The sequence below is a fragment of the Rhodoferax sp. LS1R11 genome (assembly GCF_056521395.1).
In genome coordinates this window covers 1-57,671 of the sequence record NZ_JBWMAW010000020.1, presented here as the reverse complement: position 1 = coordinate 57,671, position 57,671 = coordinate 1, and the positions used below count along the sequence as shown (strand labels likewise).

The following is a 57,671-nucleotide window of genomic DNA, read 5'->3' as shown; positions in this document are numbered from 1 at the left end:
CGTTCAGACGTTAGTCCGACGCTGACCAATACGACCCTAGTCTTTTTTGAACCAGGAGTCGGTAGCGGTGCGTTGCCACTCGGCAACCTGCTTTTCCGCGTCATCCTTGGCTACACCATAGCGTTCCTGAATTTTTCCGGCGAGTTGATCGCGGCGACCGGCAACAACATCAAAGTCATCATCAGTCAACTTTCCCCACTGCTCCTTGGCTTTGCCAGTAACTTGCTTCCAATTTCCCTGAATTTGATCCCAGTTCATAGGTATCTCCTTGTATGACTGATAAGAAAAAAAACCCTGTTAGGGGATGAATGCTTAAGGACGAACAGCAATCTCGTTCTTGACGGACACGACACCTTTCACACCGCGAGCAATGCTCTCGGCAGTGGCGCGTTCTGTAGCGCTCTTGGCAAAGCCTGACAACATCACGGTGCCCTTCATGGTCTCCACGCTGATGGCGGCTGCATCAACTTGTTTGTTCTCGACAAAACGTGACTTGACGAGCGTGGTGATGCCCGCGTCATCGACGTAGGCGCCAACGGATTCCTGTCCACGCGTCACGGCACAACCCGTGGCGGTAAGGAGAGCGGCAGCGGTCATGACGATAGCGAGAGTAGTGCGAATGTTCATATTGAATCTCCAAAAAAAAATGATATTGAGTTTGAATTGACCTGGTAACGACTAGCCCCACTACCGATGGGCGGAAACAGCGGATGCTTATTCGGCCAACCAGTCACTGAGCTCGTCGGCGTGTTCTTGCTCGTCGCTCAAGATGTCTTCAAGAAGACGACGGGTTGTCGAATCCTTGTCGCCAATCAGGGAGATGATCTGGCTGTAGCTCTCAATCGCGACGCGCTCTGCAATCAGGTTGGCCTTGATCATCTTTTTGAGATCAGAAGAATCGTCATAGGCTGCATGGCTTCGCTTGGTCAGCGAGTCCGGCGAAAAATCAGGCTCGCCTCCGAGCTGCACGATGCGTTGCGCAAGACGATCCGCATGAGCCGACTCTTCGTTGGCATGCACAAGAAACTCTTCTGCAATCTTGGGTGAGGCCAGACCACTGGCGGTGAAATGGTGACGTTTGTAACGCAACACGCAAACCAGTTCAGTGGCAAGGGAGTCATTGAGAAGCTTGATAATGTCCTGGCGCCAGGGGCCGTAACTGGGGGTCACCGCGCCATCATCCAGACTGCGCCTGGCGGCATCAATGGCCTGTTCATCCAGCACCATGGGTACGCTTTCCAACGTGGACATTTGTTTGACGTTGTGACTGGTATTCGATGCCATGAAATACTCCTGGGTTACCTGGAATGTCCCGATTCACTTCTGCACCGGGGCCGTTAGAAGTACTTTAAAAGCGCGGCCCTGTGTCACCTATCGGCGGCAATCGCCTGCGTTTGTAGGACAAGGCCTCATGGCACCGTCGGAGACGGGTGCCATGGCCCATCCATCAAGGGAATCACAAAGCAGGCGATTTTTTCGCTGGTGTCAGCATCGGGCCATGGCAGGAACTCCCCGGGATGCAGCAATCGGGCCTTCAAATGAGCTGTGGCCTCGAGCGCCGCTGTTGGCGTCGCACGCATCAGAATAAAGCGCCAAGACTGGCCGTTGCGGCTCAGGGTGAGTTCGGCTTGTGGCCAATGCGAAGGCAGACAAGGTACAAAACACAAGTCACAGGCACTTTGTTGCAAACCAAATATGGATTCGATAGCGGCACGATGTAGCCAGGCTGCCGCCCCGGTGTACCAACTCCAGCCGCCACGGCCCACATAAGGTGTATGAGAGTAGACATCGCCGGCCATCACGTAAGGCTCAATGCCATACACCCTGCCCCGGACGGGGTGGCTCGCCCGGTGCGCAGGGCTCAAGTACGTGAAGTACCGGTAGGCGGTGTCATTGTCTGTCGCTGAGCGGGACGCGCCCGGGACAAGCCCGGACTGAAATTTGGCATGCGCCATCAGCGCCCAAACGCCAGCGTGAGAGTATTGCCCCCCGTTTTCCCTAACGCCCGCAGGATAGGCCTGGATATAGCCCGCGCTTGGCTGCGCATATTGGAGCGGGGGGTCAAGCAACTTGATCAACCCAGCTTCTGAGTCAACCAGATGCTTCTCCACCGACGTCAGCGCCATGCGCTGAAAGGCCGGCGACGTGGCCCCTGACAGGACGGCCCAGGCTTGTGCAATCAAGTCGATACGAGCTTCCGGATTGGCATGGGAACCCAGTGCCTGTCCACCATCAAAAAATGCACGCTTGAACCAGGCGCCATCCCATGATGGCCCGTTCAGAGCCACTTTCCAGCCTTGCGCGGCTTGTTCCCAGCGCAACGCGCGTTCGGATTCACCGCGCTCACGTGCCAGCGGCGCGAAGTCTTCCACCAGGCGACAAAGAAACCACCCCAGCCAAACCGACTCGCCCCGGCCCTCTATGCCAACCCGGTTCATGCCGTCATTCCAGTCACCGCTGCCCATCAGGGGCAGTCCGTTCACGCCAACCCGCAAACTGTGGTCAATCGCCCTGGCTCCGTGCTCATAGACCGACGCCGACTGGGCACTCACACTGGGTGTGTAGTAGGCATCCTCGGCTCCCTCAGGAATATTGGCGCCTTCAATGAAGGGCACATGACGATCCAGCAGGGCTTTGTCCCCGGTAGCTTGTACGTAATGGTGCGTCGCATAAGGCAACCACAGGAGATCGTCAGAAAAATGCGTGCGCACACCTGCGCCAAGCGGCGCATGCCACCAGTGCTGTACGTCGCCCTCGGCAAACTGCCGTGAGGCACACAACACGATCTGTTCGCGCAACATCTTGGGCGCGGCCCAGGCCAGCGCCATGGAATCCTGTAGCTGATCGCGAAATCCAGTAGCGCCACCGGCCTGATAGAACCCGGATTTTGCCCAAAGACGACATGACACGGTCTGGTACAAAAGCCAGCGGTTCACCATCGCATCAAACAGCGGATCAGGTGTCTTGACCGTGGTGGCACCGAGTAGCAAATTCCAGGCGTTGCGCGTTTTCGCCAGGCGCATCTGCGCGGACACTGACGCGGCTATCGCTGCCAACTGCTGAGCGTTCGCGGCGGTTTGACCATAACCCAGCAGGAACACCCGATCAACTGTTTCACCAGGAGCCAGACTCAAGGGCAAGGTGATCGCGGCACACGGATCAAGCCCTCCGCCACTGCGTTGCCCCAAGTGGTCAGGCATCACCAGGCGGCCGAGCGCATCAAAGCACTCACGTCGATCGCAGGTCCAGTCCTCCGCCTCGCCAATTGCGCCAATGGCTGCAAAGAACGCAGTGCCGCCGCCGAACCCGGCCGCCTGCTCGCGCTGGGTGCACAACAAGGCCGTGAGTTTCTGCCCGGCAAGTCGATGCCGATACAGGCTGGTTTGCGTTGTGTTGCGGTCGGATCGGTTGCCCCCCATCATCCATTCAACCAAGCCAATCAACCGCAGATTCAAGGCTCGATGACCGAAATTGACAAGCTGAAACTGTACTTGCTTGACTGATGACTGTGGGTCCACACACCAAGTCACAGTCACACCTACGTCTTGCCGACGATGGCTGATCGCCGTGTACCCTTGGCCGTGCGTCACTTGGTAGTTGACCTTGTCGGCACCCCACGCGTTGGGTGCAACGCTCCAAATCTCTTTTGTTCGACTGTCCTGCAATAAAAACCATTCCGATGGCAAGTCAGTCACAGGGTCATTCGACCAGGCCGTCAACTGGTTCAGACGACTGTTATCTGCCCAGGTGTAGCCACCACCCGCTTCGGAAATATGGGTGCCAAAACCCGGATTGGCCAGCACGTTGATCCAGGGACGAACCGGCCGGGAATCTGCGCTGACATCAAAGTAAAACTCCCCGGCATCGTCTGAAAACTGCCCTATGGGAGCCGACAAAACCGTACCAGAGGCCACCGCATTCGCAACGGCCGTGACAGAGACCTCATGACGAATCTCAAGGGCTTGTTCATGCAGGTCGCACCAGTCTTGCACATGGTGCTGAAGTGGACGACCATCCGCATGCAGGCGGATTCTGGCCAACAGGTGCAAGGTACTCAATTCATCGGCAGATACTTCATCAGCGCGCAGGACATGAAATGCGGTGACCGTGAGACCCGTATGTGCATTGCATTCGGCCACATGGCGATCTCGCAAGGCGGTGATTTCTCTTTGCAAAGGCATCAAATAGGACATGGGCTCGGCATTGACCACGACCAGGTCACACGAAACGCCGCCCCACGACCACAGGCTCAGGGTCTGTGCCAACCCGCGCAGCAAGCCCAACCCCCGCATCGCTCCGGCAGAGACCAGGACGACCGGGCGATCCCCAGAGATGCCGAAACGCCAGAGAAGCCGCCGATCGCAAACGCCCATCGAATCAACCGCGCCGGAGACAGCGCTGCCTTGTGGACGGGTCAGGCTCAGCACCATGGCGGTTGTCAGAGTTTGCATGGCAGCAAAGTTCTCCGCACTGATGCGAAGGGCACGCAAGCGAATACCCGTCAGGGTAGCCGACATCAGGGAAGCGCGCTGAACATGGCTGGGCTGCCGGTATTTGTCAATCACCGCACGCAGGGTTCCCGCGTTGGTGGACGCCGTCGTGGCGAAAGTCAACTGAGCCTTTGCAAGGGGCGCAATGCGCAGGCGCACGGCCAGAACACACACGGGGTCCAGCCCGGTATCGAGGCTGCCCGGCATGTCAGTCGAGCGCTGATCGTTGGACAAAGGCTCATCAAAAGCGGCTAGCGGTTGACTCGTGGTTCGGTTACGGCCCCGCCAGCGTTGCCGATCAGTGATCCAGCGAACGCCTACTACCTGCGGGTCGATTTCTGCCAGAAAATGTGCCGCCTGCAGGCCCTGCTCGGTGGGAAGACGCGGCATGCGCTCGAACAGCAGTGCATGGTCATTTTCAAACCACTCGGCACGGACAAACAGATTGGTAAAAGCAGGATGTGCTTCATCAGCCCGGCTATCGGACAAGGTGACTTCGAAGGCCGAAATCAACTCAATTTCAAGCGTCTCCTCAGATAGATTCCGAAGCTCGATCTGACGAAACTCGATGTCATCTTCCGGGCTGACCCAGACCGTGGTTTTTGCGTGCAGCTCCGACCAGTCCGCATTGAAACAAACTCGATCGGCGTGGTACACGGTCTGGTAGTCCGCTGCAGCGTCGGGGGCGGGGTGTTGGGTAAGCGAAACCAGCTGGGGCTGCCGGTCCCAACGGACATAAAAGAAACTGCCGTGGTCATCGCGCAAGGCGTCATCACGCCAGCGTGTAATTCCGGTCTGCCCCCAGCGACTCCAGCCCGTACCATTGGCCCGCAAAGAAACGCTGTAGCGGCCGTTAGACAGCACATGGGTCGGTCCCACCGCTTTACCACCGGGCAGAACTTCACGCAGCAATCCAGGGGTTCGCCGCCGTTGCCGGGCCAGGGGGGCGGAAGCCGAATTCGGCGCGTACAACAGGGATATCTCGCGTGGTACACGCTCGTGCAGCAATGAGACCACCGCCTCAAGATGCGCATTGGCCATGCCCCAGCGCTGTGCAGGAGCACCCAACAATACATTGGCGAGTGCCACCACACTCATGCCCTGGTGATGCGCCATGAACGTGTCGACCGGCGCAAACGCATCACTCCCCGATTGTCTGGCTGGAGAATAATCAAGTGCCTCAATGAATCCATAGCGCGCACGGGTCGCCAGCTTTTCGAACCGCTTGAAATTCGAGAGCGCCAGATGGGGCGCAAACTGCGCAGCCAATGCCGTCGCATACGGTGCAATCACCAATTCATCAAGCGGCGTGCGCCGCAATGCCAACCGTGGCACGCCTTGCGGAGAGTACTGATAGGCCAAGGTATGGTCGCTGGCTGAATAGGCCGACTCCGAGATACCCCATGGAACGCCCTGCCTCTTGGCATAGTGCATTTGTTCGCGAATCGCGGCCTCGCAGGCCTCACCCAATACGCTGCCCGGTGGCTCAGCCAGCACCAGGCTCGGCATGAGGTATTCGAACATCGACCCCGCCCATGACCGCAGGCCCGCATCCGCACCCACCGCAAAAAACAAACGACCCAGTGACGACCAGTGTTTCACCGGCACGTCGCCTTTTGCGACGGCGAGCAAACTGGTCAACCGCGACTCGGAGGCCAACAAATCATAAAATCCGGCATCAAGTTCCTGTTCTGTCACACGAAACCCGATGTGGAATAAATTCCGTTTTGGGTGATACAGGAACTTGTAGTCAGCGTCCCATGCCAGATTTTCACAGCGCTTCGCCACCGCCTGAAGACGTTGCCTCACATCACCGCGACCATTCCCGATCTCGGACGCCGTCTCAGCCGTGCGAGCACGGATATCAAGGCAGGCTGAACGTACCGTTGTCAGGTGGTCGCCAACACACCAAAGCAGCGTTTCCTGCGGCGTCGGCCGAGTGGGGACCAAGGGCTCCGCGACACCAAGTGACATTGCCGCAAACTCATCAGTGGCCGCTGCCAGTAATTGTTCAAAAACGGGGGGATTGGCATGATATTCATATAAAGGTGAGCCCATATCCAGCAGACGTACCAAGGCAGAGCCTTCAGCGAGTGAAGGCAGCAGTTCAGCGCGCACAAGAAGCAGCGGCGCCAACCGGCGCTGTGACGACTGAATCGCACGGTCTGCTGCCGTACGGTCGAAAGGTAGATGGGCAAGCTCAACGCAGGCCTGGGCTACCGCCAGCAAATGCCCACTGAGGTTGCCACTGTCAACCGTTGAAACATACATGGGCAATAGCGGCGCTCGCGATTGTGTGTCATACCAGTTCAGGAAGTGGCCCCGGTAGCGTTGCAGGGTAACCAGGGTTGCCAGGGTTGCTTCGAGACGGACCAATAAATCCTGTGTGCCAATCCAGCCAAATTGCCGGGCACAAGCCGTGCTCAACAGGTACAGGCCGATGTTGGTAGGTGACGTACGGTGGGCCACCATGTCGTAAGGCGTGGTTTGCAGGTTGTCAGGGGGCAGATAGTTGTCATCGGCGACCACACAGCGCTCGAAAAATCGCCAGGTATCCCGCGCGATGTCTTCAAGGTAGGCCCGGTCCTGTGGTGACAGTATCGTTTTCTCACGCCGTGGACAGGGGCGACTGACCCACCAGGTCCAAATTGGCGATCCACCCCACAACAGGCACAACACCAAAGCCAACAAAGGCGTCGATGTACCTGCGGCCAGAAGTGCACTCAGCAAGACCAGTGCAACAAGCGGCTCTGACCAGTGCTGTCGGGCCACCGCTGAAAGTCCGGTCTTGGCAGAGGCCTGTGCTGCAGCGGCCGTGGTCCATTGCAGCAGATGGCGTCGACTGACGATCACTCGGTAGAGCGCACGTCCAATGGCATCCATTGACAACAAGGACTGTTGCAGCAATTGCAAAAAAAGCCATAACCCGCCGCACAGCGCACGGGCAAGGTCAATGGACGCCTCACGGTAAAAATGTAACCGGGCCAGGTCGTCCCGACTGGGTGAAAATCCCGCCACGGCACCCATCAAAGGGCCTGCCGAGAAGGCGGCAATGACCAGCGCCAGCGCAACCCCGGGCGCCACAAATGAACTGGCCAGGGCGATGAACAGAAATGCAAGCGACATCGGCGCCACGAGGGAGCGACGCAGGTTATCCAGCATCTTCCAGCGATTGACAAAGCGGAGGTGATAGTGCCGTGCATTGAACATGAATGGCAATAGCTGCCAGTCCCCACGGGTCCAGCGGTGGACACGAGATGCAGCTACGTCAGCGTGAAACGGGGCATCCTCAAGTACCGAGATATCGGTCACTGACGCACAACGCGCAATGGAACCTTCGAGCAAGTCGTGACTTAGCACGGACCCTTCAGGAAACCGCCCCGAGAGAACAGCATGCATGGCCTTGACATTGAGCAGTCCTTTGCCCGTGAACGTGCCTTCCGAGAAAAGGTCCTGGTAAACCTCCGAACTGGCTGCACTGTAGGGATCAATGCCGCACTGGCCCGAAAAAAGCCAATGGTACAAAGTGAAATCAGTGGGAGACGGCAAAGGCGTCGCAACTCTGGGTTGCAGAATACCGTAGCCGCTCACCACCCGAGTTCCATCCACATCAAGCTGTGGTTGATTGGAAGGATGCGCTGCAACGCCCACCAATTCGAGCAGGCGGCCCGGCGGCAACAAAGTGTCACTGTCAAGGGTAACAATGTATTTGATATCAGCGGCAATGCGAGACTCGTTTTCCAGATCGAAAAACGACTCGTTGCTTCCTTGGGCCACTGCTTCGACCAGCAACTCCAGCTTCCCACGCTTGCGTTCCCATCCAATCCAGCACTGTTCAGTTTCACTGAACAAACGTCCCCGATGCAAGACAATGAAACGGGGCGCAACGCAGGACTCATCAGCTTTTCTGGGGTAGCGCACATTGAGCTCGCGAATTTTTTCGCGGGCACTGGCCAGAAAAAATTCGTCATCTGCCATCTGCATCAAATTGGCATCCTGCCAATCAGTCAACAATGCAAATTGAGCCTCACGCTCCGCATTGGCAAGGTAATGCAATTCCAGACGGTGGACCATATCGCAGATACCGCCCTCACTGGTCAACATGCCGGGTATAACGACCAGAACCCGATGATCAGGCGTTATGCCACCGATCAGGGCAAGCCGTGGCAAGCGCTGTGGATGAGCCGATTCACTGATCAGGCGGTTGACCACGGCCACCACGGCCTCCGAGGCAGGGAACAGCATCAGTGCAATTCCGAAAAAAATTAACCATGCCGGTAACTCCGTGGCAGGGGATGGATTGACATGGCGCATCAACACCCACACCACCACTATCAAGGCGCTCAGCAAAGAGCCCAAATAGAGATGCAAAGCAAATCGACGTGCATTATTTAGCCATGAGACGGACCAATCCTCGTGCAGGCCAAGAGATCGCAATAGAGTAGAGCGACCTGCACCGATCAGCCAGTGCCCAGCCACCAAGCGATCACCACCCGCTTCGTCCGCGGACACCATCAACCCTAACAGGGTTCGTGCGACGGACACCTCGGTCTGCCTGGCCCGTTTGGCCAGGCGTTCAATGGCATGCAAGGTTTGATCACGGGTTCCTGCATCTTCCGCGTCGAACAAGGGCAAAGTCAACATCACGCGGATGAGCGAACTGGTCTGGGCAATGATGTCAGTCCAGTCGGCATCCCCAATAGCGCGCAAGGATGTCACGGCGTTGCTCACGCTCAAGTTGTCAGCAGCCTGGTCAGCGGCTTGCTGAGCCTGGATAGATGCGAGATCGGGCAAAGCATTGTGCAACCAGTTCAGGAAGATCGTTTGATCCTTGTCCTCCCCTGCGGCACGGCGATCTTGTGCACGTTGAGCCATTTGTGCAAGGAAAACACGGTCAACACCACGCAAGGTCAGCAGGGAAAGCAACTGGTCAAGCGCTTGCACAGAGAAAATCTCAATACGGTCGAAACAAAGGTTGGCGACCTCGCGCGCCGCCTTGTTGGTCGCAACACGTTCAGCGAGCCGACGCAGATTTTCGATCAACACGACCCGCAGGGTGGTGGGTAAGGCCCACATCTCGCTCAGCCCCAGTTCACGGCTCTCCTGGTAAGCGCCCAAAAACTGGATCAGCAAGTCGTCGTCAAACGCACCATCGGTATGAGCCACAAAAGCCCACGCAACCCCATAGACACGCGGCAGACCGGCCAGCGGCTCATCTACCAAAATCGGCAGTGTCCGGAAATAGCTTCTGGGAAGTCCGTCATGAACTTCTTTGAGCTGAGCCTCAATCAGGTGGAAGTTATCCAGCAACCATTCGGCAGCGGGACTGATGTCATACCCCGTACCCGCCTGAATTCCAATGTATTGGTGCGCCTCCCGAAGCGTAGCGATATTGCTTTTGAGGCGGGGGAAAAACGTCGCAGTGAGCCACGTGGCCGCCGCAGCGCGGTGGGTCTCACCGAGGCTTCTACCATGTTGCGCGAACCGTTGTGAACCAAATATTTCGGACCTGATGGGCGTTTGAACGGGTCCACGGGCGCCATCAAGAATACTGCGAAGCGGACGTGGTGCATCCGGTATCAACGTCAGAAGGTCAAATATCGCCATAACCTAAAGCATCAAAAAGACAATACCGATCAGCAGGGCAGCGACCACAATCGTTGTCACAAAACGGGCGGCTACAAAGCCATGCATGGACTCTGCAACGCAATGCAATGCAAAAAGGTGACCATGCGGCGCCTTGCACACATACAGGTGCTCTCCCAGAGCAGACAATTCCATGGGCGATGTGTCGGCCGCGGCACCAAACGAGGCAGTAGTCCAAGAAGGATTGACAGTGGCGGCGTGATTCATTTTTTAGCTCCATTCACCCTGCCAGCAAGCAAAGTAAAAAACATGAGATGGGTAACGCTACCCCGCTTGATAAGCGTGGCCTGTGCGTCACAAGGCAACTTCATGTTAGGTGGCGTGCCGCGCTGTGTCTGTCAGACAGCGCCTCGAGGCATGTAGGACGTATTCCCGACCATGAAGGGACGCCAAGCAGCGTACTGTGCTCCGACAGAACCTCTGAGTCAACTACTACTGCGGCTTTTCAAATCAGTGCGAAAGACAATTTTTTTGAAAAACTCCAACAGGAACAAACTCAGGATACCAACGAAGAAACAAATCGCCAGATCATCCCAGTGCAGCTGACCAAAATGGAACAGGGACTGAGCGGGCGGCCAGAACAATGCCGCGGAAAGGACCAGCATCACCCCCGAAATCAAAATCCAGAGTGAAGGGTTGGGTCTCAGAAAAGCAGCCGTGAGCGACGATTTGAATGACCGGTTGACTAGGATAAGCCCCACATTGAGCAGCACCAACAAGGTGAATACCAGGGCATGCAAATCAGGCTCTTCCATTCCCTGGCGGGCGCCAACAATGAAGACACCTGCCAGCACGGCAAATGCGGTCAGTCCCTGAAGCAGCGCCCACCCAATCCGTTTGGGAAGAAGCAGTGAACTATTGGGGTCCCGAGGAGGGCGCTTCATCACGTCGTCTTCTTCCTCTTCAGCTTCGAAAACTACTGAGCAAGCAGGATCAATCACCATTTCCAGGAAGGCAATGTGTATGGGTGTCAGAATCAACGGATAGCCCAGCAGAAGGGGCAAAATGGCAAGCCCAGCAATGGGAATGTGGACCGCCACAATGAATTCAATCGCCTTGCGGAGATTGTCATAAATCCGGCGCCCCAAACGAATGGTCTTGACGATGGAGCCGAAGTCATCATCCAGCAACACGATGGCAGCAGCCTCACGTGCGACGTCCGTACCCCGTCCCCCCATTGCAATGCCAATGTGAGCCGCCTTGATGGCCGGTGCGTCGTTGACGCCGTCACCCGTCATGGCGACGATGTCACCGTTGGCCTTGAGGCTCTGGACGATCCGCAACTTTTGGTTTGGGCGGATGCGGGCGAAGACCGAAGTCGATTTCACCTGCAGCGCCAACTGCTCATCACTCATACTTTCAATTTCATCACCGGTCAAAACTTGAGCGTGATCATGACCACGCGAATGCCCGCTGAACGGCATTCAGCAACCGCAGCGGGCACGTTAGGACGCAGGGGATCAGAAAACCCAATCAGCCCCCTGTATTCAAACGGCAATTCGCGGGGCGAGTCAGGCAAGCCGCGGACTTGACCGGCAGGCAGCGGGCCCGTCTTCGCGATCCCCAGAACACGGATCCCTTCATTGGCCAGTTGGTCCGCTTGTGCCTGGATGTCAGTCAATTGATCAGCTGACAAATGACACAATTCAGCAATGGCCTCTACCGCCCCTTTGGCATAGGCAACGGCACCGCCAGCCGGATTTTCCGAGTACACATTGGCGACTACAAACAAGTCGGGACGAAGGCCGTAACTTCGAACCAACTCACCCGCCGGTGGGTTAGAGAACCCTTTGGCAGGCTGCTTCTTTACAACCTCATGGATGGCCAAATCCATCGGGTCTGTTGGCTCAGATGGGCAGGCACGCAAGGCGACGCTCAGGCTGGATAACAACGAGTCCGACATCGCAGGATTGACCGCATTGCGCCAGCGCTCAGTTTTGTTGAAAAGCGCTGTGACCGTCATGCGATTTTCGGTCAGGGTACCGGTCTTGTCCGTGCACAAAACGGTCGTGGCACCCAGTGTTTCGATAGCAGACGCCCTGCGCGTAAGCACCCTCGCCCTGGAGATTCGCCATGCCCCCATGGCCATGAAAACGGACATGACCAGTGGAAACTCCTCGGGAAGCAAAGACATGCCGATGGCGATGCCGGCCAGCATCGCTTCCAGCCATGAACCTCGGAGAAGTCCAAATAAACCAACCACCAGCCCCCCCCGCCACGATGCCGAAAATGGCAAAGTCTCGTACCAGCCAGCGTATCTGCTTCTGAAGATGTGGCTGCTCGGTTTCAATGGAGCCCAGCGCCCGTCCTATTTTCCCCATTTCACTGTGACCACCCGTTGCATGCACAAGCGCATGTCCTGCACCCCTGACCACCAGCGTTCCGGCATATAAATATGGCAGGTCTTCGCCACCTGGAGCCGGGACTGGAAACTGAGCGCCGGACTCAGTCAATCCATCTTGCGCCAGCTTTCTGACGGGAACGGACTCGCCAGTGAGTAGCGATTCATCAAGCAACAGGTCTTGAGACTCATAAAGCGTGGCATCGGCGGCAATCCGGTCTCCCTCACCCACCACCAGAATGTCCTCACGCACGACCCCACGGCCAGCAATAGCCACTCTGACACCTTCCCGAATCACGGTTGCACGAGGGCTGGCGAGATTTCGAAGTGCCTCCAGCACGTTTTCACTTCGGGACTCCTGAACAATCGTGATGCCGATCGACAGACCGGCGAAGGCGAGCAGGAGCATCGCTTCGGTAGGGCTGCCGAGCAGAAAGTAGACCAGTCCGCCGCCAATCAAGAGCGCAAACATGGGCTGCCGGATAACTTCAAAAATGATTTTGAAAAAACTGCGCTTGTTCTTGTTGGGCAGTTCGTTGTACCCCTCGAGCTTCAGACGCTCTGCAACCCGTGTAGCAGTCAAGCCGCTGCGTTTGGTTTCTCTGGTGGTCTCGTTCGGCATTCAGGGTACCCCTAAAATCAATTTCTACATTGAACTGTGGCCAGAGAATTGCCGAAAGTCACAGTCGTTGCGATAGATCCATGTAGGCAGGCAGGCGTGCCTGCAACGATCGAACCTGACGCTCCAGGGATTCAATGCGATTGAGATTGCCCAACAGAATTGCCACGGTAAACAGATCGAGATCAAAGTCCACGCGCAATTTTCCGGCTGCGCGCAGTGGTTCGACCCATCCTGCACTGAAGACTGGCTCTTCGACCGTGTTTTCCACTGGCTGCAGCGCACAGTAATCCACCAACTCGTCGAGTTCTGCACGGCTCAATCCGCAGTACTGGGAAAGCTCGGTCATCGTGACAGTTTCAGCTGTATCCAGCCAGATCCACTCAGCCTGATTTTGAATCATGTTGACTCTCCTTGGGTATGTCGGTAGGGGGGAATGGACTGGGAGGCGCTGGCCAACTGCTGGTAAAGCGCTCGCTCACTTGCCGAGACAGTGGTCGGAATATCGATCTGGACCACCGCGTACAAATCGCTTTTTTCCTGGGCCAAGCCCCGCCCCCTCAGACGCAGTTTGCGTCCGTTGCGCGTACCCGGCGGCACCGTCAGCAACACGGGACCGTCCAGCGTGGGAACTTCAACATCAGCCCCCAGAACAGCTTGCCATGGTGCCAACACCAAATCAAAATAAAGGTCATGGCGATCTGCACGAAACACGGGGTGAGGCGCCAGCGTGATGTGCAGGTAAATATCGCCATCTGCCCCGCCACAGCGCCCTTTGCCGCCCTTGCCCCGCAGTCTGAGTTTTTGGCCTTCCCGCACGCCTGGCGGCAGGGTCACTTCCAGGTTTCGGTCGCCGTCTTTGTCGGCCAATTTCACATTGAGTGTGCTGCCCCGTCGCGCATCTTCCAGACTGACCTGAACAGTATTTTCATAGTCGCGCCCATTGACGGGCACAGGCCCTCTTTGCGAGCCGGCGTGACCCCGTCCGAATGCGGCCAACAGATCCTCCAGATCCATCCCTTCAAAGGCCTGCCCGTCTGCCGCGTATTCCTGACGCCATTGAGGCGGAGGAGCGAACTCTTCGCCCACAGGCTGTGTTCCTAGTTGGTCATATGCAGCGCGCTTTTCGGGGTCTTTGAGGGTTGCATAAGCCTCTGCGGCGTCCTTGAAACGCGCTTCAGCGTCATGGGCTTTGGAGACATCAGGGTGGTACTGGCGGGCCAGCTTCCGATAGGCTTTTTTGACCTGATCCAAGTCAGCATCACGGGGAATCCCCAAAGCCGCGTAATAGTCTTTGTACTTCATCTTGGTTTTACTTTCACCTGGTGAAAATTCTCAACAGCGCCTTGCCAGAGGCTTAAACAACGGCTCCGAACAGGGCACCGACCCCTGCAGTGACAGCCATCGCGAGCGCTCCCCAAAGCGTTACCCGCAAGGCGCTGGTCATCACAGAGGTACCTCCCACCCATGCCGCCACGGTTCCCAGCAAGGCGAGAAAGACAAGTGACATGGCTGATATCCAATAGATCAGCCCCGCTACCGGTGCGAGCGCAGTAGCGGCCAGTGGCAAGGCCGCGCCCACCGCGAAACTGGCGGCGGATGCCATGGCAGCCTGAACCGGTCGGGCGCTGAAGGACTCGGAAATGCCTAGCTCATCGCGGGCATGGGAACCCAGAGCATCGTGCTGCATCAGCTGCTCTGCAACTTTTTGCGCCAATTCGGCCGTCAGCCCACGGGCCACATAGATTCCAGCCAGTTCACGCAATTCCGCAGAAGGATTGGAGGCCAGCTCAGCCGCCTCTCGTACCAAGTCAGCATTCTCAGTGTCGGCCTGTGAGTGGACGGAAACATACTCCCCCGCCGCCATCGACATGGCTCCGGCCACCAAACCAGCCACGCCTGTCAACAGAATATTGCCCTGGCTGGTACTGGCAGCAGCAACACCCACGAGCAGACTGGCCGTTGACACGATGCCATCGTTCGCCCCAAGGACCGCCGCACGCAACCAACCGATTCGGTCCGTGCGATGCCGTTCAATGTGGCGGCGTGAGATAGCCATATGTGTCTGAATTATCTGGATTCATGGTGTGTTTTTTCTTTCCCTGTTCAGGTTGACAGACAAGGATCATGTCGACCGCAGATGACGTTGCCATAGTCAGACGTCCGTGTCTACCCTGGTTGTCACGTAAATATGCCAAACCGAGAAAAACATAGCGGCTATGGCAGGACCCAGAACAAAACCATTGATACCAAACACTGCCATACCCCCGACCGTCGTGATCATCACGATGTAGTCAGGCAGACGGACGTCCTTGCCAACCAGCACTGGCCGCAATAGGTTGTCCACCAGACCAATCACGAGAACCCCGTAAGCAACGAGAGAGACTCCCTGCCAGATGGCGCCGGTCACGAGAAAATAAGTGGCAACGGGCCCCCAGACCAACCCGGCACCAATGGCAGGCAACAGCGACGTAAACGCCATCACAACCGCCCAGAGCATCGCACCACTGACACCCAGAAACCAGAACGCCAGCCCCCCTAACGCGCCCTGAATGACAGCCACCAGGAGGTTGCCCTTGACCGTGGCACGTATGACAGTCGTGAACTTGTCAAAAAGCACCTTCTTATGCGCAGGTGCCAGGGGTATCGAGCGTCGCAGGGCGAGCACCACGCTGTCACCATCCCGAATCAGAAAAAATGCGAGGTACAGGGTAATGAAAAGGCTGGCGATGAACTCAAACGTGTTTTGACCAATGCTGAAGGCCTGTGTCGCAACGAACTGGCTCCCCTGCGCAAGTGCAGTAGTCAGGCGGCGCAACAGAACGTCAAAGTTGGCCAAGCCAAACTGATCAAGCAGTGCACCGATCCAGGCCGGCAGCGCGTCAAACACACCATGAAAGTAAAGCGTGGGATTCATCTCTTCCGACTGCAACCTATCGTAAACCGACGCCGCCTCGCGCGCCAGCGAAGCCATCACCAGGATCAGCGGAAAGATAACAATGACCAGCACGACGACCAGCGTCACCAAAGCTGCAGCCGTGGACCGATGCTTGAGACGTGGAAGCAGACCACGGTACAACGGCGAAAACAGCAACGCAATGATGGCGCCCCACAATATGGCCCCAAAAAACGGCAAAAGAATGTACCCCAGCGCCAGCGTGACACCGACCAGCAGCAGCAAAAGAGCACGCTTTTCAACATAAGCAGACGCTTCTTTGTCATGAGAATTCATTGGGCTTGGATTAACCATACATGGAAAAATAATTTTGATTTTGCGCTTTGTTCGCCAACGCACAGATCCGTTCGAGGTGTCCGCCTACAGTCACTCGGCACCCACAGGTAAAACGCACGGTCAAGTGATCCGTTAACTCAGGCTTGCCGATTGGTTTTTGACATGATTAATTATTCTCTTCCAATTATTTTTGAACCCACCCAAGAAACACGGCAGACGCTGGACGTAGCGACCGAGGATTGCACCGACCTGCTGTATGCAGTCAGTGAGCGACTTCGAGCAACTGCTGATGACGACTTTGCGTCCACGTTCCGGGGTTATCTCCACAAACAAGCCCAGCCGACCCACACCAGTATTCTTGAATGCGTCGCTGCCTTGGAGCAGATACGCAAGACCTTGGCTTACGAGATGACCCAACGCAAATCCCTTGAACTGGAGTTGCATGCGCTCCGGGCAGAGTTGCGACAGAGCAGGTTCCAGCCCCAGCGCACGGGCCGTTGATGCCAAAAGCTCACCATCAACACGTTAGCCCAATGTTCGTAGGACAGCGACTACGACGAAGGATCATGGCGTCCGCTAGCCAATACTTCGCTCGAACCAGATACTGGCCTCACAACCAATCCAGGAAAACTGAATGAATCACCTATTAAAAAAAGCGCTTGTCGTTGCAGCAGTCACCGTCGGTATTCATGCGTCAGCTCAGGTCACGTTTTATGAACGAGAGGGGTTTGAAGGTCAAACCTTCACGACTCAACAACCTGTCAAAAATTTCCAGCGTTTCGGGGTCAACAACCAGGCCTCATCGGTCATCGTTCAGGGCAGCCGCTGGGAAGCTTGCGACGACATCCAATATCGGGGCCGTTGCGTGGTTTTGCGTCCGGGCCGGTATCCGTCGCTGGCAGCCATGGGCTTGAACAACCGGGTTTCATCGGTGCGCGCCATCAGCACCCATGCGCGCATTGAGGATCAACGCTACGCACCAGCACCTATCGCCATCTATGACGCACGCAGAAAGAACAACGAGCGCCTCTACCATGCAAGCGTCACGTCGGTACGAGCGGTAGTCGGCGCACCTGAGCAACGCTGCTGGGTCGAGCGCGAGCAGGTGGCTGCCCCGCAAAGCAGTTCAAACGTACCAGGCGCGATTGCAGGCGCCTTGATTGGTGGCATTCTCGGGCATCAAGTTGGCGGCGGCGCAGGCAAGGACCTCGCCACCGTGGGCGGCGCCATCGCAGGTGGCACCGTGGGCGCAACCGTCGGGCGCAGTAACAGCCCGGCCCAGCCGAGCACCCGCAATGTACAACGGTGCGCCACGGCACCCAGTCAAACCAAACCGAACTTCTGGGATGTCACTTACGACTTTCGCGGCATAGAACACCATGTGCAAATGACAGCCCCTCCGGGCGCGACCATCACGGTGAATCGCAAGGGCGAGCCCAGAACTTGAATCGTCTCCAACCTCTTTTACGCTAAAAACAACATGAAAACTTTTCCAAAACTTGTACTCTCTGCACTCGCCATCACGGCAATTTTTCCTGCAGTAGCCGCGGGGCCGGATGCCAAAAATCAGGGCTATTTGGTCGACTCCAGTGGCGCTATCGTGACGAGTTCAAACACAGGCCTCTGCTGGCATGACAGCGACTGGACACCTGCGCGGGCAGTCGAACCCTGTGACCCGACCATCAAACAGGCAGTCGTGGCAGCAGCTCCGTTGGCACCAGTCGCTGATGCTCCTGCACCAGCGGCTGCACCTCCACCCGTGCCCGTACCGCCCCCAGTTTTTCAAAAAATGAGCTTTTCAGCGGACGTTCTTTTTGCTTTCGACAAGTCGGTCCTCAAACCAGAAGGCAAAACCATGCTCGATGACCTGGTCCGTCAACTCGGCGGCGTGACCTACGACACGATTCAGTTGACAGGTCATGCGGACCGCATTGGCAGCTCAGGCTACAACCAGAAGCTGTCTGAGCGCCGCGCAACAACCGTCAAGGAGTTCCTCGTATCCCACAATGTGCAGGCCGGCCGAATTGAGGCGACAGGCAAAGGGGAGGCGGAGCCCGTCACCCAAGCGGGCGATTGCACAGGACCCAGGAGCGCCAAGGTCATTGCCTGCCTGCAGCCCGACCGCAGGGTTGACGTCGAAATTCAGGGAACAAAAAAGTAGGCTACAACACCTGATGGCTCAGGGCTGGCAGACGGACCCTGGCCGTCTCAATGTCGCGTTTTGACATCTCGGCAACAACGACACCAGCCCCTTCTCCAAGTTGTCCCAACACGTCGCCCCAAGGGCTCACAATCATGCTGTGGCCCCAGGTGCGTCGTGTGTTCTCATGCATGCCACCCTGCGCCGAGGCCACCACATAGGCCAAATTTTCAATGGCCCGTGCCCTCAATAGAACCTCCCAATGAGCCTGTCCGGTGGGGTACGTGAAGGCACTGGGCACCAACAAGACATCGGCCTTGAGATTCCGGTACAACTCGGGAAATCGCAGGTCGTAACAGATGCTCAACCCTATCTGGTAAATATTGCCATCTTTGGATGGCAACTCAAATGTGACCGGCAAGCTTCCGCGCTCCAGCACGCGTGACTCGTCATAACTTTCCTCGCCGTTGTCAAACCGGAAGAGATGGATCTTGTCATACCGAGCAACACAATCGCCTGTTGGATCAAACACCAGGGTGCTGTTGCGAACCCGGTGGGGGTCATCGGTGGCCAGAGGCAATGTTCCCCCCACGATCCACAAGCCCAATTGCCGTGAGGTTTGGCTCAAGAACGCCTGTATCGGGCCCGTGCCGGCAACCTCCTGAATGCCCAGCTTGTCTGTGTCCTTGCGCCCCATCAAACAAAAGTACTCCGGCAGCACCGCCAATTCGGCCTCCTGCTCTGCCGCCTGCGTCAGCAGCTTCCTGGCAACGTCAAGATTGCCGTTCACCTGGGTACCAGAAACCATCTGAATGGTGGCAATTTTCATAAGATGACTCACGCTCATGGAGAAGAAATACACCTTCAATGATCTTGAAGGAACCCCCAATATCATGGCATCTTTGAGGCCAACTGGTCACGCCTGTCAGCGCTACACATTGAGGTTCACACAGACGCCTGCTTCAAGACACAGGGTGTACACCCGCCGCTCGTTGCCACGCTGAGTCGTGACGTGATAACGGCCCGCTGGCAGCTGCAGGGCTACTAATGGCCCCGCAGACTCAAGCGCCAGCAGGCAATGACCACCAACGTCTTCGACACGGAGCCCCAGCGCCAAAGGTGCATTTGGGGAGAGCCTGCGACGGCAAAGCTCTCTGATGCGTTTCAGTGGGTTGCCCAAGCGCCCGGGGGCGGCTGAAAATGCCTTGTCCACATGGATCAGTAAACGCGCCTGCGAGGGTTGGGTGACCGACACGCCCGGAAATTAATAGCTGTTGCCAGAGGACCAGGTGCGAACCGTGCTGTAGGCCTGAGCAACACCTGGCACCCGGCTGGCGACCATGCGGGCTTGTGCTTCTTGCTGGGGCACCTGAGTCCAACCGGTCAGGGTGACCACACCGCGGTCAACGGTAACAGCGAGGTCTTTGGCCTGATCACCGAGTGACTGCGCCAGGGCGCTCTTGACACTGATCGCCAGTGCGGCATCGTCTGGCGTGGCACCGGCGCCATTCATACCGCCGGCGAAGGCACTGCCCAAGCCGACCGCCAACAAGACAGCGACCACGACAGCTTTGAAATTGGAGGTTTTCATGATGACTTTCATTTTGAGGTGTCGCAACAAAATTATTGCGATGGAGTGATGATCTCCCGCCGTCACCTCCATCGTGTGTCAAAAACAAAGTCTCTGTGTTACATCTGAAACATGGCAAAAAACGCCTGACCGGGCAACGCTTATTGCAGCAATTCAGACAGCACCTGCGCGAGATCTTCTCGCTGAAGCGGCTTACTCAGCACCCGCGTCACACCGGCTTCCACCGCCCGTTTTGCCAGCAAAGCGCCGCCATACCCACTGACCAGGAGGACCGGAATATCCGGCGCATCCACCCGCAGCATTTCAGTGAGTTGCGTTCCGCTCAACCCGGGCATGACTTCATCCATGATGACGGCTGAGAACAGATCCGGCTCAGCTCTAAAGGCCGCCAGCGCGGCTACCGGGTCACTGAATCCCACCGGTTGGTAGCCCAATCCTGTCAACATGTCCTGCGCTAAATCGATCAGTGCAGGGTCATCATCAACGACCAGCAACTTCTGGCCGGCACCAATTGGCGAGACGTATTTCATCATCTCAGAAGTGCCCAGCGCATCGGCACATTCGGGCAGATAAAGGGTAAAGCAGGCTCCTCGCCCGTTGGTGCATTGGACGTCGATGGCTCCGCCAAACTCGGCCACCACACCATGCACCACCGCCAGTCCCAGCCCGGTGCCCGCCGTCGCGACGCGGGTAGTGAAAAAGGGTTCGAAAAGGTGGTCCATCACCTCAGGCGTGATACCGCCCCCCTGATCTGACACGACCAGCGCGAGGTACTTTCCGGGTGCCAGCTGGCTATGGGACAACACGCGCGAAGCGCTGACCTGCACACGCTTCAACTGCACGCTTACCATGCCGCCGTCGGGCATCGCCTGCATGGCGTTGGTGCAAAGGTTCATAACCGCCTCGAAGGCCTGGGTGGGGTCGCCGCGCAACCGGGCATCCGCGGCTTCAAGTCGGCGCTCCATGACCACACCCGGCTTCAAGGAGACGGCCAGCAGACTGAGCACCTCTTCAATCACCGGCTCAAATTCAAACACCACGGAGGTGCGGGCGCCGCCCCGGCTAAAGGCCAGAATCCGTTCCACCAGCGCTTTGCCACGCAACGCGGCCTGCATCGCCTTGTCCAGATGGCGCGCCTGCGCACTCCCTTTCGGGGCCGCATCCTGCGCCATCTCGCCAAAGCCGACCACGGCGGCCAGAACATTGTTGAAATCATGGGCGACGCCACCCGCAAGAGTCCCCATCGACTCCAGCTTGCTGGTACGGGACAGTTGCGCCACCAGCGTCTGTTGAACCCGCGCGCGCCGCCGGTCCGCAACGTAGACGAAGCGGACTGACGCCGCCAGAATGGCGTAGACCAGCAAAAGACCCAACGCGGTGAGTTGCGCGGTTTCACGCCAGTCCGACAAGACAAACTGGAGGTCACGCGTCAGCACAATCTTCAATCCATATTGCGGCAGCGTGTTCAGGCTGACCAGGCGTTCGGTTCCATCACTGAAATGACGCACTTCAATGCTTCGCGGTTTGGCCAGGCGCCGGGCCAGACTGGCCTCGTCAAGCGTGGGTGTTTTCACAATCGAGCCTGCCAGCAGCACGCCGTCGCTGCGAACCACAGCCATTTTCACGTCAGGCGCTGGCGAGGCGACCTGAAAGGCGCCTTGCAAACTGCCCGCCGGCACGCCAGCCACCAGCCAGCCACCGGGAAACCCTGGCCCAGGCTTGAAGCGAATGGCGATCGCCACCTGAGTGGCGTGCGTGTAGGGATCATCAAATGGACGACTGACGGCCGTCTGATCCGCAGCGAGGCTGTCAAGGGCTGGGAAAAATGAGGCCAACTCAGGTATCGCCTGGTCGTGAGAGGCGCCAAGCACGTGGCCCTGGCCATCCACGACCCAAACCTGCGCAACCACGGACATCAGCTCAACCCGGGTGCGCAGGACTTGGGTCGCGCTTGCCGCCGGCAGGGGAAGCAAACCGTCAGCCAACTCCCTGCGCAAGGCGTAGAGCCCACCCTGTGCGCCTTGCAAGCCTCGGTCAATGTCGTCACTCACCGCCAGTGACAATGACCCCAGTTCCTGCGCCCGGGCATCAAAGGACACCCGACGCAAATGCCATAAGGCTAGCGCAGCGGCCACGGCCAAAGTGATAGCCAACGACAAGGCAATCAGCCACAACCGCGGCATGGCGGGCTCTTGTGCCGCGTGTATTTTTTTCAAGGACGTCATGGTTCCGCAGGGTGCTGTGGTTCGTGGCGGTGTCGCGTATTCTGGTCAAAGCAGAATAACCCACTCCACGCAGGCCAGGCGGCAAGCGAAGATAATGAACACTCAGCCAAGCCCCCTTGTTTGACCATGAACTCCCCGACCGCGCCCCACATTCTTGTCATTGACGACGATCTCAGCATTCGCGAACTGGTGGTCGAGTACCTGAGCAACAACGACATGCGCGTGAGCGCCGGCGCCTGCGGACGCGACATGTTTGACTTGTTCGACCGGGAGGCCATCGACCTCGTCCTGCTCGACTTGAGATTGCCCGGAGAAGACGGCATGCAACTGGCATGCACCTTGCGCGAGCGGGCGGCGGTGCCGATTGTTTTTCTGACCGGACGCAACGAAGAAGCTGACCGCGTGATGGGGCTGGAACTAGGCGCCGACGACTATGTCACCAAACCCTTCAGCCCGCGCGAACTGCTGGCCCGGGTACGTGCGGTATTGCGCCGCTACCAAGTGCAAGCCACCCTGCCCGATCGCGACCATAGCCGCCGGGCGCCCCAACGAGTGCTGACGCGGGATCAGCTGCTGTCGATGTCGCGCCTGCACGAGGCCGAAGTGTATGACCGCTCGGTTGACGTTCAAATCCGGCGGCTCCGGATGAAGATGGAAGTCGACTCGGCCAATCCCACCCTGATCGTGACGGAACGCGGTGCGGGGTATTTGCTGGCCAGCGCGGTTGAGACGCTTTACTGAATTCGTTTATTTAATATAAAAAAGGCCTGTAGCCCTTATCCAACGGGCGTAAGTAGCTATTAATTCAATAGCATCTACAGCAACTGACAAAGATCGATGCATTCCCGGCGCATAGATGACAGAACATTAGGGGCTGTGGGCGCGCATACTGCGAACATGATTGAAGATAGACCCTGTTGAGTCGGCCTTTGACGCCATTCAGTACAACGACGCACCAATGACTTCGGAAGACCCCCCCGGCTTCAACGCTCGCCTGTGGCGGCGTTATGTCACGATTGCCAGTCCCTACTGGCTCTCGGATGAACGCTGGCGTGCCAGGAGTATGCTGGCCCTGCTGGTCCTGCTGCTGCTGGGGCAAACTGCATTCAACGTGCTGTTCAACCACGAGTCGGGAGAATTCACCTCCGCGCTGGCCGCGCGTGATGCCAATCGGTTTTGGGCCTCGATCTGGCGCTACACAGCCATCCTGGTGGCTGCGGTACCGATCTATGCTTTGTACTACTACGTGCGCGACACGCTCGGGTTGCGCTGGCGCCGCTGGCTGACCGACAGCTTTTTGACGCGTTACTTCAGCCACCGGGCCTATTACCGGCTCAACACGGCGACCGGAATCGATAATCCCGACCAGCGCATTGCCGAAGACATCAACAGCTTCACCCAGCAATCGCTCTACTTCTCGATGATCGCTCTGGGGTCGGTGATTCAACTGGTGGCATTCTCCAGCGTGCTGTGGACCATCTCGCAGGGCCTGGTCTACTTCCTGATCGGCTACGCCGTGTTGAGCACGGTGTTCACGGGTTCCGTATTTGGCAAACAACTGATTGGCTTGAACTTTCGACAGCTGCAGCGCGAAGCGGACTTTCGCTTCAGTCTGGTGCGGGTACGTGAACACGCCGAACCGATCGCTTTTCACGATGGAGAGGCGCGCGAGATGTCCGCGCTGCAACGCATCTTCGCCGCCGCCTACGCCAACTACCAACACGTACTGCGGTGGCAATTCAAGCTCAACCTCTTCCAGTACGCCCATAGCTTTATAACGATCGTGTTGCCGACCGTGATCATCGCCAATGACGTGCTCTCCGGACGTCTGGAGGTGGGCCGGGCTATCCAGGCCGCTGGCGCCTTTGCGGCCATCTTGAGTGCACTCACGGTCATCGTTGACCATTTTGAAAGTCTCAGCCGCTTTTCTGCAGGGGTGGACCGACTGAATGCTTTCTCGGACGCATTGGGAGTTGAAGCTGACCCAACCGCCGCCGCGGTCGACGATGGCATGCAGATCCGCACCTCGCATGGCTTTGGACTGTCACTTGAACGGCTAACCATTCTCACACCCAACCGAGAGCACCTGCTGGTGCAAGACATCACACTGACCGTGAACCCGGGCGAGGGGCTGCTGATCGTCGGGCCTAGCGGCACAGGCAAGAGCTCGCTGCTGCGCGTGATTGCAGGGCTCTGGAATACGGGCTCGGGCGAGGTAACCCGTCCCACCGGGCTGGACATGCTGTTTCTGCCCCAGCAACCCTACCTGCCTCTGGGGAACCTGCGCTGCCAGTTAACCTACCCTCAGACCGATCGCGACATCTCGGACGAAGAATTGCTGCAGTGGCTGGAGCGAGTGAACCTGCCAACGCTGGCTGAGCGATTTGGCGGTTTGGATGCCGAACTGGATTGGTCACGGGTGCTGTCTGTCGGTGAGCAGCAACGGCTGGCCTTCGCAAGAGCCTTGCTCGCCAAGCCGCGCTACTTGCTGCTGGATGAAGCCACAAGCGCGCTGGATGCCAGAAACGAAGAGCTCCTGTATAGCCAACTGATCGGCCTGTCGATTACCCCGATCAGCGTCAGCCATCACTTCACCATTCTGAGGCACCACCACCAGGTGCTGGAGCTACCCGGTGACGGCCGCTGGACGCTGCGCGCGGCAGATGGTTTTATTTAGTGTTCACGGCCAGTGGCCTTGCTGAAAAATGAGCCTGGCGGATCAGTCGCTCCAAGTTGGTCATACTTCCGCTGAGGCGGTTGAATTTCCTATCCGAGGAATTCGCGCATTCAATAGTTGTTGCGATTTGAGACCTGCCCCTGACTTTCTGCGTAAACGCTGGCCAATGAGCACTGCGCTGGTGCTCTCCTTGCTGATTCACGCGCTGCTGCTGAGCCTGGCTTTTGGTAGTCAGGGACTCGGGCTTCCGGGCTTGGACTTTCCTTGGCGAGAAAGGCGGTTCGAGGCCGACGATCTGCGCATGACACTGGTACCGGCGCAGGTCACGGCAGCGACGCCGGCATTGATCGAGCCGTCGGCACATCTCATGCCGACAGGCGTGGCCAAGCCAGAGCCTATGGCCGTGCCCGGTGAAATGCTTGTGATGGCGCCATCTCCCGCCGGTGAGCCGGAAAGCGTTGCGTCCCCGCCGATCCCTGCACCCACCTCGACTGCTTCGGTGCAGCCCGAAACGAGCAACAAGGTGACCGACACTCCATCGGTCCCGATGCCTGAGATTGCAGCAGCGCCAAGCACCACGAGCCCGGCGGTCTTGAAAACGACACCCCAGGATGCAAGCGATGCAGCGCAGAAGCAAATCGACCTGGAGATTCGGGAGCGTTCCCTTGAACTGGCCAAAGTCAATGTTGCGAAGCAGGAGGCACAACAGCAGGCAGAACGTCTGCAGGCGGCACGACAGGCGGTTGCGCTGCAGGAGATTGAGCGCGCCGAGGCTGTGCGGGTCGACGCCGAGCGTCAAGAGGCTTCGCGGCAAGCGATTACCCGTAAGGAAGCTGCGCAAGTTCAGGTCGAACGTCTGGCTGCCGCAAAACAGGCGACCGTTCGGCAGGACGCTGAGCGGTTGGAGACTGCGCGAGTGGACGCCGAGCGCCAAGAGGCGGTACGGCAGGCAGTTGCTCGCAAGGAAGCGGCGCAGGCTGAGGTGGAACGACTGGAGGCTGCACGGCAAGAGGCAGCAAGGCAGGAACAGGAGCGGCAAGTGGCCGCGCGGGCTGAGCAGGAGGCAAAACGCGAGGCGGTGCTTCGAGCGATAGGTAGACAATTGGACGAAGAGGCTGACCGGCGCGACGCGGCTCGCTCGTCATCTGCGCCCCTGACTTCGTCGAGTACCGCACGACGAGGCAGGCTCTTCGGGCGGACCGACCCCAACACTGAACTCATCCTTTACGCGGAAGCCTGGGGCCGAAAGATCGAGTTGAACATGACCATCGACATGGTCCGCGAAGCGGCGAAGCAGCGTCATACCAATCCCCTCGTGACAGTGGCACTTCGAAGCGACGGCTCCGTTGAGTCGGTGACTTTCGTTGTCTCCAGCGGCGTGGCGGAAATCGACGCGGCGATAAGACGCATCGTCCAAAGCCAAGCGCCCTATCCCTCGTTCCCACCGGGTCTGGCTCGCGAATACGACGTGATCGAGATCCGTCGGAATTGGTCCTTTGACATGGCTGTTCGGCTATTTTGATGCGAAAGCGGGTGAAGGCGGGTCATTGACATGCTGGCAGCGCGGGCGTCATGATCATGGGCTGGCGGGGTAAGCCCGCCGCCACTCACGGTGAGAACGGCCCTGAACTTTTCCTCGTTCCGCAAAATCGTCAGTCACGCCACATGACATGACTGACGCCTGCAGTCAGCTAGAACGGTACGGCAGCTTTAATCCAGAGCGCAGTGCCTTGAGTTGTGTTCTGCACACCAGTCTCCTGCGTGAGCTTTGCCGTAATAAACCAATGATTTGCGTTCTCGTACTTGATGGATGGTCCAAAAGCGAATGCTTTTGCCCTGTTTCCATTATTTTGCGCGCCAGTTCCACTGTCGTCGGTCAGCTGTTGCCGTAGATAGCCACCAACGCCTACGACCCATCCATTTCCTAATCCATACCCTGCGGAATAGTCAAGAAAGACCTCATTGCCAGATGTGTAGCCAGTGGCTGAGTTTGAACTGTTGAAGTTGAAGGTCAGCTTGAAATCGCCATTAAACCCAGATTTATCGATATAGCTGAGGGCGTACAGGGGCTGAATCGAGTAGTAGTTCCGGCCGATGTTTACGGCTTCATTTTTGTCGTATCCGCCAGTCGGCAGTACAAAATCGATACCCATCGCGGTGTGTAACTGCGGTGAGTAATGCTTTCCAATGCCCGCTCCAATGGTGATATCACCCAGTCCAACTTTAGTCTGCGAACCACCGACACTGACGTTTACCAAGGGAATGATTGTGTGAACAAGGAGATTGCCACCAAAAATTTGGTTTGGAGTTGACCAAATAAGACGAGTTGCTGCTGCGGCAACATTGAGCTTGAAGCCTGGAATTGGGATCGTGTTGCCGCTGTTGTCCTTGACACTATCGGATGTGTACATTTGACCGTACTCCAATACATAAAACCCAGGAGGCGGGGGTGCCCCTACCAGGTAATTTTCGGTTCCACCTGGGTAAGTAGAGCCTCCACCTTCAGTAGCTTGTGCAATGTTGCTTGCCGCGCACAGAGCAAAAACAGTCAAACCGCAGTTGACCTTGCTAGATATCTTCATTTGTGTCTCCTCATGTAATAAATATTTTTGATCTGATGAACATTTCATATTGATCATCAGATTCAAAGACCCGATTGACTTGGTAGTCGCTGCGGATGCTATTCATTGCCGGGCACATTCAACACAAACAATAGTTACATTTTCACCGGGTGAAATGTTGTTTCTTTCCTGATCCGTTTGCGATTCCTGGTGAATTTCTTCACATTGCGCAAATCAGAAAAATCTGGCGGCCTGCGCGGAGGGCGCTTCTTTGCTGAACCGGGTCGACGCACTCGAAGAATTTTCAGCCCTGCTGAATCACGATTGGGCCTTCCCAGTTCAACAACGAATCGAAGAGATAAGGATCACAGTTTCACACAGTGAAACATTGAAACATTTCTATTCAAGAGGTGACCTCTATCGTTCAATATTGGCATCAGAAAAAAAGACTACACCTTTGGGATCGCATGCGATTTAAAAGTCTGTAGATCCAGTGAATACAGGTCATTGCACCACTCACACATAACAGGAGACAAGTGCCATGGATTTAAGTGGAAAAGTAGCCGTCGTAACTGGCGCAGCCGGAGGCATCGGAGCTGCTATTGCGTGCGCATTCGCAAACGCAGGTGCCAAAGTCGTTCTGGGCGACATTCAAGTGGACAAGGGTCAAGAGGTATCCAAGAGGATCAATGAAGATGGTGGATCTTCTGTCTTTGCGACGCACGACACGACGGATGAAGTTGCATGGGCCAACATCATTGACATCGCACTCGATACCTTTGGTGGTCTGGACATACTTGTAAACAATGCCGCGATTGAGCAAGCATGTTTCATCGAAAACATTGAGGTCACTGACATTGAAAAGCTGATGAAGGTTAACGTGACCGGAGTTCTCATCGGGCACAAGCATGCTGTTCGTGTAATGAAGCCAGGTGGTCGTGCAGGCAACGGTGGCAGCATTGTCAATATCTCTTCAGTAGCCGGACTCATAGGAACGCCAGGCCTGGGCGTTTATTCGGCTTCAAAGGGTGCTATCCGGTTGCTTACAAAGGCAGCTGCGGTGGAGTTTGGACGACTTGGATATGGCATCCGAGTGAACTCAATACACCCTGGCTTTGTCGACACTGACATGGGGGTAAAACTTCTGGATGACTTTACGTCTTTGGGCATGTTCAAGGACCGAGAAGATGCCTATATCCAGATGAAGGCGGCTCATCCTCTCGGCATCACAGGCCTACCGCGCGACATTGCAAACGCAGCTCTGTTCCTAGCATCGGACATGTCGCGCTGGATGTCTGGATCGGAATTAGTGGCTGACGGTGCCATGACAGTCAGCTAACAACTCAAGGAATTCTATGTTGCTAAAAGGGAAGACCGCCCTGGTCACGGGCGGAGCTTTGGGTATCGGACGTTCGATATCCGAAATATTTGCAAGAGAAGGTGCGAATGTCATGGTCTGTGACGTTCTGGATGACGTGGGAAAAAAAACGGTGGCAGCGATAAATGCGGCCGGAGGTAAAGCAGCGTACTGCAATCTTGATGTGACTAATCCTGAGCACCACGCCAGAGCCTTGATGGAGATTGAGTCGACCTTTGGAGGGCTGGACATCGCCTGCAATAACGCGGGAATCAGCGGAGAATTTCGCAAGACTGCAGATCACACGCCAGAGACTTGGCAGAAAGTTATCGATATCAACCTGACGGGCGTGTTCCTTGGCGTGCGTCTTCAACTGCCCGTCATGCTGAAGCGTGGGGGTGGATCAATTGTCAATATTTCATCTATCTTGGGGCAAGTTGGTCATGAAGATCTTGCGCCCTATGTGGCCGCAAAACATGGGGTCGTCGGTCTGACACGCACTGTCGCGTTGGAATACGGACGTAGCGGCATCCGGTGCAATGCGGTAGGCCCAGCTTTCATTAGAACCCGGCTGATTGACAACCTTCCTGCCGAAAGTCAGCAAGCACTTGCCTCATTGCATGCGCTTGGGCGTCTGGGCGAAGTATCTGAAGTTGCTGAATTGGTTTGCTGGCTTTCTAGCGACAAGGCCAGCTTCATTACCGGCAATTACTACCCAGCAGACGGTGGCTATTTGTCTCGATAAACAAGCTACAGCGCAAATTTCATTCACAACCACAAGGAGACAACTATGAATATCGAAGTAACACAATCCTCTGATGAAGACCTTTCAAATGCCAACCGCCGTACCGTACTCGGGGTGGGCGGTGCAATGGGTCTGGCAATGCTCAGCCCGGCCTCTCTTTTTGCACAAACGGCCGATGCAAATACTCTCAAAGTGGGTTTCATCAGTCCACGCACGGGTCCACTGGCCGGATTTGGTGAGTCGGATGGCTATGTATTGGAACAAGCCCGCAAAGCACTTAAAGGCGGGCTTTCAATCGGTGGAAAGAAGTACAGCGTAGAAATATTGGATCGCGATACGCAATCTGATCCATCCCGCGCAAGCCAATTGGCAAAAACACTCATCAATAGCGACAAGGTCGATTTGATTCTTGTAACGTCGGCACCAGAAACCGTTAACCCTGTGTCTGACGCATGTGAGGCAGCAGGTGTTCCGTGTGTGTCCACAGTTGTGCCTTGGGAAGCTTGGTACTTTGGTCGCGGCGGAAAGCCTGGCGAACCCTCTCCTTTCAAGTGGAGCTATCATTTTTCTTTCGGCGTTGGAGAGTTCGTCACAGCCTACGTCTCGCAATGGTCAAAATTAAGCACCAACAAGAAGGTTGCAGCCTTGTATCCAAACGATGCAGACGGCAATGCCATTCGTGCGAATTTGGCACCCGCCTTGGCAAAGGCCGGATTTACCATCGTGGATGCAGGACCGTACGAAACAGGAACAACCGATTTTTCAGCCCAAATTGCGAAATTCAAGGCTGAGAAATGCGAGATATTCAACACCTTTCCGATACCACCCGATTTCGCAACGTTTTGGCGTCAGGCTGCGCAACAAGGCTTTACCAAGACCGTCAAGATCGTGCAAACCGCAAAGACGGGTTTGTTTGCATCAAATGTCGAAGCACTAGGCTCACTTGGATTCAACATCTCAAGCGCTGCCTATTGGCATAAGGATTTTCCATATAAATCGATCCTGACGGGGCTGTCGGGTGCTCAATTGGTTGCCGGATACGAAGCAGCCGCAAACAAGCAATGGAATCAGCAAATGGGAGCATCAATGTCACTGTTGGACGTGGGCTTTGAGGCGCTAAAAACAAGTGCTAACCCAAAAGACAAGTCAAGCGTCGCTGCGGCGCTCAGCAAGCTCAAGGTAACCACCATGGTTGGAAACATAGACTTTACAAAAGGGCCCGTTCCAAACGTCGCTACGGCCCCACTGATTGGCACTCAATGGGTAAAAGCACCTCCAGGAGCTAAATACAAGTATGACTACGTCATCACGGAGAACGCAGCTGATCCGAAAGTACCTCTTTCGGCAAAACTTATTTCGTACTCCTGATTTCATTTGACCTTCTCCTCAATATCCACTTGAACTCTATGTCTGTTGCTGATTCATTTAAAGTTCCACCTCTCATTGATGCACGCGGCATTCATAAGAGTTACGGCTCTCTTGCGGTTTTGAACAATGTCGATTTCGATGTTCAACCGGGAGATGCGGTGGGTATTGTTGGGCCAAACGGTGCGGGAAAAACAACGCTGCTTACCGTCTTGTCCGGGACAAACTTGGCAAGTAGAGGGGCAGTCTACTTTCAGGGCGTCGATGTGAGTACCTTGGGCGCCTCACAAAGATGCAGGCTTGGCATTGCGAGAACGCACCAAGTACCCAGGCCATTTTTAGGAATGACTGTTTTCGAAAACGTATTTGCGGCGGCCACACACGGAGGAGGTTTTCAACAAGATGAAGCATATGCCCGGAGCCTTGATGCACTGGACATTTGTGGAATGAACAGCGTGGCAAATCGCAAGGCCGAATCGCTTGGCTTGCTAGACCGCAAGCGTCTTGAGTTAACACGAGCCTTGTCCACGGACCCGCGCCTGCTTCTTTTGGATGAAATTGGTGGTGGGCTTACCGATGGAGAAGCATCAGAGCTCGTTGAGACGATAAAAAAACTGCATGCGCGAAAGATCGGCATCGTGTGGATCGAACATATTGTTCATGTGTTGCTTCAGGTGGTGAATCGGTTGGTGTGCATGGATTCGGGACGCGTATTGGCTAAAGGCAATCCGCAAGAGGTGTTGGCAGACCCAGCAGTTGTAGAGGCTTATCTGGGTACCGCGCTATGAGTTTATTGAAAATTTCGAGTCTGGACGCAAGCCATGGTCTGCTGAAAGCGGTTAATAACTTTTCATTAACTATCGATGATGGTGAAAAGATCGCATTGGTCGGCGCCAACGGCGCGGGAAAAACCACTTTGCTACGCACATTGTCCGGAGTCCATCCCGTTGGCGCTGGGAAAATTGAATTTGAAGGGTGCGACATTTCCAGCATGGACGCTTACAAGCGCTCGTCTATTGGATTGGCTTTGGTTCCGGAAGGTCGCCGTCTGTTCAATTCGATGACAGTTTCTGAAAATCTGTTGATTGCTCAATCAGCGAATCGCGATGGTGTTTGGAATTTTGATTCCGTATTGGAAGCGCTGCCGCAGCTGAAAGAGAAATTGAATGCGCCAGCCGGAACCCTCTCCGGTGGCCAGCAGCAAGCGGTCGCAATTGGTCGTGCGCTCATGACCAACCCCAAACTCTTGCTGTTGGACGAAGTTTCGCTTGGTTTGTCTCCTCTTGCCGTGCAGTCAGTCTATGACTCACTGGCAAAATTATTTGAATCGAAGACAGCGCTGGTCCTGGTCGAGCAGGATCTGAAGCGAGCAATGCATGTTGCTGATCGAATTGTTTGCATGCTAGAGGGAAAAATAGTCGCAATAGGAAGATCTAACGAAATGTCGCGCGAAGAGATATTGAATTACTACTTTGGACATGACGGATCAAAAGTCTGATTTCACACTATGCCAATCATCAATCAAATCATCCAAGGTTTACTATTAGGTGGCTACTACGCACTACTGGCATGCGGACTGTCGTTCATGTTTGGAGTCATGCGGCTGATCAATTTGGCCCATGGAAGCCTTGCGGTGGTGGCGGCGTACGCACTATTCGTATTGGCAGACAGATACGGAATAAATCCATTTTTAGGGCTCATTGTGGTTATTCCAGCCATGGCCATTCTTGGATGGGTTTTGCATCGTCTTATCCTTGAGCGAAGCGCCCGGGCGGGACCACTGGTTCCATTGTTGAGCACATTTGGTTTGACCGGCGTATTGGACAATTTAATGTTCCAGTCTTTTGGCGCAGATACACGCTCTCTGGCACCTTACATTGATTCTCTAAGCTATGACAGCTTTACGCTTGTGGGCGATATATCTGTCGGCTACCTGGCAGCATTAAATCTTGCGGTTTCTATTCTGCTACTGGGCGGTTTGAACCTCATGCTGAAGAAAACAGCGCTTGGAAGAAGAATTCGAGCGGCTTCCGAGGACCCTGATACCGCGCAACTTGTTGGCGTCGATTCACGGACTACTTACGCAATTGCGACGGCCATTTCTATGGCGCTGGTTGCTGTCGCAGGCGCATTTTTGGCGATGCGCGCAACTTTTGATCCTTACACTGGACCCATGCAACTGATATTTGCATTCGAGGCCATCATCATCGGTGGCACCGGGTCAATGTGGGGAACTTTGGTTGGTGGACTCGTACTTGGTGTGGCGCAAAGCCTCGGTGCGCTCATTCATCCTCAGGGTTTTCTAATTGCTGGGCACATCACCTTTTTGCTGGTTCTGTTGTTGAGAATATATGTTCAAACTTCGTTCCGAAATATTCTTCAATCTCTTCGCAAGAAGATCGCCTGATACATCCTATGTACGCTAATCACGATCCAAAAATAGCACGCTGGAATGCGGTTTCTATCGCAGCAATTTCTTCAGTTCTAGTTGCTCAGGTGCTACTGGTATTTGCTCCATACTTTTTCAGTGCAAACATAGTTGAAAGGCTGACGACACTTTTCATCTATGGAATTTTGGCACTGATGTGGAATGCGCTTGCCGGGTACGCGGGTCTTTTGTCAGTCGGTCACCAGGCATTTTTTGGTCTCGGTGCGTATGCGACAGTACGACTAGCCGATATGGGAATGAACGCGTACCCCGCGATGTTGGTGGGTGCCGTGTCAATTGCAGTTATTTCTGTGCCGCTGTCTTTCTTCATGTTACGACTTAAAGAGGGAGAGTTCGCAATTGGTATGTGGGTGATGGCTTCTCTGACGCATCTTCTGGTCAATTTGGACAGCTTGGTGCAGGGTGAAACGGGAACTTCGCTGATTGCGTTGCAAAAGTATGACCCTGATACACGTCGCGCGTACACCTATTGGGCTGCGTTGGGCATGATGGCGCTTTTGGGATGGCTCGTTTTTTGGATGTTGCGCGGCAAGGTGGGAATTGCGGCGCAAGCCATACGTGACAATGAAGAAGCAGCGTCTTCGGTGGGTGTTGATGTGAAGTCAACCAAGCGCTTAATTTTTATCTTGTCAGCCTTTGGAGTGGCTGCGGCAGGTGCACTCTGGCTGGCCACAGCCATCACATTTCAACCAAAGACGTATTTCAGCGTTCAATGGTCTGCATACATGATCTTCATGGTGCTTGTGGGGGGAATTGGAACTTACGAGGGGCCAATTCTCGGTGCGATTCTGTTCTTTGCAGTGGAGTCAATCTTTGGCGGTCAGGGCGTAACGTATCTGATTGGTCTCGGCCTAGTCGCTGTATTGTTTGCCCTCCTTCTGCCGCGCGGAATTTGGGGCGCAGTGGAAAGCAAGTTTGGGATCCGTTTGCTGCCTGTAGGCTATCGGGTTGTTTTCTCCACCATCGTGAAGCCTCGCACTTGACGCTGCAGTCACATATTTTTCAGGACCTTACGTATGGACCATAAGAACCTTATCGCAATTGACATTCATACCCATGCTGAAGTGAGTTGCAGAAATCCATTTGACAACTACGGCGAGGAATATGACCGAGCCGCCGACAAATACTTTGGCAATAGTCAGCGACCAACCATTTCGGAAACGGTGGCCTACTACCGTGAGCGAAAGATCGGACTGATCATGTTCACTGTTGATGCAGAGACCCAAATGGGACGCAAACGCATACCAAATGAGGAGATCGCCGAGGCTGCCAGAGCCAATTCCGACATGATGATGGCATTCGCTAGTATCGACCCGCACAAGGGAAAGATGGGCGCCCGTGAAGCACGTCGCCTCATTGAGGAATTTGGCGTCAAGGGATTCAAGTTTCATCCAACAGTCCAAGGCTACCACCCTTACGACAAGATGGCCTGGCCAATTTATGAGGTCATAGCAGAGTACAAAATGCCTGCGATATTCCACACTGGTCACAGTGGGATCGGAAGTGGCATGCGTTGTGGTGGAGGTCTGCGACTTGCATATAGCAATCCCATGCACTTAGATGATGTTGCAATCGACTTTCCCGACATGCAAATTGTTATGGCGCACCCCAGTTTCCCCTGGCAGGATGAGGCGCTGAGCGTTGCGATGCATAAGCCCAATGTTTGGATTGACCTCAGTGGCTGGAGCCCCAAGTATTTTCCTAAACAATTGGTTCAGTACGCAAACACACTACTCAAGGATCGTATCCTTTTTGGCAGCGACTATCCTTTAATTACCCCGGAAAGATGGATGAAGGATTTTGAAGTGGCCGGATTCAAGCCTGAAGTAATGCCGGGAATTTTAAAGAACAATGCCATAAGGCTACTGGGACTGGAGAACAATTAGTTGACGGTATTTTGATGCTGTTCTACATGATGCTGATCAAAAATTCTTTGGATAGCGCCTGCATAGGCGTCTTCCGCCTCACTGACACTGGACGCCGTTAGTCCCATTTTTCGGAGTAGTCCATCTTCAAGTCCGTAAACCTAACCGTGCACTGAAACCTCCTGGCAGCGAGCCCACGCATCTCGAACAATATGGGTTTGACATACATGCGCAAATTGCTCCGCGACATTGAGCTCACACATAGCATCCTGTTTGTCGACATCGGACATTTTTAACAAGCGTCCGGTATGCTTTTTATAGACGGCATGAATGTGCCCTAACCAATTGTCAACGAGTCCCAATCGGATACCGCCGATGGCGGCACGTATTCCACTGCATCCGTAGTGGCCGACAACTGCGATGTGTCGAACCTGCAGGATGTCAGTTGCAAACTGAAGCACAGACAGACAGTTCATGTCTCCATTGGCAACGATGTTTGCAATGTTCCGGTGAGTGAAAATTTCACCAGGGGCAAGGTCCAAAATCTGATTGGCAGCCACTCTGCTGTCTGAACAGCCAATCCATAGCAATTGTGGTGACTGTTGATGAGCAAGTCGGCTAAAGAACTCAGAATCCGAAGCTTGCATTCTTGAAGACCAGGCCCGATTGCGCTCCAGCAATGTATCAATCGTTGTCGACAATCGGGAACCCGTATACATCTCTATGCAGCTACTGCTTTGCCCATGGCGGTAAGCGCCAAGACCTGCGCGACGATCGCATCAGCAAATTCAGGATCATTGATGTGACAGTTATATTCGGTCACGCTGACTGAAGTGGGAAGCTCTTCCTTGATAGCCTTTGCAAAAACTGGGCAGAGGGATGGGTCATGCAGATGCCCCTCTGGACTGTCATGGTGAGAAAAACCCTTCAAAGGAACCAAAAAGGATACTGGTCCTTTAGCTTCTTTTATCAATCCGCCAAGGTGTTTTGCCAAACTCTGCAGCTCACCTGCTTCAGTGCGGACAGCGGTCAATGCATGGTTATGCATGTGGTAGCGTTTACCAGGGAACTGTGCTTTGGCCATATCGATGGGACCAGATACCATAAAGTCGGCGTTTCCTGGAGCGAAAATTACGGGAATTCCCTTTTCAAGAGCGGCTTTGGAGCGCTCAGGGCCGGCACTGCAGAGCCCGTTATTGAGAAAGTCGTTATGTTCCACAAGTGATGCATCTACAACTGCGACGACATCGCGTTCTTTCACAATTTGGTCAAGTGCCATACCACCTGTGCCCAGGGTATGAAATACCATTACCTCGAAACCGTGTTTCTCCAATGCCATTCGAACTCGCACGGTACAGCGATCAATTGTGCTGAGCGTCCCCATTGCAATCAGGGGTTTGGGCTCAATGCGTTGAGGTGTGTATTCGTTTGCAGTAGCGGCCACTGCAATGGCGGCATTGCGGAATACGTCGCGAGTGATGCTGTTGAGTCCGGCAATGTCGCATACCGGATTAACCATAATGATGTCTTTGGCGCCCACAAAAGGACGGGTAAAGCCTGATGCCATGGTGGAGACCATAACTTTGGGAATTCCGTACGCGAACTGTTGCATCACCACCGTCGCCAACGCTGTTCCCATGGACCCCCCGACGCCGATGATGCCGCTTATAGGTGTCTTTGCGTGTGCCTCCAAAGCGCATTTGACTGAACCTTCAATCATGACGGCCTGGCATTTCCCTTCGTGACCAATGTCTCTGACCTCTTGAATTGTCTTGCCGGCCGCGTGGGCAATAGCGTCAGGCGAGATCTCAACAGATGAATCCGTGGATTCTCGGATACTTGCATCCAAATGGATTACATCCACACCGTGTGATTCAAGGGTTTCCCGGATGAATTTTGCTTCGACAGCCTTTGTGTCGAGAGTCACAATCATTAAAACTTTTGGTTTACGGCTCATTTTGTTGTCTCCTTATTTTGGCAAATTGCCATTTTTTTCAACTGTATTGGCTGTGGCGAACAACCTCAGTCGGCATGAATCGTCTAAGAGGGGTTGAGCTCTTTCGCCAGACGAACAAAAAACTCGAAACTTGCAGGGTTTGCCATCGCATCGGAATGTGCAACCTTGTGAGCAGGCGCTCCCAGAAGCAGTCGCCGTACCGGGACCTCCATCTTCTTCCCGGTAAGAGTTCTTGGTACTTCTTCAATCTGATGAATTTGGTCCGGTACATGGCGCGGTGAAGCTTTGGTTCGGATTTCGGTTGCAATTCTTTGACGCAGCTCGTCGTCGAGCGTCACGCCTTGGTGCAGAACAACAAACAAAGGCATGCTGGAAGGTCGACCCAGAAACTCTAAATCCACAACCAGACTGTCCCGGATTTCCGGCAAAGCCTCTACGACTCTGTATATCTCCGCCGTACCCATACGGATGCCGAATCGATTGATGGTGGAGTCAGAACGGCCATAGATGACACTGCTTCCACGTGCGCTGAAGCGGATCCAGTCGCCATGCCGCCAAAGACCTGGATACATTTCAAAGTAGCTCTCCAGGTAGCGTTGGTTGTCCTTGTCATTCCAGAAGAAGACGGGCATGGACGGCATCGGCTTGGTGATGACAAGCTCGCCAACTTCGTTCACTATGCTTTGCCCAGCTTCATTAAACGCATAGGCGGCAACACCCAATTCGCGGCATTGAATCTCACCGGCTACAACTGGCAAGCACGGCGCGCAAGCAACAAATCCAGACGCAATGTCAGTGCCGCCGCTAATGGATGCAAGCCAGAGATCTGACTTCACTGCCGCATAAACCCACTCGTAGGCATCAGATGGCAGAGGAGAACCCGTTGCATTGATACTTCGAAGGCATTCAAGCTGCGCAAACTCCCTCGGCTTTAGCCCGTCCTTCATGCAATTGATGAGAAAGGCAGCACCACATCCGAATAAGCTCACACGCTGTTCGTCGATAAATTCCCAGATTAACTTGTTATTGGGCCAAGCCGGATTACCGTCGTAAAGAACAATCGTGGCACCTGTCAGGAGCGCGCCAATCTGTAGATTCCACACAATCCAGCCCGTGCCGCCCAGAAACATCAATCGATCACCAGGACGTAAGTCATGCTGCAAGGCCATGGTCTTAAGATGAGTCAAAACAATGCCACCGTGGCTGTGGACTATTGGTTTTGGAAGCCCTGTCGTGCCTGATGAATACACCACCCACAACGGGTGCGCAAATGGAACCCTATCAAAGGTGAGTTCTGATTCAATTTCAATTGCTGTCTCCCAACTGACTACAGTGGACCATGGGTTCGACCTCGTCTGATCCACCATGGGGCCATTGATGTGAACAACATTGGCGACTGACGGTAGGCCAGAAATAAGCTGCGTTACAACGTCGGTGCGATCATGCAGCTTGCCGTTATAGCTATAGCTATCGATGGCAAACAGCACCTTTGGTTCAATCTGCTTGAAGCGATCAAGCACCACGCTAACACCCATATCTGGAGCACAGCTTGACCAAATGGCTCCAATGCTTGCACAGGCTAAAAATGCGATAACTGTTTCTGGTCGATTTGGCATGTAGGATGCGACGCAGTCTCCACGCGATACCCCCAATTGCCTTAGAGTTGCAGCGAGTGCCCCAACATCCCTTTGCAAGGTCTCCCAGGAAACTTCGTAGGTCGCGGCATCTTCCCTCCTTGCGATGAGGGCAGGTCGGCTGATGTCCGCGTGAAGAAATACATGTTCCGCGTAGTTGAGACTGGCATTGGGGAACCACTGAGCACCAGGCATGCTGCGTGAGCCGAGTACCGGTTGATTGGATCCAGTAGCCTGAACGTTGAAGTGCTCCCATATGCAAAGCCAAAACGTGTCAATATCGTCCACTGACCATTGCCACAAGGCTGAATAGTCGGCAAACGTCAAGCCTTTGTGTTGCTCAAGCCATTGCTGAAATACAAAGAGTCTGGCGCTCTGTATTTGCTCGGAGCTAGGGGTCCAAAGCACGTTTACTGAGCCTTCAATACCTGTATCCATCATTTGAGCATCTCCAGCAACTTGTCGATTCCAGAAAGAGAGAAGTGCGGCTGGATGTCATTTGCAAGAGCAGAAAAATCTGCTGCTGTTGCAAGGCCTGTCTGCACGCCTACAGAAATAGAACCACCACGCACAGCCATTGCGTTTTCAAGTCCTGGGTCATCCCCAACTATGACGAGATCATTTGGGCGCACCTTCAGACGATCACTTGCAACGTTAAGTGCATGGGCAGATGGCTTTCCAACGATCACTGCATTCTTTCCCGTGATGCTCCTGACGGCTGCAGCGATGGCACCTGAAATTCCAATGGTCCTACCTTCCCGACTGGCGACGTAAGGAGCCTTGGAGACGGTGAAAAAAGCAGCGCCGTTCCATATGGCCCGTGTTGCAGCTTCGAGATCAGGCAAGGTAAATTTTGGATACCAACCAATGAAAACGGCATCAGCGTCATCCGCCCTATCGGGAGAACGAACCACATCAAAGCCGGCTTCTATCAATGGGGAGTAGACGCCCTCACCACCCAGAACCAGTATCTTCTTGTAACGCTTTTGTTTAAACAGCGTCACAGCAATACTTACCGGAGTTAGGGTGAGTTGCTCTTCAAAATGAAGGCCGATGCTCGCAAGTTCTGTGTTGAGTACACGAGGATGTTTGGTTGATCCATTTGTAAAGGCAGCAACTGGTACACCCCGCTTTCGCAGCATAGCGATAAGTTCCACCGCACCCGGTAAGGCTTTGTAGCCACTCAATTGCTTGTCGGCCAAAGCCAGGGTCCCGTCGACATCAAAAATAAAACCTTTTGCATTCAACAGCCGATGCGCAGCGTTGTTCGTGGTCATTCGCCGCTCCCGTCTGACATCTGGTTTGTGCTCAGCTCCAATTTGAATCCCTTGCGCTCAATTGATGCGTGGGTCACATCAGAGCGTGAAGAAAGTTCCCTGACCAGTTTTTTGACTGGACTAAGTAAAGGGTTGTATCGTTCCTGGCAAGGTCCTGCAGCAACCATTGCGTCAACTTGCTCTTGAGGCATGGTTGCGCGCAAGAGGAACTCTTCATCGGAAATGGTGGAGGAAAAGCGTTTACGCAGTTCACTCAGTTCAGGCATGCCCTGGGTCGCAGAAAGCTCTCGTGCCCGTGGAAGTTGCTGGATGCGGTCCAGCACATTCGGATCCATAGGTGCGGGAGGTGTTCCAAACAGCCCCAATGCGTAGCGAATTACTTCATCGGGTACGTTCGCATATCGCTCTGGAGCCAAAACGTTCATTACGGCCATGGTGCCAACGACTTGTGAGAACGGCGTAACCATAATGGGAAATCCCAGCTCTCTCCGTACACGTTCCACCTCTTGATAGACGTCGTCCAGGCGGTGCTCTTGACGCATTTCACGAAGCTGACGCTTCATTGTTCCAATCATTCCCCCAGGCAACTGATGCTGAAAATACCGCATATCAAACTCTTGCGGAACTCCTTCAGGCAGTCCTTCGGCTTTTGCAAGTTTCGAAAAATAGGCACTGACACGCGCGGCAGCTTCCATATCTAAGTCAACTGAAATACCTTGGCTTTGAAGGTTTGATACAACGTTTTCCAAGGCTGGCTGGCTGGTGCCGTTTGCCAGTGGTCGCGCTGCGGTGTGTAGCGCTTCGACACCGAGATCGAACGCCTCTGCATAGGTGAATGGCGCCAGTCCAATGGTGCAGTGCGAATGAAGTTCCAGTGGCTTGTTACCAATTGCTTTCTTTAGTGCAGGCAGTAGCGTGCGTGCACGCTCCGGGGTCAACAGGCCACCTGGATCTTTCAGATAAATTCGCTGAATTGATGGTTCGGCAGCTAATTTTTCGGCCAACGAAGCGAATAGCTTGTCGTCATGAATTGGGCTCACTGTGTAAACAATGGCCCCTACAATTTCTTCTGCACCTGCAGCATGAATGGCACGTGAACTATCAATCACGGCTTTCATATTATTCATGGGATCCATCACCATGAATCGCTCAATGCCGTTGCGAACAAGCAATTGATAAGACAGCGCCATTAACTCTGGGTGGGCTGTCTCCCAGGAGATGAAGCGCATGCCCGTCGACAGAAAGCTCAACTTGGTGTTGGGCATCAGTGCCTTCATCTTTCGAATGCGTTCCCAAGGATTTTCCTTGTGAAACCTAACCGTCACTGCCATATGGGTGCTAGTGCTGAAATCAAGAGCACGGTAGCCGACACGATCGAGCTCGGGTGCGATTTCAAGCATCATCGGCGTGCGCAATCCGGTTGCACCCCAGAGACTCTGGTTTCCATCGCGAAGCGATGTATCGATGAACTGCAGTTTGGATTGAATCATTTCACTTTTCCTTATTTGGAGGATCGTGCTGCTGCGCGATCTTCAAGATAGCGCCCGAGAAAGCCGGTATCAACGCCTCCATGGGTGAATTCCGCTGTGGCCAGAATTTCGCGGTGTAGAGCGATATTTGTTTTTATGCCGCTCAACTGAATTTTGGACAGTGCAGACACCAGAATCAAGCGAGCCTCCTCGCGCGTGTTCGCTGTCGCAATCAGCTTTCCGATCATCGAATCGTAGTAAGGCGGTATCAATGCACCTGTCTCAATGTGTGTATCAGTGCGCAGCCCCGCCCCTGTTGGAAAGTGCGCGTGTGTGATGCGACCAGGAGATGGACTGAAATCATTCTCTGCGTCTTCGGCATTGAGCCTGCACTCAATGGAATGACCGTGCAGCTGCACATCTGGCTGTTTCAGTGTTAGCTTATTGCCATTGGCAATCGATATCTGCTGCGCAACGAGATCAAGGCCCGTGATCATTTCAGTCACCGGATGCTCTACTTGTATACGCGCATTCATTTCCAAGAAGTAAAAGCTCTGACGCTGCACATCAACCAAAAACTCAATCGTTCCCAAGCTGCGATACCCAATATGCTTTGAGAATCGCAGCGCAGCGGCATGAAGGTCTCGACGCATGGAATCTGGCAAATGTGGTGCCGGGGCTTCTTCAATCACCTTTTGGTAGCGTCTTTGGACAGAGCAATCCCGGTCGCCCAGATGAATGACGTCCTCACCATCTCCAAGAACCTGTACTTCGATGTGTCGGCCCTGCGTTACAAAGCACTCGACATACACGCGCCCATCACCAAATGCGGCCAATGCCTCGGAGCTTGCAAGGTCAAAAAGTGCGGTCACTTCGCTGGCTGAGTTGGCTCGTTTAAGACCTCGACCACCGCCACCGCCAACCGCCTTGATGAGGACTGGATAGCCAATCTTTTCGGCCATTTGAAGAGCCGCATCCAGCGTCTCAACGGGGCCACCGGGAACAATGGGAACCTGCGCCTGTTCTGCAATGCGGCGCGCTTCCAGTTTATTTCCAACCTGCTCGATTTGTTCGGAGCTCGGGCCAATGAAGATTAGCCCGTTTTCTTCACATGCACGCGCAAATTCAGAACGTTCGGACAGAAACCCGTATCCAGGATGAATGGCCTGCGCACCCGTCCCTATGGCTGCTTCAATGAGTGTTCCAATGCGCAGGTAGCTATCACTTGCGCGCGCTGGACCAATGCACACGGCCCGGTCTGCCAGTCTGGCTCCCATACTGTTCTTGTCAGCAACAGATACGGCAAGAACCGACTCAATGCCCAGCTTCTTTAGTGTGCGAATGACCCGTACGGCGATCTCCCCACGGTTGGCGACTAATACACGCGTAATTTTTGCAGGCTGGTGCATATTTTCATCTTCTTTCATGACTGCACTCACGCGGGGCGCACCCGCATCAGCACTTGGTCAAACTCAACCAAATCACCGTCCTTGACCAGGGTCTCAACAATCGTTCCCTGTACGCCGGCAGAGACAGAATTCATGAGCTTCATGACTTCGATGATTCCGATCACAGTGTCTTTTGTGACGCTGATCCCAGGTGATACGAACGGGTCAGAACCGGGTTTTGGGGCGCCGTAGAAAGTGCCAAGCATGGGAGCTTTCACCTCAATGAGATCAGAGCTCACCACGGTGCTGAGCACTGGAGCGGGTGGCGCATCTACTGGTGTCGAAGGCTTTACCTTTGAAATGGCAGAAAGTGGAGGGCTGGAGCGACTGGATACTGAACCATCGCCTGCTCCATTTCTTCGAATGTTGAGCTTCACGCCCTCTGCCTCAAGGCTCAATTCATCAAAATGCGAGGCATCCAAAAGCTGAATGATCCGAACAACGTCTTCGTGTGAAAGGCTCATAGGTACTCCAATGAAAGTCCCAAAGGACAATAGTTTTTCAAGAACGTGATGGGCTAATGCCGAACCCGTTCGGAACAAAGAAATCATAGAAATTGAAAGGACGGGAGAACGAATTCACCCTATATGCAGGGCTGTGTGCAGCTCATGCATTGCGCTTGTCTCCTCAACTTCTTTACTTATGACTGCGAGTGTTGCTGGTGTGGTTTGATCCTGCTACCATCACAAAGCAAGTTTTCAACAGGTGAAAAGTAAAAGAAGTCATGCGTGAATACAAAGTTAAAACCATCAGGGCGCTCGATCGCGGACTTGAAGTTCTGGAGTGTTTACACAAGGCACGCAGCGCAAGTCTTCACGATCTTTTTCTTGCAACTGGCCTGCCAAAGGCAACGATTACCCGAGTGGTCGTGACCCTTGAGAAGCGTGGCTTGGTGTGGCAGAGAATCGAGGATGGCGCTTACATGTCGAGCCACACTTTTCAACCGCGTCCCTCACAGATGAACGATGAAAATTTTCTCGTAGAAACGGCTTCACCCGTAATGGAGCGCCTCTGTAAGAAGGTGAATTGGCCGTCGATATTGGCAGTGCCCAGGTTGGACTACATGGAGGTAATTGAAACCAATCGTCCGAAGTCCTATTTCTCACACATCCCAATTGGACCCATTGGATTCCGCATCAACATGCTTCGTTCCGCAAGTGGAAGGACCTACTTAGCGTTTTGCAGTGAAAGCGAGAGAGCCGCGGTACTTCAGCGTTTGGTAGCAAGTGAAGAAGCAGGCAATTACCTTGCGCATCGGCCTTCAATGATTAAGAAGCTGATCGCTGAAACTCAGAAACTTGGTTATGGGGTTCGAGCTGTAGATTTTGGTGGTCACTTTGACAAGACACGTCGAGAATCTGACGATAGTCGCGACTCCATTGCTGTACCGATATGGGCGGGAAACGAAGTTGTAGCTGTAATTAACTTAACCTGGATGCACAAAGCGGCAACCGTTGATCAGATCGTGAAAAGCCATCTTTCTGCACTGAACGAGGCATCGCAGGAAATAACAGCGAAGCTGATGGCTCAATAGTACTCGGGCATGATTTCGCTGCCTGGGCGAATAAAGACTTTATTGGCAATGAACAGCGTGTTCGCACTGAATAAAGTCCTATCCTGAAACGCCGTTGTGCAGACCCATTCGTAATCTACACAGAATAAAGTTCTATTCCGGAGACCGCGAAATTCACCGCCAGTGGATAGAACTTTATTTGTCGTCAACACAGCGGTCCAACTGGACGGGATCTCTACTCAACCGTCACACTTTTTGCGAGGTTACGAGGCTTGTCGACGTCAGTTCCCTTGGCGCAGGCGGTGTGATACGCCAGCAATTGCAAGGGCACCACGTGCAGCATGGGTGACAACTCGCCATAGTGTTCGGGCATGCGAATAACGTGCAGGCCTTCGCCGGACTCGATGCGGGTATCGGCATCGGCCAGCACATAGAGCACGCCACCCCGTGCGCGCACCTCGTGCATGTTGCTCTTGAGCTTTTCGAGCAGCGCGTCGTTGGGCGCAACAGTTACCACGGGCATGGCGCTGGTCACCAGGGCCAGAGGACCGTGCTTGAGTTCACCGGCAGGGTAAGCCTCGGCGTGAATGTAGCTGATCTCCTTGAGCTTGAGGGCGCCTTCCAGCGCAATCGGGTAATGCAAGCCCCGACCCAGAAAGAGCGCGTTGTCCATCTTGGCAAAGTCTTCTGCCCACGCAATGACTTGTGGCTCCAGTGCCAGCACCGCTTGCAAAGCGGCAGGCAGGTGTCGCATGGCCTTGAGGTGACGCGCCTCCTCAGCCTCGTTCAGGCGCCCTTTGGTTTTGGCCAGGGCCAGTGTCAGCAAAAAGAGGCCCGCCAATTGGGCGGTGAACGCCTTGGTGGAGGCCACGCCAATCTCGATACCGGCGCGGGTGATGTAGGCCAACTCGCATTCCCGCACCATGGCACTGCTGGCCACGTTGCAAATGGTCAGGGTGTGGGTCATGCCCAGGCTTTGCGCGTGGCGCAAGGCGGCCAGCGTGTCGGCCGTCTCACCCGACTGCGTGATGGTGACAATCAGTGTGCGCGGGTCAGGCACCGAGTCGCGATAGCGGTACTCGCTGGCGACCTCCACCTGGGTTGGGATTTTGGCGATGCTCTCCAGCCAGTATTTGGCGGTGCAGCCACTGTAGTAGCTGGTGCCGCAGGCCAGGATCAGCACCGAGTCAATCTCATTGAAAACGCTTGCTGCACTGGCGCTGCCGCTGAACAGTTCGGGCACGATGCCGTCGACGCCTTCGAGCGTGTCGGCAATGGCGCGGGGCTGTTCAAAAATCTCTTTTTGCATGTAGTGGCGGTAGGGCCCCAGTTCGGCCGCACCGCTGTGCGCCACCACGGTTTTAACCGGGCGCTGCGCGGGCGCGACAGGCTTGTGCTCCTTGTCCACCAGCCAGTACTTGCCCAACTGGATGTCCACCACGTCGCCTTCATCCAAGTAAACGATCTGGTCGGTCACACCGGCAAGTGCCATGGCATCGCTGGCCAAAAAGTGTTCTTGCCCGTCTTTGCCCACACCCAGAATTAGCGGCGAACCGGCGCGTGCGCCAATCAGGCGGTGAGGCTCGTCTTTGCAAAAAACAGCAATGGCGTAAGCACCATGCAACTCAACCACGGCCGACTTGACGGCTTCAAACAGGTCACCGTCGTAAAGCATGTCAATCAGGTGGGCGATGACTTCGGTATCTGTCTGGCTGTGGAACTCGTAGCCTTTGCCCTTGAGCATGGCGCGCAGCTCGTCGTGATTTTCAATGATGCCGTTGTGCACCAGGGCAATCCGGCCGGGACGTCCAGCGGCATCGGCGCCTGGGCCGTGGCTGAAGTGGGGGTGGGCGTTGTGTACCACGGGTGCGCCGTGCGTGGCCCAACGGGTGTGGGCGATGCCGGTCGTGCCTTCCAGGTGGGTGGTGCTGACCTGTTCGGCCAGCTCAGCCACGCGGGCGGTACTGCGCGCGCGCTGCAAACCGTTGGCGTAAACCGCCACGCCGCAGGAGTCATACCCACGGTATTCCAAACGGGAAAGGCCCTGCACCAGGATGGGAACGATGTTGCGGGATGAAACCGCGCCGACAATGCCGCACATAGACTGCTCCAAAAATGAATGTCGTAATGGTAGTTTGCCTTGAATGAAATATGAAATCTAAATACAATAAATTTTGGATTTATATTTCTCAATAAATAAAAAATGGAATTTAAATTCATTTATCTAATATTTATGGAGTTAATTATCAATAAAAATTAAAGATCCCACCGCGTTCGCAGACACCACCGCCAGAAACGCCGCAAGTAAAACTACCTAGGTTCTAACCCGCTATCACCTTGCGTTCTAACTCGATAGCATGAAATTTCTTGTTGCAGTCCCCAGCGTTCAGCAACTCTCTTTGTGCAGCCGGAGAATCATTTGTCAGTGGAGTTCATTCTTGAAACACGTGGCCTGACCAAGGAATTCAAAGGATTCGTGGCAGTCAACCGGGTGGACCTGAAGGTTCAACGAGGCCACATCCATGCCCTGATTGGCCCCAATGGCGCAGGCAAGACCACCTTCTTTAACCTGCTGACCAAATTTTTGCACCCCACCGCAGGCAGCATCCAGTTCAACGGTACCGACATCACCCATGAGCAGCCTGCGCAAACAGCACGGCGCGGCATTGTTCGCTCGTTCCAGATTTCCGCGGTATTTCCACACATGTCGGTATTGGAGAACGTGCGCGCGGCGTTGCAGCGCAATCTGGGTACCTCATTTCACTTTTGGAAAGCCGAAAGCACGTTGATGCATTTGCATGCGCGTGCCCGTGAGTTGTTGACCGAGGTGGACCTCCAGGATTTCGCCAACGAACTGGCTGTTAACCTGCCTTATGGCCGCAAACGCGCGCTGGAATTAGCCACCACGCTGGCGCTGGAGCCCGAATTGATGCTACTCGACGAACCGACTCAAGGCATGGGCCACGAAGACGTGGACAGGGTCACTCAGTTGATCAAAAAGGTGTCTGCCGGTCGCACGGTCCTGATGGTCGAACACAACATGAACGTGGTGTCTAAGATCGCCGACCGCATCACCGTATTGCAGCGCGGCACCATCATTGCTGATGGAACGTATACCGAAGTTTCCAAAAATCCCATGGTCATCGAAGCCTATATGGGCTCGGTCAATACCGAACTGCAAGGCGCTCACTGATGAACAAGGAAATGCTTCGCATCGAGAATCTGCACGCCTGGTACGGCGAGTCGCACATCCTGCACGGCGTCAACCTCACCGTCAACGAAGGTGAAGTTGTCACCCTGCTGGGTCGCAACGGCGCAGGGCGCACAACGACCATGCGCGCCATTGTTGGTCTGACCGGCCGGCGCAAAGGCAGCATCAAAATCAATGGCATTGAGACCATCAGCCTGGCGTCACACAAGATCGCCCACCTTGGCCTGGGTTACTGCCCTGAAGAGCGCGGCATTTTTGCCAGCCTGACCGCGGAAGAAAACCTGATGCTGCCACCCACACTGGCAGCGGGCGGCATGAGTGTCGATGAAATTTACGTCATGTTTCCCAACCTGCAGGAGCGCGCCAACAGCCCCGGCACGCGCCTCTCGGGCGGAGAACAGCAGATGCTGGCCGTGGCCCGCATTTTGAGAACTGGCGCACGCCTGCTCTTGCTCGATGAAATTTCAGAAGGTCTGGCTCCGGTCATTGTGCAAAAGCTGGCCGAGATGATTCTTACCCTCAAGGCCAAAGGCTACACCATCGTGCTGGTGGAGCAGAACTTTCGCTTTGCGGCGCCGTTGGCGGACCGCTTCTATGTCATGGAACACGGCAATATCGTGAAGCAATTTGCCCAGCAGGAACTGAGCCAGAACATGGGCATGTTGCAGGAATACCTGGGCGTGTGAGCCTGTTCGACCACCCACCCTTTACTTTTAACCCGCGTTTTGACAACCCACTCAACAGGAGACTCCATGAAACTCAATGCTCTCGTCGCCGCTTTGGCGCTCGGATTTGCCGCCGCGGCCTCGGCCCAGAACACGGGTCCGGTCAAGATCGGCTTCATCACCGACATGTCCAGCCTTTACGCCGACATTGACGGACCGGCCGGTGGCGAAATGATCAAGTGGGCCGCGCAGGACTTTGGCGGCAAGGTACTGAACCGCCCGATTGAAGTGCTGACCGCTGACCACCAGAACAAGGCCGATGTGGCCAGTTCCAAAGCACGCGAATGGATGGACAAGGACGGTTTGTCCATGCTGGTTGGCGGCACCAGCTCAGGCACGGCCCTGGCTATGGCGAAAGTCGCTGAAGAAAAGAAGCGTCCCTTCATCGCCATCGGCGCAGGCTCGGCACGATTGACCAATGAAGCCTGCTCGCCCTACACCGTGCACTACGCCTACGACACCGTGGCACTGGCCAAAGTGGCTGGTTCGGCGTTGGTCAAGGCTGGCAACAAGAGTTGGTATTTTCTGACAGCTGACTACGCATTTGGACACTCCCTTGAAAGTGATGCCTCCTCCGTGGTGAAAGCAAACGGAGGCACTGTCACTGGTGCCGTACGCCACCCGCTCAATGCGTCTGATTTTTCAGCCTTTTTGCTACAGGCACAATCGTCCAAAGCACAGATGCTGGGACTGGCCAATGCAGGCGGTGACTTCACCAATGCGATGAAAGCGGCCAAAGAATTTGGCATCACCAAAACCATGAAAGTCGCAGGCTTGCTGGTGTTCATCAACGATGTACACAGCCTGGGTTTGGCTAATACGGAAGGCCTGCAACTGGCCGACAGCTGGTACTGGAACCAGGACGACGCGTCCCGCAAGTTTGCAAAACGCTTCTTTGACAAGTACAAACGCATGCCATCCAGCATTCAGGCCGCCGACTACTCTGCTGCCACGACCTACTTGAAGGCCGTACAAGCGGCGGGTACAACGGATGCAGACAAGGTGATGTCTACGATGAAGAGCATGAAGATTGATGACTTCTACAACAAAGGCGAAATCCGTTCTGATGGCCGCATGATCCACGACATGTACCTCTACCAGGTGAAGTCGGCCAAGGACTCGATCACGCCATGGGACTACTACAAGATGATCGCGAAGGTGCCAGGTGAACAGGCGTTCACCACGGTGGCCGACTCCAAATGCGCGTTAATCAAAAAGTAATTGGCACCCAGGGCAGTGGGGCGCGAAAGCGGCCCACTGCCTCTTCGCCTGACAAGGCATGAACTGACGGGTTTTCATGGAAATTTTTGGCATTCCCCATCAAGCATTTCTGGGCCAGCTGTTGCTGGGCTTGGTGAATGGTGCGTTCTACGCCCTGCTCAGCCTCGGGCTGGCGGTCATCTTCGGCCTGCTGGGCATTGTGAATTTTGCGCATGGCGCGCTGTACATGCTGGGCGCATTTTCCGCCTGGATCATGCTCGACAAGTTTGGCTTCAATTACTGGTTTGCCCTGATCCTGGCCCCCCTGACGGTGGGCCTGCTGGGTGTTGTCATCGAACGGCTGTTTTTGAAGCGGCTGTACAAGCTGGATCCCCTGTACGGCTTGCTGCTGACGTTTGGGCTGGCCTTGATCGCCGAAGGTATTTTTCGTGAACTCTACGGCGTGTCGGGCCAGACATACAACGTGCCCGAACTCCTGTCGGGCGCCACCAACCTGGGCTTCATGGTGCTGCCCAACTACCGGGCGTGGGTGGTGCTGGTGTCACTGGCGGTTTGTCTGGGCACCTGGTATCTGATTGAGCGCACCCGCCTGGGGGCTTACCTGCGCGCGGGTACAGAAAATGCCGCACTGGTGCAGGCCTTTGGCATCAACGTGCCCTTGATGGTGACGCTGACCTACGGCGCCGGCGCCGCCTTGGCCGGACTGGCGGGGGTGCTGGCCGCGCCCATCATTCAGGTCAATCCATTGATGGGCTCGAACCTGATCATCGTGGTGTTCGCGGTGGTGGTCATTGGCGGCATGGGGTCCATCATGGGCTCGATCCTGACCGGTCTGGGCTTGGGCATTGTCGAAGGGCTCACACGGGTGTTCTACCCGGAGGCGTCCAGTATTGTGGTGTTTGTCGTGATGGTCATCGTGCTGATGATTCGCCCGGCCGGCCTGTTTGGCAAGGAGGCTTGAGCCATGAACAAAGCGAACAAACTTGTTGCACTGACCTACCTGGTGCTGTTGATTTTGGCGCTGCTGGCGCCTGCGCTTGGGCTCTACCCGGTCTTTGTGATGAAGCTGCTGTGCTTCGCCATTTTTGCCAGCGCCTTCAACCTGCTGCTGGGCTTTACCGGTTTGCTGTCCTTCGGCCACGCTGCATTTTTTGGCTCGGCTGCTTATTTCACGGGCTACGCAATCAAGTCGCTGCATGTCACGCCGGAGCTGGGTTTGCTGGTGGGCGCTGGCGGCGCGGGTCTGATTGGGCTGGTGGTGGGGGCCGTGGCCATCCGGCGCCAGGGCATCTATTTCGCCATGATCACACTGGCCATTGCCCAGATGGTGTTTTTTGTCTGCCTCCAAGCACCGTTCACTGGCGGAGAAGACGGCTTGCAGGGCGTGCCACGCGGAGCACTGTTCGGCCTCTTGTCACTGGAGTCCGATACCGCCATGTATTACCTGGTACTGGCCATCTTCATGGCGTGTTTTCTGTTCATCTCCCGCATCGTGCACTCGCCCTTTGGTCAGGTGCTCAAGATGATCCGCGAGAACGAGCCCCGCGCTATTTCACTGGGCTACCAAGTGGATCGCTACAAGCTCCTGGCGTTTGTGTTGTCGGCGGCACTGGCCGGACTGGCAGGCTCGCTCAAAACCCTGGTAATGGGATTTGCCACCCTGTCCGACGTGCACTGGTCCATGTCCGGCGAGGTGATTTTGATGACCTTGCTCGGTGGTGTGGGCACCTTCTTCGGGCCTGTATTTGGCGCAGGCATTGTCATCTCGCTGCAAAACCTGCTGGCTGACAAGGTGGGGTCCTGGGTAACTGTGATCATCGGGGTGATTTTTGTGTTGTGCGTGCTGGCCTTTCGCAAAGGGGTGGTCGGTGAGTTGCAGGCTTTTATGGATCGCCGCAGACGCCCCACCGCGGGGTAGTAGCCTCTAGAATGGCTGTTTTATTCCAGAATAAGACAATAAATGGAACAAACAGCCATCGACACCACAGACCTGCAGCTGCTGGATCATCTGCAAAACGACGTTTCACGCAGCAACCAGGACTTGGCCGCACTGGTCCACATCTCCCCTCCCACCTGCCTGCGCCGCGTTAAACGCCTGCACGAAGCCGGGTTGATTGAGAGGGAGATTGCGGTGCTGAGTGTGGACAAGCTCAGCGCCGTGACCGGCCACGGGCTGAGCGCGATTGTGGAAATCACCCTGGACCGCCAGGACAACCAGGCACTGGAAGCGTTCGAGAAGCGCGTGAAGAACGATGACGCCGTGCAGCAGTGTTATCGCGTGTCACCGGGGCCCGACTTTTGCCTGGTGGTGCATGCCGCGCACATGCCCGATTACCTGGCTCTGGCGCAGCGGTTGTTCACAGCCGATGCCAACGTGCGCAACGTCAAAACATTCTTCAGCGTCAAACGCAGCAAGTTCGGGGCACGCATTCCCTTGCCACTCTGACGCAGACAGGAGATCGCTCTACGGATTGGCCATTGCCAGTGGCAAGGTGAAACTGACGCTGCAACCCACGCCGACTTCACCTTGTGCCGCCACGGTGCCACCCTGGCGCTCAATGATCTTTCGGGTCAGGGCCAGCCCCATGCCCAATCCTTCAAACTCGCGCACACCGTGCAGCCGCTGGAAGGCATGAAACAGTTTGGCGGTGTATTGCGGGTTGAACCCCACGCCGTTGTCGGCGACGGTGACGGTGCACAACCCGTTGCCGGTCGCCTGCCAAGTGATGTCCACACGGGCCACGGGTCGAGTGGCCGTGAACTTGATTGCGTTGGACAATAGATGTACCAATACCTCTTGCATCAGCGTTGCATCGGCCCGCAAGGGCGGTACATCGGGGGCCACATGCCATTCCAGCCTACGCTCAACAAACGACGGCGCCAACAAGACCATGACATCAGGAACCAGCTTAGCGAGGTCAACCGCGCCGACTTGCAGCGCCACCCGGCTCAACCGCGACAAGGCCGTCAGTCCGTCGACCTGTTGGCCCATGGTTCGGGCCGCGTGGCTGACGACGTTCAGGTGAGCCACGATGTCCGCAGTAGCCTGTTCGCCCAGGTCTTCCTGGATGATTTGCACATAGGCATTCACGTGCCGCAGCGAGGCCTTCAGGTCGTGCGACACGGAGTAGGTGAAGTCTTCCAGCTCGGCGTTGGCCCGGGCCAAGGCTTGCTCAAGTCGCTCGTTTTCCTGCCGCAAGCTCTGAAGGGTCAGATCTTTCGGCGCGGTACTCATTTGACCGGCCGGTTCCAGTTGGCAATGCTGACCTGCTTGCCCCGCGCCACGCTCAGCGCGCCGGGCGGTGTATCTTTGGTGATGGTGGAGCCACCGCCCACCGTACCGCCCGCACCTAAGGTAACAGGCGCCACCAGCACGCAGTTGCTGCCAATGTGCACATCTGCCTCAATGATCGTGCGGTGCTTGAAAGCACCGTCGTAGTTGGCGGTGATGCTGCCCGCACCATAGTTCACGCGCTCGCCCACCGTAGCATCGCCCAGGTAAGCGAGGTGGTTGGCCTTGGCACCCTTGGCCAAGGTTGAATTTTTGATCTCGACAAAGTTGCCAATATGCACTTCAGCCCCCAGCCTGGCACCGAGGCGCAAACGGGCAAACGGCCCGATCAGCGCACCCGCGCCCACTTCAATCGCATCCTTGCTACCGGGCTTGCCGCCTTCGATGTGGGTAAACGGGTGAATCACCGCGCCAGCGCCAATGACGGCATTGGCAATCACGCAGTTGGCGCCAATCTTCACGCCCTCGCCCAAGCTGACCTGACCTTCAAAAATACAGTTCACGTCAATCGACACATCTTGCCCACATTGCAGTTGGCCCCGCACATCAAATCGCGCTGGGTCCGCCAGGCGAACACCTTGTTCCATGAAGGCCAGCGCCGTGCGCTGCTGGTGGGCGCGCTCCAACTCGGCCAGTTGTACCGGGCTGTTGACACCCGCCACCTGCACGGCGTCTGCAATCTTGTAGGCCACCACAGGCACACCGTCGGCCACGGCAAACTTCACGATGTCCGTCAGGTAGTACTCGCCTTGCGCGTTCTGGTTGTCCAGACGCGCCAGCCAGGTCTTGAGTTGCGCAGCAGGGACAGCCATGATGCCGCTGTACACCTCGCGGATGGCGCGCTGCGCGTCAGTCGCGTCCTTATGCTCCACGATGGCCTGCACCACCTCGCCCTGGCGAACGATACGGCCATAGCCCGTGGGGTCGGCGAAGTCAATCGTCAACAGCGCCAACTGGGTACCGCCGCAGGCCGCAATGAGTTGTTGCAAAGTATCCGCCCGGGTCAGGGGCACGTCGCCAGAGAGCACTACCACGATGCCCTCATCCTTGAGCACCGGCATCGCCTGCTGTACCGCATGGCCAGTGCCCAGCTGCGGCTCCTGGCGCACAAAATGTATATCAAATTCAGCTGTAGCCTCTGTAGAACTTGAGAGAGCCGCTTCAACTTCGATAGCACCATGACCAGTGATCACCACCACTTGACGGGCTGATAACTCAGCAGCCGTGTCCAGCACATGCAGCACCAGTGCGCGCCCGGCCAAAAGGTGCAACACTTTGGGCAATTTGCTTTTCATGCGCGTGCCTTTGCCGGCCGCCATGATGATTACACCCACAGCATGGGCCTTTTTTTTGTTTTCTGTCATTTCGTTCATGTCCCTATCAACTCGTTCACTATTTCACACGCTCCACATTATCCGCGGGCGGCTGGTTCTGTCGATCACCCTCTTGCTAGCCTTGGTAGTAGCGGGCTGCAGTGTCATCAAACTGGGCTACAACACTGCGCCCAACCTGGGTTACTGGTGGCTGGACAATTACCTGGATTTCAATGAGGTGCAGTCCCTGCAGGTGCGCGCCGATCTTGACGCCTTGCAGGCCTGGCACCGCCAGACCGAGCTCCCGCTGATTACCGCCGCACTTGAGAAATTGCAACGCCAAGCGTTGGCCAATGTGACGTCGGAGCAGCTTTGTGAGGTGTACATCGAACTCAAACCCCGCTTTCAGGCTATTCTCAATCAGTCGGAGCCCAAAATCACAGCACTCGCACCGACGCTCAAGGCAGGACAGCTCGATTACTTGGGAAAGCAACTGGCTGAGCGGGCGGATATGCTGTCTGGACGACTGGAAGAGCCGCAACTCGTGATCCTGCGTGCCAGTGTGGCTGACTCTGCTTTTGATGCAGCCATTAGTCACCGCGAATCACAGCGCCGCCATCAGGATGGTTTGCAAACCCTACGGCTGCTTCAGGGTGCGCCGCTGTCAAAGTTGCGCGTCCGTACCGAAGTGCGCGCCCTGCTGGCCCGCTCCGTGCTGTCACCCGATGCAGCGTACAGGAACTATCAAGACAAAATGAAGTTACCTCCATTTCGCGGACACCTTATTGTTCTCAAAGAAGGAGTCCGAAATGCCTATTACCAAACCGCCGTATTCGGCGCAATTTCGTCAACAGATGGTCGAACTGGTGCAAGCTGGGCGCAAGCCCGGTGACCTGGCCAAAGAATTCGGCTGTCACATCACCAGCATCTTGAGTTGGGTACGCAAGGCGCAGCGTCGCCAACTGATGCCGGCCCACTGAGCGCGGTTGAACGACAGGAGCTTATGGAGTGCGTCGCAAGTACCACCAAGTCCAGATGGAGCGTGACATCCTGGCAAAGGCTACGGCCTGGTTTGCCAACAACGCCGACAAGACGTTCACGTCGTCTACGTGCTGATTGAAGCAAATCAGGCCGAACTCCCCGTACGCACCATGTGCAAAAAACTCAGAGTCTCCGCCAGCGGCTATTACGGCTGGCAGGGACGTCCAGCCTGTAAGCGCCAACAAGCCAATACGACTTTGGCTGCAAAAATCCGTGAAGCATTTGTCGCCAGTGACGAGACCTACGGTATGCCCCGCATCCGCGCTGAGTTGCTGGAGACGGGGGGGCCAGCCGCAAACGCATCGCCCGCTTGATGCGCCAGGGCCACATGCGGGGTGTCAGTCGCCGGCGTAGCTACGTGGTGACTACCCAACGTGATGTGCGCCAGCGCCCGGCGCAGCTGGAAAACCAAAACCGAGGCACGCCTGGCGGTCTTTACCTGGATTGAGAGTTGATACAACCCACGCAGGCGCCACTCCGGTCTGAACTATTTATCGCCCGTCAACTTTGAAACACAGACCCGCCCGGTGGATAACCCTGCATCCCTGATAATTAATCCGCTTCCTCAAGAAGCTAAAAACTGTCCTTGGAAACGGGGCAAGTCCAAAATGACACGAGAGAACTGCAAGACTTTCGCCACACTGCATACAGCACCACTGCCGTGCAACGCGTCGCACTGGTCGAGAGACTCAAAAACTACGAGACCAATGGTAATCCCCCCGTTTTCCACTGACGTCAGAAGTAGAAGGTTTATGCAGCCTTGGCCAAGTGCTGCTTCGGGGTCAATCCACCCAGGGCCATGTGCGGGCGGTCGTGATTGTAGGACCAGGTCCATTGCGTGGCGTGCTCCTGAACCCTCGTCAATAGTTGACCAGTGATTCTGCGAAAGCCACTCATAGCGCACTGTCCGATTGAATCTCTCCACGTAGGCATTTTGCTGGCGGTTGCCAGGCTGGATGTAATCAAGCCGGAGCCCATGCCTTTGGCCCAGTCTTTAATCACGGCGCTGATGTATTCCGGGCCATTATCGCTGCGAATCGCGACTGGCTTACCCCGCCAGCCAATGATCTGCGTGAGCGCCCGAATGACACGTTCAGACGGAAGTGAGAAGTCCACTTCAATGCCCAGCGCTTCACGGTTGAAGTCATCAATGACATTGAACAGCCTGAAGGCTCTGCCGTCTTGCAACTGGTCATGCATGAAGTCCATTGACCAGACCTCGTTCATGGCGCTCGGCACTGCCAGCGGTTCAGGCTTGTCGCGCACCAGGCGCCTCCTGGGCTTGATCCTCAGATTGAGTTCCAGCTCGCGGTAGATCCGTTACCCTCAGTCAGCGCCATCACCTGTGCCTTGGACACACTGGGCACGGCCGTGAAGTCAAAGCTGGAGAGTCGCTTGTCCGGGCTCAGGTTAGATTCATTCCGGTGGCGGTCAATGCGCCGGGCCTCATGCTCATTGATTTCGTGCTCCAGCAAGGCTTCCAACAACCGGTGTGCAGGCCAGCCCTCGGTATCGGACTGTACGCACAGGTCACCGGCCAACCGTTTGATGGTGGGCAGGCGCAAATCGGTCAGCATCATTCCCAGCCGGGCCGACGTGGTGGTGACAGTAGTTGTCGTTGCGGAGTTTGTAATTGACGTCAACCACACAGACAAGCCTGATGGTGACACCCTTGTGCTCAACCGCTTGTTTGGCCATCTCACGTCTTTGAGAGGGCCTCGGCCACGATGTCGGCCTTGAGTTGGGCCTCGACATACAGCTTCTTGAGGCGTCGATTCTCTTCTTCAAGCTCTTTCATGCGGGTCATCATAGAGGTGTCCATACCGCCGTATTTGGCCCGCCATTTGTAAAACGTGGCAGTGCTGACTCCCAGGTCCCGGCACAACTCCGGTACGGGCAATCCAGATTCAACCCGTTTGAGCGCATCCATGATCTGGCTGTCGGTAAATCTCGATCTCTTCATGTAAAATTTCTTTCTAAGAAAATTCTACTTCTGGCGCCGTTGGTTTACCGGGGGGGATTACCCAATGCCCGCACGTTGATGGTACGTGGACGTTGACTACCTCAATCCTGCAGGGTCACTCACATTTCCTTGTCACGCACCACCCATTCAGATGCAGATGCGCAGTTCCATCTTGATGGGCAATGGGCAATGGGCAATCAAAATTTAAGTACCATTGAGTCAATGCTGTAATTTTTCTCAAAAAAAAACGCCCAATCTTTCGACTGGGCGTTTCTGGTTGACTAGCCTGACGATGACCTACTTT

Annotated in this window: 53 protein-coding genes and 1 pseudogene; 25 read left to right on the top strand and 29 right to left on the bottom strand. The window is 55.4% G+C overall.

Annotated elements, in window-relative coordinates:
- Positions 1-36 precede the first annotated feature (36 nt).
- The 4 genes from AC097N_RS18910 to AC097N_RS18895 form a co-directional block, all read right to left on the bottom strand.
- Positions 37-258, bottom strand: coding sequence for a CsbD family protein (locus tag AC097N_RS18910; RefSeq protein ID WP_479583616.1), 222 nt, complete (start codon positions 256-258; stop codon positions 37-39).
- 54 nt (positions 259-312) lie between these two features.
- Positions 313-627: a BON domain-containing protein gene (locus AC097N_RS18905; protein ID WP_479583615.1), complete on the bottom strand. Its 315-nt coding sequence runs from the start codon at positions 625-627 to the stop codon at positions 313-315.
- A gap of 87 nt (positions 628-714) precedes the next feature.
- Complete coding sequence (locus AC097N_RS18900) at positions 715-1,251, bottom strand: ferritin-like domain-containing protein (RefSeq protein WP_479583629.1); 537 nt, start codon at positions 1,249-1,251, stop codon at positions 715-717.
- Positions 1,252-1,409: 158 nt separating this feature from the next.
- Positions 1,410-9,713: a glycoside hydrolase family 94 protein gene (locus AC097N_RS18895; protein ID WP_479583614.1), complete on the bottom strand. Its 8,304-nt coding sequence runs from the start codon at positions 9,711-9,713 to the stop codon at positions 1,410-1,412.
- Between the two features lie 39 nt (positions 9,714-9,752).
- On the opposite strand from AC097N_RS18895, the gene AC097N_RS18890 reads away from it, so the two are divergent.
- Entirely contained in the window at positions 9,753-9,983 is a 231-nt protein-coding gene (locus AC097N_RS18890; RefSeq protein ID WP_479583613.1) for a hypothetical protein, read from the top strand.
- Between the two features lie 117 nt (positions 9,984-10,100).
- Here the strand turns inward: AC097N_RS18890 and AC097N_RS18885 are convergent, their stop codons facing one another.
- The 8 genes from AC097N_RS18885 to AC097N_RS18850 form a co-directional block, all read right to left on the bottom strand.
- On the bottom strand, positions 10,101-10,271 hold the full coding sequence (locus AC097N_RS18885) for a hypothetical protein (RefSeq protein ID WP_479583612.1): 171 nt from the start codon (positions 10,269-10,271) through the stop codon (positions 10,101-10,103).
- Between the two features lie 290 nt (positions 10,272-10,561).
- Positions 10,562-11,515 (bottom strand): HAD-IC family P-type ATPase, encoded by a 954-nt coding sequence (locus AC097N_RS18880; RefSeq protein ID WP_479583611.1) that lies wholly within the window; start codon positions 11,513-11,515, stop codon positions 10,562-10,564.
- Positions 11,512-12,099, bottom strand: a complete 588-nt coding sequence (locus AC097N_RS18875; RefSeq protein WP_479583610.1) for a hypothetical protein — start codon at positions 12,097-12,099, stop codon at positions 11,512-11,514. Before AC097N_RS18875 ends, AC097N_RS18880 begins: the two co-directional genes overlap by 4 nt.
- Positions 12,068-13,099 (bottom strand): P-type ATPase actuator domain-containing protein, encoded by a 1,032-nt coding sequence (locus AC097N_RS18870; protein ID WP_479583609.1) that lies wholly within the window; start codon positions 13,097-13,099, stop codon positions 12,068-12,070. The genes AC097N_RS18875 and AC097N_RS18870 overlap by 32 nt, the downstream gene beginning before the upstream one ends.
- A gap of 58 nt (positions 13,100-13,157) precedes the next feature.
- Entirely contained in the window at positions 13,158-13,499 is a 342-nt protein-coding gene (locus AC097N_RS18865) for a chaperone modulator CbpM (RefSeq protein ID WP_479583608.1), read from the bottom strand.
- A complete protein-coding gene (locus tag AC097N_RS18860) occupies positions 13,496-14,401 on the bottom strand; it encodes a DnaJ C-terminal domain-containing protein (protein ID WP_479583607.1) in 906 nt (301 codons plus the stop codon). The genes AC097N_RS18865 and AC097N_RS18860 overlap by 4 nt, the downstream gene beginning before the upstream one ends.
- Before the next feature lie 52 nt (positions 14,402-14,453).
- Complete coding sequence (locus AC097N_RS18855; RefSeq protein ID WP_479583606.1) at positions 14,454-15,155, bottom strand: VIT1/CCC1 transporter family protein; 702 nt, start codon at positions 15,153-15,155, stop codon at positions 14,454-14,456.
- Positions 15,156-15,251: 96 nt separating this feature from the next.
- On the bottom strand, positions 15,252-16,328 hold the full coding sequence (locus AC097N_RS18850; protein WP_479583605.1) for an AI-2E family transporter: 1,077 nt from the start codon (positions 16,326-16,328) through the stop codon (positions 15,252-15,254).
- Positions 16,329-16,490: 162 nt separating this feature from the next.
- Here AC097N_RS18850 and AC097N_RS18845 point away from each other — a divergent pair, with 162 nt between their 5' ends.
- The 3 genes from AC097N_RS18845 to AC097N_RS18835 all read left to right on the top strand — a co-directional run bounded on the left by AC097N_RS18845 (position 16,491) and on the right by AC097N_RS18835 (position 18,489).
- Complete coding sequence (locus AC097N_RS18845; protein WP_479583604.1) at positions 16,491-16,829, top strand: hypothetical protein; 339 nt, start codon at positions 16,491-16,493, stop codon at positions 16,827-16,829.
- Positions 16,830-16,962: 133 nt separating this feature from the next.
- A complete protein-coding gene (locus AC097N_RS18840; protein ID WP_479583603.1) occupies positions 16,963-17,775 on the top strand; it encodes a beta/gamma crystallin-related protein in 813 nt (270 codons plus the stop codon).
- A 33-nt stretch (positions 17,776-17,808) separates the two neighbouring features.
- The gene (locus AC097N_RS18835) at positions 17,809-18,489 is read left to right on the top strand and encodes an OmpA family protein (RefSeq protein WP_479583602.1); all 681 of its coding nucleotides are present in this window, start codon (positions 17,809-17,811) and stop codon (positions 18,487-18,489) included.
- Position 18,490: 1 nt separating this feature from the next.
- Here AC097N_RS18835 and AC097N_RS18830 read toward each other — a convergent pair whose 3' ends face one another.
- The 4 genes from AC097N_RS18830 to AC097N_RS18815 all read right to left on the bottom strand — a co-directional run bounded on the left by AC097N_RS18830 (position 18,491) and on the right by AC097N_RS18815 (position 22,275).
- On the bottom strand, positions 18,491-19,297 hold the full coding sequence (locus tag AC097N_RS18830) for a carbon-nitrogen hydrolase family protein (protein WP_479583601.1): 807 nt from the start codon (positions 19,295-19,297) through the stop codon (positions 18,491-18,493).
- Between the two features lie 102 nt (positions 19,298-19,399).
- On the bottom strand, positions 19,400-19,723 hold the full coding sequence (locus AC097N_RS18825; protein WP_479583600.1) for a hypothetical protein: 324 nt from the start codon (positions 19,721-19,723) through the stop codon (positions 19,400-19,402).
- A 9-nt stretch (positions 19,724-19,732) separates the two neighbouring features.
- Positions 19,733-20,059, bottom strand: coding sequence for a BON domain-containing protein (locus AC097N_RS18820; RefSeq protein WP_479583599.1), 327 nt, complete (start codon positions 20,057-20,059; stop codon positions 19,733-19,735).
- Positions 20,060-20,199: 140 nt separating this feature from the next.
- Entirely contained in the window at positions 20,200-22,275 is a 2,076-nt protein-coding gene (locus AC097N_RS18815; RefSeq protein ID WP_479583598.1) for an ATP-binding protein, read from the bottom strand.
- 135 nt (positions 22,276-22,410) lie between these two features.
- Between AC097N_RS18815 and AC097N_RS18810 the strand changes: the two genes are divergently transcribed.
- From AC097N_RS18810 to AC097N_RS18800, 3 genes are all read left to right on the top strand, one after another.
- Positions 22,411-23,025 carry a response regulator transcription factor gene (locus AC097N_RS18810; protein ID WP_479583597.1) on the top strand — a complete coding sequence of 205 codons (615 nt, stop codon included), beginning with the start codon at positions 22,411-22,413 and terminating at the stop codon, positions 23,023-23,025.
- Between the two features lie 217 nt (positions 23,026-23,242).
- Positions 23,243-24,961 (top strand): ABC transporter ATP-binding protein/permease, encoded by a 1,719-nt coding sequence (locus tag AC097N_RS18805; RefSeq protein ID WP_479583628.1) that lies wholly within the window; start codon positions 23,243-23,245, stop codon positions 24,959-24,961.
- A 166-nt stretch (positions 24,962-25,127) separates the two neighbouring features.
- Entirely contained in the window at positions 25,128-26,483 is a 1,356-nt protein-coding gene (locus tag AC097N_RS18800) for a TonB C-terminal domain-containing protein (RefSeq protein ID WP_479583596.1), read from the top strand.
- 169 nt (positions 26,484-26,652) lie between these two features.
- On the opposite strand, the gene AC097N_RS18795 is transcribed toward AC097N_RS18800, so the two are convergent.
- Complete coding sequence (locus tag AC097N_RS18795; RefSeq protein WP_479583595.1) at positions 26,653-27,543, bottom strand: SphA family protein; 891 nt, start codon at positions 27,541-27,543, stop codon at positions 26,653-26,655.
- Between the two features lie 520 nt (positions 27,544-28,063).
- Here AC097N_RS18795 and AC097N_RS18790 point away from each other — a divergent pair.
- Genes AC097N_RS18790 through AC097N_RS18755 form a run of 8 tightly spaced genes read left to right on the top strand, consistent with a single transcriptional unit; the run spans position 28,064 to position 35,324 of the window.
- Complete coding sequence (locus AC097N_RS18790) at positions 28,064-28,861, top strand: SDR family NAD(P)-dependent oxidoreductase (protein ID WP_479583594.1); 798 nt, start codon at positions 28,064-28,066, stop codon at positions 28,859-28,861.
- 16 nt (positions 28,862-28,877) lie between these two features.
- Complete coding sequence (locus AC097N_RS18785; RefSeq protein ID WP_479583593.1) at positions 28,878-29,624, top strand: SDR family NAD(P)-dependent oxidoreductase; 747 nt, start codon at positions 28,878-28,880, stop codon at positions 29,622-29,624.
- A gap of 45 nt (positions 29,625-29,669) precedes the next feature.
- A complete protein-coding gene (locus AC097N_RS18780) occupies positions 29,670-30,992 on the top strand; it encodes an ABC transporter substrate-binding protein (RefSeq protein WP_479583592.1) in 1,323 nt (440 codons plus the stop codon).
- A 38-nt stretch (positions 30,993-31,030) separates the two neighbouring features.
- The gene (locus AC097N_RS18775) at positions 31,031-31,777 is read left to right on the top strand and encodes an ABC transporter ATP-binding protein (RefSeq protein ID WP_479583591.1); all 747 of its coding nucleotides are present in this window, start codon (positions 31,031-31,033) and stop codon (positions 31,775-31,777) included.
- Positions 31,774-32,487 carry an ABC transporter ATP-binding protein gene (locus tag AC097N_RS18770; RefSeq protein WP_479583590.1) on the top strand — a complete coding sequence of 238 codons (714 nt, stop codon included), beginning with the start codon at positions 31,774-31,776 and terminating at the stop codon, positions 32,485-32,487. The genes AC097N_RS18775 and AC097N_RS18770 overlap by 4 nt, the downstream gene beginning before the upstream one ends.
- A gap of 9 nt (positions 32,488-32,496) precedes the next feature.
- Positions 32,497-33,396, top strand: a complete 900-nt coding sequence (locus AC097N_RS18765; RefSeq protein ID WP_479583589.1) for a branched-chain amino acid ABC transporter permease — start codon at positions 32,497-32,499, stop codon at positions 33,394-33,396.
- 8 nt (positions 33,397-33,404) lie between these two features.
- Positions 33,405-34,421 (top strand): branched-chain amino acid ABC transporter permease, encoded by a 1,017-nt coding sequence (locus AC097N_RS18760; RefSeq protein WP_479583588.1) that lies wholly within the window; start codon positions 33,405-33,407, stop codon positions 34,419-34,421.
- Positions 34,422-34,454: 33 nt separating this feature from the next.
- The gene (locus AC097N_RS18755; RefSeq protein ID WP_479583587.1) at positions 34,455-35,324 is read left to right on the top strand and encodes an amidohydrolase family protein; all 870 of its coding nucleotides are present in this window, start codon (positions 34,455-34,457) and stop codon (positions 35,322-35,324) included.
- A gap of 140 nt (positions 35,325-35,464) precedes the next feature.
- Here AC097N_RS18755 and AC097N_RS18750 read toward each other — a convergent pair whose 3' ends face one another.
- The 7 genes from AC097N_RS18750 to AC097N_RS18720 form a co-directional block, all read right to left on the bottom strand.
- Entirely contained in the window at positions 35,465-36,004 is a 540-nt protein-coding gene (locus AC097N_RS18750; protein ID WP_479583586.1) for a carbonic anhydrase, read from the bottom strand.
- A gap of 20 nt (positions 36,005-36,024) precedes the next feature.
- A complete protein-coding gene (locus AC097N_RS18745) occupies positions 36,025-37,260 on the bottom strand; it encodes a Tm-1-like ATP-binding domain-containing protein (protein ID WP_479583585.1) in 1,236 nt (411 codons plus the stop codon).
- A gap of 83 nt (positions 37,261-37,343) precedes the next feature.
- Positions 37,344-39,335 carry an acetoacetate--CoA ligase gene (locus AC097N_RS18740; protein ID WP_479583584.1) on the bottom strand — a complete coding sequence of 664 codons (1,992 nt, stop codon included), beginning with the start codon at positions 39,333-39,335 and terminating at the stop codon, positions 37,344-37,346.
- Entirely contained in the window at positions 39,332-40,171 is an 840-nt protein-coding gene (locus AC097N_RS18735) for an HAD-IIA family hydrolase (protein WP_479583583.1), read from the bottom strand. The genes AC097N_RS18740 and AC097N_RS18735 overlap by 4 nt, the downstream gene beginning before the upstream one ends.
- Entirely contained in the window at positions 40,168-41,661 is a 1,494-nt protein-coding gene (locus tag AC097N_RS18730; protein ID WP_479583582.1) for a hypothetical protein, read from the bottom strand. Before AC097N_RS18730 ends, AC097N_RS18735 begins: the two co-directional genes overlap by 4 nt.
- A gap of 11 nt (positions 41,662-41,672) precedes the next feature.
- On the bottom strand, positions 41,673-43,067 hold the full coding sequence (locus tag AC097N_RS18725) for an acetyl-CoA carboxylase biotin carboxylase subunit (protein WP_479583581.1): 1,395 nt from the start codon (positions 43,065-43,067) through the stop codon (positions 41,673-41,675).
- A gap of 8 nt (positions 43,068-43,075) precedes the next feature.
- Positions 43,076-43,552 carry an acetyl-CoA carboxylase biotin carboxyl carrier protein gene (locus tag AC097N_RS18720; protein ID WP_479583580.1) on the bottom strand — a complete coding sequence of 159 codons (477 nt, stop codon included), beginning with the start codon at positions 43,550-43,552 and terminating at the stop codon, positions 43,076-43,078.
- Between the two features lie 260 nt (positions 43,553-43,812).
- On the opposite strand from AC097N_RS18720, the gene AC097N_RS18715 reads away from it, so the two are divergent.
- The gene (locus tag AC097N_RS18715; RefSeq protein WP_479583579.1) at positions 43,813-44,622 is read left to right on the top strand and encodes a helix-turn-helix domain-containing protein; all 810 of its coding nucleotides are present in this window, start codon (positions 43,813-43,815) and stop codon (positions 44,620-44,622) included.
- A gap of 214 nt (positions 44,623-44,836) precedes the next feature.
- On the opposite strand, the gene glmS is transcribed toward AC097N_RS18715, so the two are convergent.
- On the bottom strand, positions 44,837-46,702 hold the full coding sequence (gene glmS / locus AC097N_RS18710; RefSeq protein WP_479583578.1) for a glutamine--fructose-6-phosphate transaminase (isomerizing): 1,866 nt from the start codon (positions 46,700-46,702) through the stop codon (positions 44,837-44,839).
- A 318-nt stretch (positions 46,703-47,020) separates the two neighbouring features.
- Between glmS and AC097N_RS18705 the strand changes: the two genes are divergently transcribed.
- The 6 genes from AC097N_RS18705 (at position 47,021) to AC097N_RS18680 (ending at position 52,204) form a co-directional block, all read left to right on the top strand.
- A complete protein-coding gene (locus tag AC097N_RS18705; protein WP_479583577.1) occupies positions 47,021-47,794 on the top strand; it encodes an ABC transporter ATP-binding protein in 774 nt (257 codons plus the stop codon).
- The gene (locus tag AC097N_RS18700; RefSeq protein ID WP_479583576.1) at positions 47,794-48,498 is read left to right on the top strand and encodes an ABC transporter ATP-binding protein; all 705 of its coding nucleotides are present in this window, start codon (positions 47,794-47,796) and stop codon (positions 48,496-48,498) included. The genes AC097N_RS18705 and AC097N_RS18700 overlap by 1 nt, the downstream gene beginning before the upstream one ends.
- Positions 48,499-48,564: 66 nt before the next feature.
- On the top strand, positions 48,565-49,758 hold the full coding sequence (locus AC097N_RS18695; protein WP_479583575.1) for an ABC transporter substrate-binding protein: 1,194 nt from the start codon (positions 48,565-48,567) through the stop codon (positions 49,756-49,758).
- A 76-nt stretch (positions 49,759-49,834) separates the two neighbouring features.
- A complete protein-coding gene (locus AC097N_RS18690; RefSeq protein ID WP_479583574.1) occupies positions 49,835-50,719 on the top strand; it encodes a branched-chain amino acid ABC transporter permease in 885 nt (294 codons plus the stop codon).
- Positions 50,720-50,722: 3 nt separating this feature from the next.
- On the top strand, positions 50,723-51,676 hold the full coding sequence (locus AC097N_RS18685) for a branched-chain amino acid ABC transporter permease (RefSeq protein WP_479583573.1): 954 nt from the start codon (positions 50,723-50,725) through the stop codon (positions 51,674-51,676).
- Positions 51,677-51,718: 42 nt separating this feature from the next.
- Entirely contained in the window at positions 51,719-52,204 is a 486-nt protein-coding gene (locus tag AC097N_RS18680; RefSeq protein ID WP_479583572.1) for an Lrp/AsnC family transcriptional regulator, read from the top strand.
- Between the two features lie 18 nt (positions 52,205-52,222).
- On the opposite strand, the gene AC097N_RS18675 is transcribed toward AC097N_RS18680, so the two are convergent.
- Entirely contained in the window at positions 52,223-52,993 is a 771-nt protein-coding gene (locus tag AC097N_RS18675; protein WP_479583571.1) for a sensor histidine kinase, read from the bottom strand.
- Complete coding sequence (glmU, locus tag AC097N_RS18670) at positions 52,990-54,345, bottom strand: bifunctional UDP-N-acetylglucosamine diphosphorylase/glucosamine-1-phosphate N-acetyltransferase GlmU (RefSeq protein WP_479583570.1); 1,356 nt, start codon at positions 54,343-54,345, stop codon at positions 52,990-52,992. Before glmU ends, AC097N_RS18675 begins: the two co-directional genes overlap by 4 nt.
- A 10-nt stretch (positions 54,346-54,355) precedes the next feature.
- On the opposite strand from glmU, the gene AC097N_RS18665 reads away from it, so the two are divergent.
- From AC097N_RS18665 to AC097N_RS18655, 3 genes are all read left to right on the top strand, one after another.
- Entirely contained in the window at positions 54,356-55,255 is a 900-nt protein-coding gene (locus tag AC097N_RS18665; RefSeq protein ID WP_479583569.1) for a DUF6279 family lipoprotein, read from the top strand.
- The gene (locus AC097N_RS18660; RefSeq protein WP_479581091.1) at positions 55,173-55,343 is read left to right on the top strand and encodes a helix-turn-helix domain-containing protein; all 171 of its coding nucleotides are present in this window, start codon (positions 55,173-55,175) and stop codon (positions 55,341-55,343) included. Before AC097N_RS18665 ends, AC097N_RS18660 begins: the two co-directional genes overlap by 83 nt.
- A gap of 171 nt (positions 55,344-55,514) precedes the next feature.
- Positions 55,515-55,718, top strand: coding sequence for a hypothetical protein (locus AC097N_RS18655; RefSeq protein ID WP_479583568.1), 204 nt, complete (start codon positions 55,515-55,517; stop codon positions 55,716-55,718).
- A 436-nt stretch (positions 55,719-56,154) separates the two neighbouring features.
- Here the strand turns inward: AC097N_RS18655 and AC097N_RS18650 are convergent.
- Together AC097N_RS18650 and AC097N_RS18645 are read right to left on the bottom strand one after the other, a co-directional pair.
- A pseudogene (locus AC097N_RS18650) lies at positions 56,155-57,367 on the bottom strand (IS3 family transposase).
- Between the two features lie 115 nt (positions 57,368-57,482).
- On the bottom strand, positions 57,483-57,671 hold a 189-nt coding region (locus AC097N_RS18645), incomplete at its 5' end, for a hypothetical protein (RefSeq protein ID WP_479583567.1).

Bases quoted from the DNA above. Each gene is read 5' to 3' on its own strand.
- AC097N_RS18870 (WP_479583609.1), bottom strand. From the start codon at position 13,099: ATGCCGAACGAGACCACCAGAGAAACCAAACGCAGCGGCTTGACTGCT.
- AC097N_RS18730 (WP_479583582.1), bottom strand. From the start codon at position 41,661: ATGATTCAATCCAAACTGCAGTTCATCGATACATCGCTTCGCGATGGA.
- AC097N_RS18740 (WP_479583584.1), bottom strand. From the start codon at position 39,335: ATGATGGATACAGGTATTGAAGGCTCAGTAAACGTGCTTTGGACCCCT.
- AC097N_RS18810 (WP_479583597.1), top strand. From the start codon at position 22,411: ATGAACTCCCCGACCGCGCCCCACATTCTTGTCATTGACGACGATCTC.
- AC097N_RS18775 (WP_479583591.1), top strand. From the start codon at position 31,031: ATGTCTGTTGCTGATTCATTTAAAGTTCCACCTCTCATTGATGCACGC.
- AC097N_RS18725 (WP_479583581.1), bottom strand. From the start codon at position 43,067: ATGAAAGAAGATGAAAATATGCACCAGCCTGCAAAAATTACGCGTGTA.
- AC097N_RS18660 (WP_479581091.1), top strand. From the start codon at position 55,173: ATGCCTATTACCAAACCGCCGTATTCGGCGCAATTTCGTCAACAGATG.
- AC097N_RS18805 (WP_479583628.1), top strand. From the start codon at position 23,243: ATGACTTCGGAAGACCCCCCCGGCTTCAACGCTCGCCTGTGGCGGCGT.
- AC097N_RS18715 (WP_479583579.1), top strand. From the start codon at position 43,813: ATGCGTGAATACAAAGTTAAAACCATCAGGGCGCTCGATCGCGGACTT.
- AC097N_RS18795 (WP_479583595.1), bottom strand. From the start codon at position 27,543: ATGAAGATATCTAGCAAGGTCAACTGCGGTTTGACTGTTTTTGCTCTG.
- AC097N_RS18785 (WP_479583593.1), top strand. From the start codon at position 28,878: ATGTTGCTAAAAGGGAAGACCGCCCTGGTCACGGGCGGAGCTTTGGGT.
- AC097N_RS18890 (WP_479583613.1), top strand. From the start codon at position 9,753: ATGAACTTCTTTGAGCTGAGCCTCAATCAGGTGGAAGTTATCCAGCAA.
- AC097N_RS18770 (WP_479583590.1), top strand. From the start codon at position 31,774: ATGAGTTTATTGAAAATTTCGAGTCTGGACGCAAGCCATGGTCTGCTG.
- AC097N_RS18830 (WP_479583601.1), bottom strand. From the start codon at position 19,297: ATGAAAATTGCCACCATTCAGATGGTTTCTGGTACCCAGGTGAACGGC.
- AC097N_RS18910 (WP_479583616.1), bottom strand. From the start codon at position 258: ATGAACTGGGATCAAATTCAGGGAAATTGGAAGCAAGTTACTGGCAAA.
- AC097N_RS18840 (WP_479583603.1), top strand. From the start codon at position 16,963: ATGAATCACCTATTAAAAAAAGCGCTTGTCGTTGCAGCAGTCACCGTC.
- AC097N_RS18800 (WP_479583596.1), top strand. From the start codon at position 25,128: ATGAGCACTGCGCTGGTGCTCTCCTTGCTGATTCACGCGCTGCTGCTG.
- AC097N_RS18675 (WP_479583571.1), bottom strand. From the start codon at position 52,993: ATGAGTACCGCGCCGAAAGATCTGACCCTTCAGAGCTTGCGGCAGGAA.
- AC097N_RS18885 (WP_479583612.1), bottom strand. From the start codon at position 10,271: ATGGAATTGTCTGCTCTGGGAGAGCACCTGTATGTGTGCAAGGCGCCG.
- AC097N_RS18755 (WP_479583587.1), top strand. From the start codon at position 34,455: ATGGACCATAAGAACCTTATCGCAATTGACATTCATACCCATGCTGAA.
- AC097N_RS18845 (WP_479583604.1), top strand. From the start codon at position 16,491: ATGATTAATTATTCTCTTCCAATTATTTTTGAACCCACCCAAGAAACA.
- AC097N_RS18695 (WP_479583575.1), top strand. From the start codon at position 48,565: ATGAAACTCAATGCTCTCGTCGCCGCTTTGGCGCTCGGATTTGCCGCC.
- AC097N_RS18720 (WP_479583580.1), bottom strand. From the start codon at position 43,552: ATGAGCCTTTCACACGAAGACGTTGTTCGGATCATTCAGCTTTTGGAT.
- AC097N_RS18900 (WP_479583629.1), bottom strand. From the start codon at position 1,251: ATGTCCACGTTGGAAAGCGTACCCATGGTGCTGGATGAACAGGCCATT.
- AC097N_RS18700 (WP_479583576.1), top strand. From the start codon at position 47,794: ATGAACAAGGAAATGCTTCGCATCGAGAATCTGCACGCCTGGTACGGC.
- AC097N_RS18790 (WP_479583594.1), top strand. From the start codon at position 28,064: ATGGATTTAAGTGGAAAAGTAGCCGTCGTAACTGGCGCAGCCGGAGGC.
- AC097N_RS18860 (WP_479583607.1), bottom strand. From the start codon at position 14,401: ATGAAGTACAAAGACTATTACGCGGCTTTGGGGATTCCCCGTGATGCT.
- AC097N_RS18855 (WP_479583606.1), bottom strand. From the start codon at position 15,155: ATGGCTATCTCACGCCGCCACATTGAACGGCATCGCACGGACCGAATC.
- glmS (WP_479583578.1), bottom strand. From the start codon at position 46,702: ATGTGCGGCATTGTCGGCGCGGTTTCATCCCGCAACATCGTTCCCATC.
- AC097N_RS18745 (WP_479583585.1), bottom strand. From the start codon at position 37,260: ATGAGCCGTAAACCAAAAGTTTTAATGATTGTGACTCTCGACACAAAG.
- AC097N_RS18850 (WP_479583605.1), bottom strand. From the start codon at position 16,328: ATGAATTCTCATGACAAAGAAGCGTCTGCTTATGTTGAAAAGCGTGCT.
- glmU (WP_479583570.1), bottom strand. From the start codon at position 54,345: ATGAAAAGCAAATTGCCCAAAGTGTTGCACCTTTTGGCCGGGCGCGCA.
- AC097N_RS18655 (WP_479583568.1), top strand. From the start codon at position 55,515: ATGTGCAAAAAACTCAGAGTCTCCGCCAGCGGCTATTACGGCTGGCAG.
- AC097N_RS18685 (WP_479583573.1), top strand. From the start codon at position 50,723: ATGAACAAAGCGAACAAACTTGTTGCACTGACCTACCTGGTGCTGTTG.
- AC097N_RS18835 (WP_479583602.1), top strand. From the start codon at position 17,809: ATGAAAACTTTTCCAAAACTTGTACTCTCTGCACTCGCCATCACGGCA.
- AC097N_RS18760 (WP_479583588.1), top strand. From the start codon at position 33,405: ATGTACGCTAATCACGATCCAAAAATAGCACGCTGGAATGCGGTTTCT.
- AC097N_RS18765 (WP_479583589.1), top strand. From the start codon at position 32,497: ATGCCAATCATCAATCAAATCATCCAAGGTTTACTATTAGGTGGCTAC.
- AC097N_RS18680 (WP_479583572.1), top strand. From the start codon at position 51,719: ATGGAACAAACAGCCATCGACACCACAGACCTGCAGCTGCTGGATCAT.
- AC097N_RS18865 (WP_479583608.1), bottom strand. From the start codon at position 13,499: ATGATTCAAAATCAGGCTGAGTGGATCTGGCTGGATACAGCTGAAACT.
- AC097N_RS18820 (WP_479583599.1), bottom strand. From the start codon at position 20,059: ATGAAAACCTCCAATTTCAAAGCTGTCGTGGTCGCTGTCTTGTTGGCG.
- AC097N_RS18875 (WP_479583610.1), bottom strand. From the start codon at position 12,099: ATGACGGTCACAGCGCTTTTCAACAAAACTGAGCGCTGGCGCAATGCG.
- AC097N_RS18905 (WP_479583615.1), bottom strand. From the start codon at position 627: ATGAACATTCGCACTACTCTCGCTATCGTCATGACCGCTGCCGCTCTC.
- AC097N_RS18780 (WP_479583592.1), top strand. From the start codon at position 29,670: ATGAATATCGAAGTAACACAATCCTCTGATGAAGACCTTTCAAATGCC.
- AC097N_RS18735 (WP_479583583.1), bottom strand. From the start codon at position 40,171: ATGACCACGAACAACGCTGCGCATCGGCTGTTGAATGCAAAAGGTTTT.
- AC097N_RS18690 (WP_479583574.1), top strand. From the start codon at position 49,835: ATGGAAATTTTTGGCATTCCCCATCAAGCATTTCTGGGCCAGCTGTTG.